Below are 57,671 nucleotides of genomic sequence, written 5' to 3'. Positions count from 1 at the left end.
CCTTCTGTGATAAAGCTTCCTTTCAGGAAATCATAGTCCAGATTCCAGCGTACCGTGTTGCGGTTACGGAGGTAATTCTGGAATACCGGTGCCTGCGGAAGGTCTGCAGCTCTGTCGATTCCCCGGCGGAGAAGGGCAGTGTCCTTTGTGGCAACGGTATGCCAGAGATCGGACATCAGCTGGGTGCTGTTTACAATGTGAAGTTCCGGCATATCGGAAGTTCCGCCAAATGCAGCAGCTTCTGCAGGTGGGCGGTCTGTTTCGCCAAGGAGAAGAATTCCGGGGCATACGATCTCACACACCATTCGGGTCATACGCAGCAGAGAGTGAAGCTTCCAGAGATTTTCTTCCGGCATCATCGGAAGGACACCAAGGCTGAATACAGAAGCACCTTCATTTGCAAGCTCCAGGATCTGAAGAAGCATTGCATTGAAATAAGCCGGAGTCTGGAGCACACATGGCGCACCGGACTGTGGGTCATCCACAGAAAGACTTAACGGGATCTCAAGAGCCAGGCGGATACCTGCTTTCCTACAGTTAGCTGCAAGTGTGTACAGATCTTCGGAGGTTCCGATCTCCGGGATAATGCGAAGGGAGCAATTGGAGGTTGCCTGGAAAAGATCTGTCAGGTACAGAGTGTCTGCGTTACATTCGCTGATATAGTCCAGCTTATCGGACAGCCCGGAAAGAGTATCTGCGAAGTCAGCAGGATTTACAGCCATTCCAGTGAAAGTAGTCTTACGGAACCAGTCAGGATCTGCAGCGCAGTTCTGGTCGGCTTCCTTCATGGAAAGAGAACGCTCACGGTAGATTTCTTTCATCTTTTTTGTGAGGCTTGAGAATGTGCCGGCAACTTCCGGATGATTGCGGAACAGCTCACAGTAGAGCCATTTCAGATCATTGTAGTAGTATTTCAGACGTTTCTCGTAGAGGGCATCGTAAGCTGTGTCCTCCTTGGAAGTTTCGACTTTCAGAGGCTCGGTCTTGGAAGTAGTAACTTTCGCCGGCTCAGTCTTGGAAGTCTCAACCTTGATCGGTTCGGTCTTTGAAGTCTCAACCTTGATCGGCTCGGTCTTTGAAGTCTCGACTTTGATCGGATCGGTCTTGGAAGTCTCAACTTTGATCGGCTCGGTCTTGGAGGTCTCGACCTTAATCGGCTCAGTCTTGGAAGTTTCAACCTTGATCGGCTCGGTTTTAGAGGTCTCGACCTTGAACGGCTCAGTCTTGGAAGTTTCAACCTTGATCGGTTCAGTTTTAGAGGTCTCGACCTTAATCGGCTCAGTCTTGGAAGTCTCGACTTTGATCGGTTCAGTTTTGGAGGTTTCGACTTTAAGCGTTTCCTTCTTTACGGTTTCAAGTTTTTTTACTTCGGCTTTAGCATTTTCAACAGATTTGGCAGCACTGGAACTGGTGCCGGCAGCAGAGGTATTTTTTTTCAGCTGCTTTTCTTTTTTTGCCTGCATGGCAGCTTTCTTTTTCTGGAGTCTTTTTGTTGACATATAGAGTTCCTCCTTAGATAAAATGATATTTTTCGGTATAAAAATGTAAACTCTCTCACCGGAGAGAGAAACAGAGCTACAGCTTATGAAAAACAGGACGGCGGTTTTTAAATACAGCATAATAGGAAAAACCACATTCACGGAGAACATCAGCCGCCTTGTCAAAAGCATAGCTGATCTTATCCGGAGTATGGGCATCTGCACCGATGGTGATGATCTCACCGCCAAGCTCACGGTAACGTCGGATAATATTGACACATGGATTCGGTTCACCAAGCCCGTAGTGATAACCGCCTGTGTTCAGCTCGATTCCCACATTTTTGCGGATCAATGTCCGCAGGATCTCGTCCAGGATCTCCTTATATCTTCCATAAGAATACTGACGGTTCTGATTTGGACCATAACGTACTACATAGTCGATATGTCCGTACACATCCATCTCGTCAAAAGCAGCGATATTTTCCAGGATGGATTCAAAATATTCCATGTAGCATGCGGATTCCTTACGGCCCTCAAAATAAGAAGGATAATAAGGATCGTATCCGTGCACCACATGGGAGGAACCAATAACGAAATCAAAGGGAACTTCTTTCAGAAGATCGGAAAAAGATTCTGCAAGCTGAGGCTGAAGTCCAAGCTCGATCCCGAAGTTAACCTGGATCTGGTCTTTAAAAGCATCCGCAAGACTCTCAAGCTTCTGGCGGTATGCAGGGATGTTCAGGGAAAAATCAAGATTTTCCGGAGTATCGGGATAATCCGGATCAAAATGTTCAGTAAAACAGATTCCCGTGAGACCCTGGTCTGCGGCAGTCTGGATCATTTCTTCCATCGGTGTATCGGAATCTGCGGAAAAAGAGGAGTGCATATGGCAGTCCCATAAAATTTTCTGGTCCATTTTGTACCTCCATATTCAAGCCTTTATATTCTGTGACAATGATCGTATCTGCCTGTTATGAATCCGGGAAAGTCAAACTCCCAGCGGGAATATAGATATCCGTTTTAGGAATCAGCAGGACAGAACTTTCTATCAGAGAATTATAGCACATTTTTCAGAAGTTTTCTTAATATTTATTTTAATGTTCTTTTTTATAAATAGCTCTTGAATTTTTGTTTGGAATTAGGTACAATATGAGACAGGTTGATGTTTCTTTAACAAAGGAACGATTTAAATCACCATTCAATTCATAGGAGGAATTTATCATGGCAGTAAAAGTTGCAATTAATGGTTTTGGACGTATCGGTCGTCTTGCATTCCGTCAGATGTTTGGAGCAGAAGGATTTGAGATCGTAGCAATCAACGATCTTACATCTCCTAAGATGCTTGCTCACTTATTAAAATATGATTCTACACAGGGAAGATATGCTCTTGCTGATAAAGTAACAGCAGGCGAGGATTCCATCACAGTAGACGGAAAAGAGATCAAAATCTATGCTAAGGCTAACGCTGCAGAGCTTCCATGGGGAGAGATCGGTGTAGACGTAGTTCTTGAGTGCACAGGTTTCTACACATCCAAAGACAAAGCTCAGGCTCATATCGATGCAGGTGCTAAGCACGTAGTTATTTCCGCTCCGGCTGGAAACGACCTTAAGACAATCGTTTACAACGTAAACCATCAGGGTCTTACAAACGAGGACAAGATCATCTCCGCAGCTTCCTGTACAACAAACTGCCTTGCACCAATGGCTAAGGCTCTTAACGATCTTGCACCGATCAAATCCGGTATCATGTGCACAATCCACGCTTACACAGGCGATCAGATGACACTTGACGGACCGCAGAGAAAAGGCGATCTGAGAAGATCCCGTGCAGCTGCAGTTAACATCGTTCCGAACAGCACAGGTGCTGCTAAAGCTATCGGACTTGTTATCCCAGAGCTTAACGGCAAACTTATCGGTTCTGCACAGCGTGTACCTACCCCAACAGGTTCTACAACAATCCTTACAGCAGTAGTTGAAGGAAACGTTACTAAAGAGCAGATCAACGCAGCTATGAAAGCAGCTTCCAATGAGTCCTTCGGATACAACGAGGATGAGATCGTATCCAGCGATATCGTTGGTATGAGATTTGGTTCCCTCTTCGATGCTACTCAGACAATGGTACTTCCACTTGAGAATGGCACAACAGAGGTTCAGGTAGTTTCCTGGTATGACAACGAGAACTCCTACACAAGCCAGATGGTTCGTACAATCAAGCACTTCGGAAAACTTCTGAACGCTTAATTTTCTGCGAACGGGTGTAGAAGAATAGACTCAGAAAGGGTCCGGTCTGAAGAGGACCGGGCCCTTTTTTTCCAAAAGACCAAACAAAAAAATGTCTGAGGAATGACTGTTAACAGAGCGGACAACAATATCGCTCGCCCTTATTGATCTGCTTTTGCAGAAATAAAAGTTAAGGAGATATAGAGATGCTGAACAAAAAAAGTGTTGACGATATCAATGTAAAAGGACAGAGAGTACTTGTAAGATGTGATTTCAACGTTCCGCTTCAGGACGGAAAGATCACAGATGAGAACCGTCTTGTAGCTGCTCTTCCGACAATTAAGAAACTGATCGCAGACGGTGGAAAGGTTATCCTCTGCTCCCACCTTGGAAAACCGAAGGGAGAGCCGAAACCGGAGCTTTCTCTTGCACCGGTATCTGTTCGCCTTTCCGAGCTTCTTGGACAGGAAGTAAAATTTGCAGCAGATCCTGAGGTAGTAGGACCGAACGCAAAGGCTGCTGTAGCAGCAATGAAAGACGGCGACGTAGTTCTTCTTGAGAACACACGTTATCGTGCAGAAGAGACAAAGAACGAGGATAAGTTCAGCGAAGAGCTTGCTTCCCTTTGCGACGTATTTGTAAACGATGCATTTGGAACAGCTCACAGAGCTCACTGCTCCAATGTAGGTGTTACCAAATATGTGAAGACAGCAGTTGTAGGATATCTGATGGAGAAAGAGATCGCATTCCTTGGAAACGCTGTAAACAATCCGGAGAGACCATTCGTTGCAATCCTTGGCGGAGCTAAGGTTTCCAGCAAGATTTCCGTTATCAACAACCTTCTTGACAAGGTAGATACACTGATCATCGGTGGTGGAATGTCTTACACATTCTCCAAAGCTATGGGTGGACATATCGGAAGATCCCTCTGCGAGGATGATTACCTTCAGTATGCACTTGACATGATGAAGAAAGCAGAGGAGAAAGGTGTGAAACTTCTTCTTCCTGTAGATAACAGAATCGGTGATGACTTCTCCAACGACTGCAATATCCAGGTTGTAAAACGCGGTGAGATTCCGGACGGATGGGAAGGAATGGATATCGGACCTGAGACAGAGAAGATCTTTGCAGACGCTGTTAAAGATGCCAAGACAGTTGTATGGAACGGACCGATGGGATGCTTCGAGATGCCGAACTTCGCACATGGTACAGAGGCAGTTGCAAAAGCTCTTGCTGATACAGACGCAACAACCATCATCGGTGGTGGTGATTCCGCAGCAGCTGTAAATATCCTTGGATATGGCGACAAGATGACACACATCTCCACAGGTGGCGGTGCTTCTCTTGAGTTCCTTGAGGGCAAAGAGCTTCCGGGCGTAGCAGCAGCTAACGATAAAGACTGATAAAAAATAAAGTGTTCCGCGAACACGAAAAGGAGATAAAAACAATGGCAAGAAAGAAAATTATTGCTGGAAACTGGAAAATGAACATGACACCAAGCGAGGCTGTAAAGCTTGTTGAGACTTTAAAACCGCTTGTTGTTAACGATGAAGTTGACGTAGTATTCTGCGTACCGGCTATCGACATCATCCCTGTTGTTGAGGCAGCTAAAGGTTCTAACATCCAGGTTGGTGCTGAGAACATGTACTTCGAGGAGAAAGGTGCTTACACAGGTGAGATCGCTCCGGCTATGCTCGTAGATGCAGGCGTTAAGTACGTTGTACTTGGACACTCCGAGAGAAGAGAGTACTTCGGTGAGACAAACGAGGACGTTAACAAAAAAATGCTCAAAGCTTTCGAGCATGGCATCACACCGATCATGTGCTGTGGTGAGACACTTACTCAGAGAGAGCAGGGCGTAACAATGGACTTCATCCGTCAGCAGGTTAAGGTTGGATTCCAGGGTGTTACAGCTGATCAGGCTAAGACAGCAGTTATCGCTTACGAGCCGATCTGGGCTATCGGAACAGGTAAGACAGCTACAACAGAGCAGGCTCAGGAAGTTTGCGCTGATATCCGTAAATGCATCGCTGAGATCTATGATGATGCTACAGCAGCAGAGATCCGTATCCAGTACGGCGGATCTGTAAACGCTGCAACAGCTCCTGACTTATTCGCTCAGGCTGACATCGATGGCGGTCTTGTAGGTGGCGCTTCCCTGAAACCAGATTTCGGAAAGATCGTAAACTACAAATAAGATTCACTTAAAAAGGGGCTTCGGCCCCTTTTTTTATATCTTTTTATAAAAAAATCAGAAAAACTCTCCCTGACACGGATAGCACAGCCAACAAAAAAGCTGCATCTGATCGCAGTCAGAGAGAGTTTTTCTTATCTTCAGAGTAAGGATTGTTTTTCTCTGAAGCTTTTTCTGTATGTTCGTTCCTTTCGTCAGGCTCGGGAACGTGTTCCACAATGTCCTCGATCTCGCAGTGGAGAATGGAACACAGCCTGTCTATGGTATAAATTTCAACATTTTTATTTTTTCGAAGTCTGTCCAGAAGTGAACGGGTGATCTGGTAATGTTCATAAAGATCATACTGAGTGATCCCACGCTCCTTCATCGTGACCCAAAATCTGTCATATTTTATCATATATATATCCTGTCCGATTCATCCTTGAATTAATCTTATTATGAAGGTAAAATTGGAATCACAACAGTGTCCTTATATCGACACTACAGAAAGGAGAAGCAATGAGGAAGTTTTTTAAAATCTTAATTTCAGTGGTGATCACACTGTATTTTTCAGCTACCATGTTCTACTGCTTTGTGGCAGGAACACCGGATGACGGAAAAGGGGCAGTGATCTATATGATGTCAGCAGCAGGCCTGTCGATACTGTTTCCGGCTTTTACCTGCGGCTGCATTCATTACATCCTTTATCTCAGAAAAAAAATGGATGAAAGGAGCAAATGATCAGGATTTATGGTATGATAACAATAAATATCTGGCAGGGTATGTCGTTTCAGAAAACGGTTATCTGATAACGGCAGAAACGCATCAGATGGCTGTGCTGTGGTGCAGCCGTTACGTATTATAATAGAAAGAAAGCCTGCGGCTGTGCGTAAGACGCTTATATGATCATTTGCGGAGGATTTTATGGGGAATATTCTGGATTATCTTGACTGGAGAGGAGATCTTACCTTTGAGCAGTCACCCTTTAATGAAGTTGACAATCTGATACTGGCGTGTTTTTCCTATCTTGATCTGGATGAGATGGCAGAAGTAAAAAACGGAAATACTCTTTCTGTAGAAGAACTCTTTGCGGCTTTTTCCAGAAGGGAAATGAAGAAGGATCTGAAAGCAGAAAGTGCATTTCTGCAGAATACACCGGTGCTCCTTGAAAAAATGGCCTGTGCGGAGAGATTCCGGAAATGTACAGTAGGGGGCTTTGTCAATGAAATCCTTTCCCATCAGGCTCAGCAGTTTGCGGCAGTGACTATAGGACTGGATGATGGAACCACATATATTTCATTTCGTGGAACCGATGATACCATTGTGGGATGGAAGGAGGATTTTAACTTAAGCAACGGAGTTGTTCCTTCGCACAGAAAAGCGTTGGAATATCTGGAAACGCATGGAACTTATATACAGTCCATGCTGCGGATCGGCGGTCATTCCAAAGGAGGAAATCTGGCTATGTATGCAGCGATGCAGTGCAGTGACATCCTGCAGGAAAAGCTTCTTTCTGTCTATGATAATGATGGCCCGGGTTTTCCGGAAGGATTTTTCAGTCCCGGAAGAGTGGAAAGTGTTTTGCCAAAAGTCACTCGTATCATTCCCGAGGCATCTGTGATCGGTATGCTACTCAGCCACCAGAAAAATCCGCGGATCGTAGCCAGTACACAGAAGGGGATCCTGCAGCATGATGCTTTTACCTGGGAGGTAATGGGGCCATCCTTTATAGAGAAAGAAAGTTTGACAAGAAGAGCTGCGGCGTCAGATCGAAGTATTCATAAATGGATCGACCATATGGATGAAAAGCAGAGAGAGCATCTCATCGGGGAACTCTTTTCTGTGTTGGAAGCAACCGGAGCAGATACCATTTCCCAAATCCAGGAAGGTGGTCTGAAAAGTCTGGCTGCCATGGTGCGCCATCTGGATAAACTGGAACCACAGTCAAAAGCTATGGTGCAGGAACTGATCACCGGACTTTTTGGCAGCTGGTTGGAATTGCTTCCTCTGCCGGAACTTGACAAAAAGCGTTTTCTGCCATAACATAGGAGTTACTCTGATAAAAATTGGAAAAAACGGAAAGGGGACATCAGAAAATGAACGAAAAAGTCGTAAATGCGGCCCTTCTTGGTCTCGGAACAGTAGGAACCGGTGTATATAAAGTGATCAAAAGCCAGGAGCAGGAAATGACAGCCAAGCTTGGATGCCAGGTAAAGATCACAAAGATCCTGGTGCGTAACCTTGAGAAAGCGTCCGGGAAGGTAGACGATCCTTCTGTTCTTACAACAGACTGGGCAGATATTGAGGGAGATCCTTCCATTGATATTGTGATCGAGCTGATCGGCGGGATCGAGCCGGCACGTACTTATATCCTTGCAGCACTGAAAGCCGGCAAGAACGTTGTAACTGCAAACAAGGATCTGATCGCAGTCCACGGAAAAGAGATTCTGGAAACTGCCAGGGCAGCGCAGAAGGATTTTCTGTTTGAGGCAGCAGTTGCCGGAGGAATCCCGATCATCAGCCCGTTGAAGAACAGTCTTGAGGCCAACCATGTAACGGAAGTTATGGGAATCGTAAACGGAACTACGAACTTTATCCTTACCAAGATGTCCCAGGAGGGAATGGAATTTTCAGATGCTCTTGCTCTTGCTACAGAACTTGGATATGCAGAGGCAGATCCTACTGCAGATATCGAGGGAATTGATGCTGGAAGAAAGGTTGCCATCCTTGCATCAGTTGCCTTTAATTCCAGAGTTACCCTTGATAATGTTCATATAGAAGGAATCACAAAGATCACGGCAAAGGATATCCGTTACGCAAAAGAAATGGGCTGCGAGATCAAGCTTCTGGGTGTTGCACGCTGTCAGGAGGACGGCGTTGAGGCCTATGTCTGCCCGATGCTGATCCCGGCAGAGCATCCCCTTGCATCCGTCAATGATTCTTATAATGCAGTTTTTGTACACGGAGATGCAGTAGGAGATACCATGTTCTACGGACGTGGAGCAGGTGAGCTTCCTACAGCAAGTGCGGTTGCCGGTGATGTATTTGAGGTAGTCCGTAATATGAAGGCAGATTGCTGCGGAAGAGTAGGCTGCACCTGCTATAAGACACTTCCGTTAAAAAATATGGCAGATACCCATAACCGTTATTTCCTCCGCCTGCAGGTAGAGGACCGCTGCGGTGTGCTGGCTGAAATCCTGGAGCATTTTGCAAAATATCAGGCAAGCGTGGCACAGATCATGCAGAAAGAAAGCAAGAGACCGGATACCGCAGAGGTTGTTGTGATCACCAAACTTGTAAGCGAGGGCGCTTTCTTTAAGGTTAAGGAAGAACTGGAAAACAGCGCATCTGTAAGAAAGATTTCTTCTATGATCCGTGTATACCAGAAATAATATCTTTCGCGTAAATTTACAGATCAGCCGTATCAGTTGTCAGGAAATTGAAAACAGACAAATTTTTGTCAAAGAAAACGTTGCAAAATTTCTGGATTTTGGTACTATATAAAATGGAAAACAAAAGAATCCTGAATGGTACAGAGGTTTTCAGAATTAGTGAAGAGCTGTGCCGGACAGATTTTCGATCAAAGATAAGAAGGGGAAAATTATGAGCAAAAAACCAACAGTTTTAATGATCCTTGATGGATACGGACTCAATGACAGACATGACGGAAATGCTGTATATGAGGCAAAAACACCGGTTATGGACGGACTCATGAAAGATTATCCGTTTGTAAAAGGCAATGCCAGCGGTCTTGCGGTAGGTCTTCCGGACGGACAGATGGGTAACTCCGAGGTTGGTCATATGAACATGGGCGCAGGCCGTATCGTATACCAGGAGCTTACAAGGATCACAAAAGAGATCCAGGACGGCGATTTCTTCAAGAATGAGGCACTTCTTACTGCTATGAAGAATGCAAAAGACAACGATTCCGCGATCCATTTTATGGGACTTCTTTCTGACGGTGGCGTACACAGCCACAATACACATCTCTACGGACTTCTTGAGATGGCAAAGAGAGAGGGACTCAAGAAAGTTTACGTACACTGCTTCTTGGATGGTCGTGACACACCGCCTGCATCCGGTAAAGAGTTTGTAGAGCAGCTGGAAGCTAAAATGAAAGAGATCGGTGTTGGTGAGATCGGTGTGATCTCCGGACGTTATTATGCAATGGATCGTGATAACCGCTGGGATCGTGTTGAGCTTGCATATAAAGCTCTTACACAGGGCGAAGGCGTAAAGGGAACAGATGCTGCAGCAGCAGTTCAGGCTTCCTATGATGATGACAAGACAGATGAATTTGTGCTTCCGACTGTTATCGAGAAGGACGGCAAACCGGTTGCAACTATTTCCGATAAGGATTCCGTTGTATTCTTCAACTTCCGTCCGGACCGTGCAAGAGAGATCACAAGAGCTTTCTGTGATGACGATTTTAAGGGCTTTGAGAGAGCAAAGAGACTGGATACCACATTCGTATGCTTCACAGAGTATGATGATACCATCCAGAACAAGCTGGTAGCATTCCACAAGGTTCTTCTTCACAATACCTTCGGTGAGTACCTTGCAGCTCACGATATGACACAGGCACGTATCGCCGAGACAGAGAAATATGCACATGTTACATTCTTCTTCAACGGTGGTGTTGAGGAACCAAACAAAGGAGAGGACAGAATCCTTGTAAAATCCCCGAAGGTTCCGACTTACGATATGCAGCCGGAGATGAGTGCACCGGAGGTTTGCGAGAAGCTTGTAGAGGCGATCAAATCTGACAAATATGATGTGATCATCATCAACTTTGCGAACCCGGATATGGTTGGCCATACAGGTGTTGAGGCAGCTGCGATCAAGGCTGTTGAGACTGTTGATGCGTGTGTTGGTAAGGCTGTAGAGGCAATCAAAGAGGTTGACGGACAGCTCTTTATCTGCGCTGACCATGGTAACGCAGAGCAGCTTGTAAATTATGAAACAGGTGAGCCATGGACAGCTCATACAACGAACCCGGTACCGTTTATCCTTGTAAACGCAGATCCGAAATACACACTTCGTGAGAACGGATGTCTTGCAGATATCGTTCCGACTCTGATCCAGCTTATGGGTATGGAGCAGCCGAAGGAAATGACAGGAGAGTCTCTTCTTGTTGAGAAATAAATAAGCTTCACGGAATCCCGGCAGATTTTTACGGATCTGCCGGGATTTTTTCATCCGATTGTTTCTGTTTCCACACATGAAAAAAATTTTCAAAATCATCTTGTAAAATCATTCCATTTCAACTATAATCCCTCTGATACATAAAAACAGGTAATTTTTGAGCAACTGTAAAGTTACAGAAAGAATAATAAAAAGAATAACAAAAAGCAGCACAAAGTTTATGAACGATCAAATTAAATGGGGGGAAAAAAGATTTCATGAAAACAGACATGACACAGGGAAAACCGGTAAAAGTGCTCCTGGGATTTACGATCCCGGTATTTATTGGTAATGTATTTCAGCAGTTCTACAATATGGTAGATGCGGTGGTTGTAGGAAAATTTGTAGGAACAAAGGCACTGGCGGCAGTTGGCTCAACAGGAACTATCATCTTTTTGATCATAGGCTTTCTTCTGGGACTTACTGCCGGTTTTACCGTACTGACTGCACAGAAGTACGGTGCGGGAAAAATGGATGAGATGCGTCAGACCGTGGGAAATGCACTGATCCTGACAGCGCTGATCTCGGCAGTGATGACAGCAGTCAGCATGACAGGTATGCATGCACTTCTGAAATTTATGCATACGCCGGATGATATTTTCAAGGATGCATATGCTTACGTTATGATCATCTGCGGAGGGATTTTTGCCCAGGCATTATATAATATCCTGGCCAGTATCCTCCGTGCACTGGGAAACAGTAAGGTACCACTGTATTTTCTGATCTTATCTGCAATGCTGAATATTGTGCTTGACCTTGTATTTATCATCGTGTTTAAGCTGGGAGCGCCTGGAGCAGCCTGGGCTACCATTATTTCCCAGGGAGTTTCCGGAGTCTTATGTCTGGTATATATCTGGAAGTTTGTGCCGGAGCTCCGTATGAAAAAAGAAGACTGGTATTTCAGATGTAACCTCGCAGCCAAGCAGATCGGTGTGGGAATCCCAATGGGACTGCAGTATTCCATTACGGCGATCGGAACCATGATGGTACAGTCAGCCTTAAATATGCTTGGCTCTTATGCGGTGGCGGCGTTTACAGCAGGAAGTAAGATCGAGCAGATATTCACCCAGGCATATGTGGCACAGGGAACTGCCAGCGCTACCTACAATGCACAGAATATCGGAGCCGGAAAGCTTGAGAGAGTGCGGGAAGGCTTCCGGGCTTCGCATTTTATAGGAATTGTATATTCTGTTGTTGTTGGTAGTTTTCTGTTCTTTGCGGGAAAATATTTTGCATATCTGTTTATCTCAGATAACATTGAAGAAGTGCTTCCTATGGTAGCAATCTATGTAAAATGTGTGGCACTGTTTTTTATTCCTCTGTATTTTGTCAATGTACTGCGAAACGGGATCCAGGGAATGGGATATGGTCTTCTTCCTATGATGGCCGGTGTGGCTGAGCTTGCAGGAAGAGGGATCACCGCTACCGTTGCAGCCGGAAAAAGCAGCTATATCGGTACCTGTCTTGCAAGTCCGGTGGCCTGGATCTTTGCGTCAGTGCTCCTTTGGGTAATGTATTTCTATGTTATGAAAGATATGGCGCGGAAGCTGTACGGTACAAATAAGTTATAAAAAAACCGTGAAATGAGATGCAATTTCCGGAAAGTATGATATAATGAAAAAGCTGGTGAGTAAGACCAGAAAGTATCAATGGAAAGATGCCTTTTTAAAGGCACATGAACATAGAGGTGAATAAATATGAGCAACGATGAAAAGAGGGATATCGAGGACAGGATCAATGATGCCATGGCAAAGATCGTCAGTGATACTGCAGGAGAGCCTCAGCCTGAAAATAAAAATAACAGATCAGCTGCTCACAAGTCGGCACGACCTTCGAAATCAGCAAGGCCAAGGAAGATCACCTACGTACCTATCGATGAATCTGAATTTGAACCTATTGTTATACCCGAAAAGAAAAAGCATAAGGCACTGAAGGTAACTGGAATGATCGCCGCCATGGTTTTGGTAGTGGCAGGCTGTGCATATGCAGGAGTATCTTATTATTACACCAGTCATTTCTTTGAGGGCACAACGATTAACGGGATCGACAGCTCCAACAGGACTGCATATGAGGTTGAGCAGGAGATCGCAAAAAAAATGGAAGGCTATTCCATCCAGGTAAAGGCCAGAGATCAGGAACCGCAGACGATAGAAGGAACGGATATCAGTTATCGTTATATATCCAGTGGTGAAGTTCTGAAGCTTTTGAAAGCGCAGAAGCCCTATGAATGGGTGAGAGGATTTTTTGAAAAGACGACTTACACAGCCAGTGAGCAGACAGCTTTTGACAAGTCAAAGCTGGAGTCAGAAGTGAAAGCACTGAACTGTGCCCAGAAAGAGAATCAGGTAGCACCGGAGAATGCGTACGTAAGCTTTAATGATTCCGAGTTTACGATCGTGCCGGAGACAGTGGGAAGTGAACTGAAGGTAAAAGAAGCCTATCAGATGATCAGTGATGCTATCAGCAGCGATGACGGGGAAGTAGATCTTGGCAGTAACCCGGATGCTTATGTGAAAGCAGATGTGACCAGCGACAGTGCAGATCTGCAGGCAACGGTGGATGCATATAATAACTTTGCGAGGGCAAGCATCACCTACACATTTGGAGATGAGACAGTAACACTTGATGGAAGCACCATCAAGAACTGGCTGCAGTTTGACGAAAAGGGCCAGCTGATCCAGGATGATGCATCCTTCAAACAGCATATCGTGGATTATGTGGCACAGCTTGCAGCGGATCATGATACAGTAGGTACAGAGCGTCAGTTCCAGACAACAAGCGGAAGAACTGTTTCGGTTTCCGGTTCTGCATATGGCTGGAAGATCGATCAGGACGGAGAGGTGGCACAGCTTACCCAGGAGATCCAGTCCGGAGCTCAGACGACCAGAGAGCCGGTTTATTCCATGAGAGCCAATTCTTATGGTGTGAATGATCTGGGAAATACCTACATTGAAGTGGACCTTACAGAACAGTATATGTGGTATTATCAGGATGGAAATGTGATCTTTGAATCAGATATCGTATCCGGACTTGCAAGTGATCCGAAGAGAAAAACACCTCCTGGAATCTTCACCTTGTATTATAAGAAGAGCCCGGATGTGCTACGTGGCACCAAGAAACCAGACGGAACCTATTCCTATGAACAGCCGGTAACCTACTGGATGCCGTTTAACGGAGGCATTGGATTCCATGATGCAGACTGGCAGCCGTATTTTGGAGGCGATCGGTATCTAACCGGAGGTTCCCACGGCTGTATCAATATGCCGCCGGATAAAGCGGGAGAGCTTTACAACATTATCCAGTATAATGTTCCGATCGTCTGTTTCTATTGATCGGATCAGTAGTCAAAAAACAAACAGGAGCCAGCCGGTGATCCGGTGTGTGGCTCCTGTTCTTTAGCAGGAGGAAAATATTATGTTTGATCAGTCATTCAGCTTTATACTTACAATCGCAGCACTGGTAGTAGGATTTATGCTTTTTACCGGACACGGTTCCTTTTTTATGAAAGGCGGAAACACACAGGCCAGAGCCCAGAAGTATGATGAGAAAAAAATGGAAAAGGTTTCAGGAATCTGTCTGATACTTATCGGAGTGGCTACAGGAGTTGACGCATTTACCACAAGTGTAGCAGCAAAGATCGCCTATGTAGTAATTCTGTTTGTGATACTTGCGGTATTTCTGTTTGTACTCAGAACAAAATGTATCAAAAAATGATCAGAAGTATCAGAACTATCCTTTAGGTAAAAAAGCAGAACTCCCCGTGAAACGGTAACCTGTCTGATCAGGCTCCGGTATCCGCGGGGAGTTTTTCTGTCTGTATTTAGTTTAATTTCGTTCGGCTGGTCTGCCGGAATGTCAGAGTAAAGATGATTCCCTTTACGATGGAAGTAAGGGAAAGTGCCCACCAGATACCATTAAGTCCCATTCCCGCATGAGTCAGCAGCATGGCAAGCGGGATTCTGGCCCCTGTCAGGATAATACTGATGATACTGCAGAGCTTGGTCATACCAAGGCCGGACAGTGCACCGATGGTCATCAGCTCAATGGCCATGAAAGCCTCACAGAAGCCGATGATGATCAGGTAATTTACAGAAATCCCAAGGGATTCCGGATCATGGAAAAACAGTCCGGAGATCGGGCGTGGGAGCAGCACAAAGGCTGCAGTTATGATAAGACCCCAGATTGTCAGGATACCAAAGGAAATACGGTAGCCCTGGCGGATGCGGTCGTATTTTTTTGCACCGAAATTCTGTGCGGTAAAAGCATTTAAGGCAGAGGCAAAGCCGTCCGCGGTGTTCCAGGAAACGGATTCGATCTGTCCGCCCACACGCTGGACAGCAATGGCAGCAGCACCGAAGGCGGAAACCATTCTGGTCAGTACCATGGAGATCATACAGTAGAGCATGCTCTGGATAGCGGTTGGAAAACCAATGCGGAAGATATTTTTATAAAATTTTCCCGGAAAACGTGAAAAAAGATGAAGTTCACGAAGTACATTTGTTTCCAGCCCGGAAGTAAAGATCCGGAAAACCAGCACTGCAAAAACCAGGAACTGTGCAGTTACTGTGGCAATGGCAGCACCTGCCGTTTCAAGCCGTGGAAAAGGTCCAATGCCAAGGATCAGGAGCGGATCCAGGAGCATATTTCCCACAAGTCCAAGAAAATTGGCCATCAGCGGAGACCTGGAATCTCCCTGGGCTGTAAAAAGTCCGGTGAGAGTCAGGTTCAGGAAGGAAAAAATGATCAGTCCGCAGGTGATCAGCATATAAGATCTGGCAGAAGAATATGCTTCCGGGTCTGTCAGATTAAAAAATCCGATCAGAGGATCAAGAAATATAATACTTGCTGCAGAAAATAAGAGACCGAACAGAATGGTCATCTGCAGGGCACTGGCCGCGTAGGAACGTGCCTCTTTATAATCCTTCCGGCCGCAGGACTGTGCTGTGTTTACCTGTCCGCCCATTCTCGGAAGGGCTACCAGTCCCTGGGAAAGCCACACATACATGCCGCCTACACCGACACCGGCAACTGCCTTGGAGCCCAGAAGCCCGATCCAGGCCATATCTGTGATATTATAGGCAGTTCCAAGAAGGGAAGATGCCATGATAGGAAGAGCAAGCTCTGAAAGCGTTTTCAGGATCGGACCGGAAGTAAGGTCTATGGATTTTGATTTTTTCATACTCATCTGCATATCTCCGTAAGGTCAAAAGGCCTGGTGATCCGGTAATCCGGTTTATCCACCTGACCGAAACCGTATTCAGCAAAGATAAAAGGAACTCCTGCTTTCCGGCAGGCATTAAAGTCTCCTATAGTATCACCGATATAAACCGGATCGGAAAGATTATTATCCTCGCGGATCTTCATGATATTTTCCGCTTTGGCCATGCCGGTGTCACCGGGACAGAGATGGCCCTTGAAATAGTGTCCGAAGCCTGTGGATTTCAGGAACACTTCAATATATCCGGCCTGGCAGTTACTGACGATAAAAAGAGGAAAACGGCTGGAAAGAATCTTCAGTGTTTTCTCAAGATCCGGATACAGCGGAGCACATTTGCGAAGCAGTGCCTCGTGCTCTGCCTGGCAGCAGCCGTCGATGATACGAAGCTGTTCTGCTTCCGGAAGCTCAGGGAAAAGAGCCTTTGCGATATCCGGCAGCAGCTGGCCGAAAAGCCCCATCAGTCGTTTGGCGCTTACGTCGGTATCCATGTGCTCCGTATGGATAAGGTAATCACTCCAGGCCTCAGCTACGATCCCGGTGGAATCCCAGAGCGTACCGTCAACATCAAAAATAACACTGTCCATCAGAAAACCTCCCCAAAAAACTATGATATGTAAAAAAAACAACCCTTTGTACTGGACATAGTACAAAACAAGTTACTGTTCACTCCGTTCTCAGCAATACGCTTCGCGATGCACAGAATTTATGCTAATCGCATAAATTCGTGCGGTATGTCTCGGGTTTTCTGTGACCTTCGCTCACAAAAAACACCTCGCGGAATATTACCAGTGAACAGTGATCAAAACAATTCTATATGAGAAAAGAAAAAAAAGCAACTGCGCTTTTGAAGATTTTATGTTATAGTAAGGGTTACGAGGGAAAAACTATGAATTATAAGAATACGATCAGAGGTATATTCAAAGACAGGCCTAACCGTTTTATCGCTCATGTGCAGATCGGGGATCAGCTGGAAACGGTTCATGTGAAGAATACAGGCAGATGCCGGGAACTTCTTGTTCCGGAAGCAGAAGTGATCCTGGAAAAGAGTGATAATCCTGCCAGGAAAACGAAATACGATCTGATCAGTGTGAACAAGGAGGGCCGCTGGATCAATATGGATTCCCAGGCCCCAAATAAAGCAGCAGAAGAGTGGGTGGCGGCCGGAAATCTTTTTCCAGAGAAAGTGACTGTCAGGAGAGAAAAGACATACGGAAATTCCCGTTTTGACCTGTATGTGGAATCCGGGAAGCGAAAGGCTTTTATCGAGGTAAAAGGCGTCACTCTGGAAGAAAATAATATCGTGCGCTTTCCGGACGCACCTACAGAACGGGGGATCAAGCATCTTTGTGAGCTGATGCATGCAGCAGCTGACGGCTATGAGGCGTATCTTCTTTTGGTGATCCAGATGAAGGGTGTAAGGTATTTTGAACCAAATCGGGAGACACATCCGGAATTTGGAGAAACACTTAAGGCGGCAGCAGATGCCGGTGTTCACATCCTGGCCTATGACTGTGTTGTCACGGAAGATTCCATGAAGATCTGTGATCCGATACCGGTAAGATTATAGAAAGGAAACGATATGCCTGAAAACATTGCAGAACCCCTTCTGAAATGGTACGATAAAAACAAAAGGATCCTGCCCTGGAGAGATAAAGACAATGCCTATTATACCTGGGTATCTGAGATCATGCTCCAGCAGACCCGAGTGGAAGCGGTGAAACCTTATTTTCAGCGCTTTATCCAGGAACTTCCGGATGTAGCAGCCCTTGCGGCGGCACCGGAAGAGAGGATCATCAAGCTGTGGGAAGGCCTTGGCTACTACAGCCGTGTCCGCAACATGCAGAAAGCGGCTGTTCAGGTCATGGAAGAATATGGAGGCAGGATCCCTGAGGATTTTGAGACACTTCTCTCGTTAAAAGGAATAGGAAGATATACGGCAGGTGCCATTGCGTCCATTGCCTACGGAAAGAAAGTCCCTGCAGTAGATGGAAATGTGCTGCGGGTATACGCAAGACTCACCGAAAACCGTGGAGATATCATGAAACAGTCTGTACGGAAATCGGTGGAAAATGATCTTACAGAGCAGATGTCTGAGGACAGACCAGGGGATTTCAACCAGGCTATGATGGAGCTGGGAGCTGTAGTCTGTGTTCCAAACGGAGCAGCAAAGTGCGAAGAATGCCCGCTGGGGCATTTTTGCCTTGCCAGAAAGCATGGAACTGTAGAAGAACTTCCCGTAAAAGCACCGAAGAAAGCCCGCACCATAGAACAGCGAACGGTCCTTGTGATCCAGGACGGAGCAGGTACAGCGATCCGTAAACGTCCGGATACAGGACTTCTGGCAGGCCTTTATGAACTTCCAAATGTGGAAGGACATCTGACGGAGAAGGCGGCACTTGCCCGGGTAAAAGCCATGGGGCTGGAACCACTGCGGATCGAAGCACTGCCGGATGCGAAGCACATTTTTTCCCATATTGAATGGAGGATGTGTGCTTATCGTATCGCTGTATCCTCTCTGGAAGAAGCACCGCAGGGGGAGTTCCTGTTTGTGGATAAGAGAGAATCCGATAAAAAATATGCAATACCATCTGCGTTTCGCGCATACACCAGATATATGAAGGAGGAAAACTCATGAAACTTTTGAGCGTAGCAATACCATGCTATAATTCAGAGGCTTATATGTCAAAATGCATCAATTCCCTGCTGATCGGAGGAGAGGAAGTGGAGATCATCATTGTAGATGATGGCTCCAGTGACCGTACTGCCGAGATCGCAGATGATTATGCCGAGAAATATCCAACTATCGTAAAAGCCATACATCAGGAAAATGGCGGCCATGGACAGGCAGTCAACACAGGAATCAAAAACGCAACAGGACTTTATTTCAAGGTTGTGGACAGTGATGACTGGGTAAATCAGGACGCCTACTATGAGGTCCTGAAAACACTTTATGAACTGACACGTGGGGCTGAGACCGTGGATCTTCTCATCAGTAATTTCGTTTATGAGAAGCAGGGAGCTACCCGCAAAAAGGTCATGCAGTACAGACACTGTTTTCCGACAAACCAGATTTTCGGATGGGATGAGGTACGCCACATGAAAAAAGGCCAGTATCTCCTTATGCATTCCATGATATACCGTACAAAACTTCTCCATGACTGTGGAATGGAGCTTCCGAAGCATACGTTCTACGTAGATAACCTGTTTGCGTTTGAGCCGCTTCCCTATGTAAAAAATCTCTATTATCTGGATGTAAATTTCTATCGATATTTTATTGGAAGAGATGATCAGTCTGTCAATGAGAAAGTGATGATCAAGCGTATCGATCAGCAGATCCGTGTAAACAAACTGATGGTGGATGCCTATCTGAAGGCTAATGTGAGCAACCGCAGACTTCGTGCTTATATGTTCAGCTATCTGGATATCATCACAACCGTTTCTTCGATCATGCTGGTAAGAGCTGCAACGCAGGAATGCCTGGATAAAAAACAGGAGCTGCAGGATTACATCAAAGACCAGAATATGGGACTATACCGGAAGCTTCGGAGAAGTCTCTTCGGAAGAGTGTCCAATCTTCCCGGAAAAGGTGGAAGAAAGATGTTTGTGGCAGCATATAAGATCTGTCAGAAGTTTTATGGATTTAATTAAAAAAAGCCCCCAACGGGGCTTTTTTTTATAAATTCTGTTCCGGCTTCTTCTTACGCATATGGGATAGGGAACGCTGTTCCTCGTAATCATCCACTCTCTGTGGATAGAACAGGAGATGTCCGAACAGTGCCAGTGTGGTACCAAGACATACATCGATCACAGAATGCTGCTTGATAAACATGGTGGACAGGATGATCAGAATAGAAAGGATCAGAGATCCTCGCTGAAGCCATTTCCTGTCTTTTAGTGCCTGGCAGTGATGAATGGCAAAATAAACAGCCAGGGAATTAAATACATGGATACTTGGCAGGATATTGGTGGGAGTATCTGTCCGATAGATCTCAGCCACCAGTCGTGTAAAGATGTTGCTTCTGGGGAATACCGCAGGGCGGAGATACTGAACGTTCGGATAGATGTAGGAAACAACAAGGAAAACCGTCATTCCCATCATCAGGTTGAAGATCAGCTGGAAATATTCCTTTTTATTCTTATTGCGAAACAGGAAATACACAACCGTCATTACCACATATGGAAACCATAAAAGGTACGGAATAATAAAAATCTCGCAGAACGGGATCATATCATCAAAAACAGTATGTACAACATGGTAGGCTCGTACAGGCCGCTGCTCCAGATATCCAAACAGGATAAGATAGGCAACGAAATAGATCGCTATGATAAAACCGTGCCTGTATTTTTTTATTTTACTCAACATTTTGCCGCTCCTTTTCTTGAGGTATGGCTGATGTCAGCCTTAAGCTTCTTTTTTGTTAAGTATCTACCTGCTACTATAACACAGGCATTATGATTTTTAAAGGTTTCTTTTCAATGGTCACAGAAAATTCACGCTGGATTCCGCCGGATTCTCCGTCTTTATGCACAGGAAGGGAATGGGCACTTGTAATATGTACGTTCCTGCACTGTAAAATATGTACACCGCGAATGCGGGTATGTTTTCCCCAGAGAGCGCTCGGCAGGCAGAACAGCATTTTCAGCTTGGAGATTCCTTCAATAACGATCACATCCAGTAAACCATCCTCCGGACTGGCGTCTGGACAGAATTTAAAGCCTCCGCCTTCATATTTCTGGTTCATTACAGCCGCAAACCAAGTCCTGCTGAAGGTTTGTGGTTTGTTTCCGTCAAGTGTTATCGTGACCGGGGACGGAGTAAGGAAGAGAAATTGCTTCAGTGCCACCATAAGGTAGATGAGTTTACCCATATGGAGACGGTTGAGAAATTTTTTGCCAGGTGTGATCAGGACTTCCTGACAGATTGCCGCATCGTAGCCCATTCCTGCACTGATGCCGAAACGGTAGGAATGGCTGCCAAGGTGGAGAACAGGAACATCCATGAAAATGGTCCGTCTGTTCTCAAGAATAGAGCGAAGCGCTTCAAAAGGATCAAAGGGCAGGCCCATACTGCGGCAGAAATCGTTGCCGGACCCGACCGGGATAAATCCGAAAACAACCGAAGACAGATCAATGATCCCGGTAAGTACTTCGTAAATAGTGCCGTCACCGCCTACTGTTACCAGAGTTACCGGATCCTCCGGTGTTCCGGCGGCACTGATCCTTCGTGCCAGTACTGTGGCGTGTCCCACATATTCTGTGAGAAAATACTGATATGAGATCCCCTGACTTTCCATGATGCTGCGAAGCCGGTTCCAGACATTACGTCCCTCACCGGATCTTGAATTGGGATTCACAATAAAAGAATACATAATAAAAAACCTCCAAACAACTCTCTGCTTTATCATAACATTGACGTTAGGCTTTTACAAATTAAAATTTCTTAAGGATTTCTATATTTTACATAAACTTAACCTTTTTTCTATGTTGGATTTTACGAATGCACTTTATACTTGCACGTATCAGATGAAAAATGAAGCTGGAGGAAAATTATGATATATCTTGTGGAAGATGATGAAAGTATCCGTGAACTTGTTGTATATACATTAAACAGTCAGGGTCTGGAGGCACAGGGTTTTGAACGGCCATCACTTTTCTGGAAAGCGCTGGAAAAAGAACTGCCTTCACTGGTGCTTCTGGACATTATGCTTCCGGAGGAAGACGGACTGTCTATTTTAAAAAAAATCCGTATCCGTCCGGATGTGCGGAAACTTCCGGTGATCATGCTTACTGCAAAAGGAAGTGAGTTTGATACCGTGGTAGGTCTGGACAGCGGTGCAGATGATTACATTCCGAAGCCGTTCCGCATGATGGAACTGATCTCCAGGGTACGTGCCCTTCTTCGGAGAGCAGAGGACAATGGCGCAGAGGAGTATCGTATGGAAAATCTTTATGTATGTCCGGGAAGACATGAGGTAACTGTTGATCAGGAGCCTGTGAATCTGACACTGAAAGAATACGAGATGCTTTGTCTCCTTCTGAAAAACAGTGGTACGGTTCTTTCCAGGACACAGCTTTTAAATCAGATCTGGGGATATGAATTCGACGGAGAAAGCAGAACCGTAGATGTACATATCCGTACCCTTCGCCAGAAGCTTGGCCCGGCAGGAGATCTGGTGGAAACAGTTCGTGGAGTGGGCTATAAGATCAGCGGAAAATGTGCATGAACAGCTGCTGATAGTAATATGAAATTAAAGAGCATTTCGACGGAAAAAGGCTTCGGCCCTTTTCTGGACGAAGTGCTTTTTTCATGCTATAATAGTTGAACCCCGGAGCTCTGAAAAACAGGCTCCAAATAGTAAGAGGTGAAAGAAAAAAATATGAAATCATTAGTAATTGCGGAGAAGCCATCAGTTGCCAGAGACATTGCCAGAGTCCTCCACTGCAGTCAGAAGGGGAACGGAACCCTGGAAGGAAAAGACTATGTAGTGACCTGGGCCCTGGGACATCTGGTAACACTGGCAGATCCGGAAGAATACGATAAAAAATATACCAAATGGGAGCTTTCCACGCTCCCCATGATGCCGGAGAAAATGAAACTGGTGGTGATACGCCAGACCTCCAAGCAGTACAATGCGGTGAAAACCCAGCTTTACAGGAAGGATATCGGAGAGATCATCATTGCCACAGATGCCGGACGTGAGGGAGAACTGGTAGCAAGGTGGATCCTTGCAAAGGCAGACTGCCATAAACCTATTAAGCGTCTGTGGATCTCATCAGTAACGGACAAAGCGATCCGCGACGGCTTTGCCCACCTTAAAAACGGCCATGATTATGATGATCTTTACCGTGCGGCACAGGCCAGGGCGGAGGCGGACTGGCTGGTGGGAATGAACGGGACCAGAGCACTGACCTGTAAATATAATGCCCAGCTTTCCTGCGGACGTGTGCAGACCCCCACCCTTGCCATGATCGCAAGAAGAGAGCAGGAGATCAGGGAATTTAAGCCGGAGGATTATTACGGGATCACTCTGCAGGCAGGAAATGTACGCTGGACCTGGCGTGACGGAAAAAGCGGAAGCCTCCGTACCTTTAAGAAGGAGCGTGCCCAGGAGATCCAGACAAAGGCAGGAAAAAGCAGCCTTACCATAACAAAGGTTTCCAGAAAGCCGAAGAAGACCTATGCACCGGGGCTTTATGACCTGACTACTCTTCAGAGAGAAGCCAATCAGAAATACGGCTTTTCTGCAAAGGAAACTCTGAATATCATGCAGAGGCTCTATGAGAATCACAAAGTCCTTACCTACCCAAGAACGGATTCCAGATATATAGGAAAAGATGTAGTTCCTACCATTAAGGAACGTCTTCAGGCATGCGGGACAGGTCCTTATCGTAAACTTGCCGGTGCGCTGGCCAATAAACCGATCCAGACCAGTGCAGGCTTTGTGGATGACAAAAAAGTCAGTGACCATCATGCCATCATTCCTACAGAACAGTTTGTACAGCTGGATCATATGACCAATGAGGAACGGAAGATTTACGATATGGTAGTACGCCGTTTTCTGAGTGTGTTGTATCCGCCGGCTGTATATGAGCAGGTAAACATGGAGGGAACTGCAGCAGGAGAAATTTTCGCTGCAAGCGGACGTATTGTAAAAAGTGCAGGGTGGAGAGAGGTTTATGAAGGCGGCTGGCAGGATGATGAAGAAGAGGAATCCGGTGATAAGCTGAAAGACCAGAAGCTTCCGGAGCTTACGGAAGGTCAGATACTTACTGTGGAAGGAGCTGCTCTTACAACAGGCAAAACAAAACCTCCTGCAAGATTTACAGAGGCCACGCTGCTGGGAGCCATGGAGAATCCGATCCACTTTATGGAAAGCCACGACAAAAAAGCAGTGAAAACACTGGGCGAAACCGGAGGTCTTGGAACGGTGGCCACAAGAGCCGATATTATTGAAAAGCTTTTCAACAGCTTTATGATGGAAAAAAGAGGCAATGAGATATACATTACCTCCAAGGCGAAACAGCTTCTGGAGCTGGTTCCGGAAGAACTGAAAAAGCCGGAGCTTACCGCAGACTGGGAGATGAAGCTCAGTGATATTGCAAACGGAAAGCTCCGTCAGGATAAGTTCCTCACAGGAATCCGTGAATATGCCTGCGAGATCGTAAATGAGATCAAAAGCGGACAGGGAACCTTCCGCCATGACAATATGACAAACAAGAAATGCCCTAACTGCGGCAAACATCTCCTGGCAGTCAATGGAAAGAATGCAAAAATGCTGGTGTGTGAGGACCGGGAATGCGGATACAGAGAGACAGTATCCAGAGCCACCAATGCGCGCTGTCCGAAATGCCATAAGCGTATGGAGATGCTTCTGAAGGGAAAAGAAGAGACCTTTGTATGTCAGTGTGGCTATAAGGAAAAGCTTTCATCCTTCCAGGCAAGACGAGCCAAAGAAGGTGCAGGAGTAAATAAGCGTGATGTGCAGCGTTACCTTAAAAAACAGCAGAAAGAGGCCAATGAGCCGGTGAACAATGCATTTGCACAGGCTTTGTCAGGAATTAAACTGGATTAAATAAATTGTCTGTCCAAATATCCGGGGTTCGGATGAGAGGAAGACCGGATGCAGATACGTCGGTCGGAGAAATGTGTCTGGCAGAACAGGACAGCAGAAAGAGAGGAAAACGATATGGGATTACAGGATGATAGAATGTCAGGAAATATTCAGGATATCGCAAGACTGATTACAAGACTTCTTCTTAAGGGAGATATGCCGCAGTATACACTTCCCGCAGCAGAGGCAGATTATACAGAGGCAGACCGGCTTTTTAAGAAGGTTATCGGACTTGCTGATGAGGGTGACATCAACGGAGCGGAAAATGAGCTGCTTATGAATATGGAGGACGATGATCCGGATTATCTAGAGCTTGCCCTTACCTTTTATCTGTATCTCAATGATATGGATGTAGATTACCTGGATGATCACGATTATTCCAGGGGGGAGATCCTGGACGGGTTGAAAAGCCTGGCTGAGGACTGGGGAGTCACAGGACTGGAGGCACTTGTCTGATGCGGCGGGAGGTTACCCTGGAGGAAATTTCCGACGGCCGTTTATATGAGGCAAATGACATGGTAAAGGCAGACTGTCAGGACTGTAAGGGCTGTTTTGACTGCTGTACGGGAATGGGAGATTCTGTTGTACTGGATCCGCTGGATGTATGGCGGTTAAGCCAGGGACTTCATTTAAGTGTGGACCAGCTTCTTGCCGGAAAAATAGAGCTTGGCGTCACAGACGGAAATATCCTGCCGCATCTTAGGATGACAGGGGCAGAGGAACGATGCGTATTTCTGAATGGCAACGGAAGATGCTCCATCCACAGCTTCCGCCCGGGCTTCTGCCGTTTGTTCCCACTGGGAAGATACTATGAGGACGGTGGTTTTAAATACATCCTTCAGATCCACGAGTGCAAAAAGACCAGCCGCAGTAAGATCAAGGTCCGGAAATGGGTAGATACTCCGGATTTTCGAAATTACGAAAAATTTGTCTGTGACTGGCATTATTTTCTTCTGGATGTCCAGGCGGTTCTCTATGAGAGCGAGGACAGTGATCTGATTCGAAATCTGAACATGTATGTGGTGAACCAGTTTTACAGGAAGCCTTATGATGAGAAGCGGGATTTTTATGAGCAGTTTTATGAGAGACTTGCGGATGGAAAAGAGCTCCTGAGTCTTGGGGTGTGAAACAGACCAGGCAGCGAGTTAGCTGAGCTTACCTGCCTGAAAGTCTCTCATGCGGAGGGAAGAAAGGATTTTTTACATATGAACTTAAATCAGCTTACATATTTTGTGACTCTTGCCCAGATCGAAAATTATACCAGAGCAGCCAAGAGGCTGGATATTACGCAGCCAAGTCTGAGTCATGCGATCTCCAACCTTGAGAAGGAACTGCAGGTTCCCCTTTTTGAGCGCCATGGAAGAAATGTGACCATGACCAAATACGGGGAAATGTTTCTGAAGTATGTGCAGGACTCCTTACATATACTGAATCTTGGTGTGGAGAGGATACAGGAAGCGGCAAGGATTCCGGGAGGAAGTATTTCCATCGGGTATATCCATACCCAGGGACGAAGATTTATCCCGGAGCTTGTTCGAGGATTCCTTAATGAACAGGAAGGGAAGAAGATTGATTTCCGTTTTCAGAATGCAGCTACCGGAAGTCTGATCCGTGGTCTGAAGGAAGAGAAATTCGACGTGATCTTCTGTTCCAGGGCAGAGGGAGAGAAGGAGATCAGCTTTGTGCCGGTGTCAGAAGAAAAGCTGGTGGCTGTAGTGCCTGAGAACCATGCTCTTGCAGACAGAAATTCAGTGACCATAAAAGAACTGGGGCAGTATCCGCAGGTGACCTTTACCCCTGCAAGCGGATTGTATTTTGTGATCCGGGAGCTTTTCGAAAAAGAAGGACTTTCACCGGAGACGGCCTTTGAGGTAGAAGAGGATGGTGCACTGGCAGGTATGGTGGCGGAGGAATTTGGTGTAGGCATTGTGCCGGATGTACCGGTGATCCATACACTTCCTGTGAAAATCTTAAATATCGAGAATCTTCACTGCCGTCGATATATATATATGGGAATGATGAAAAACCGGTATCCAAGTGCGCTTGTGGAACAGTTCCGGGATTATATATACAAGCATTACCGGATCTATGAAGTGATACAGTAGAATCTTGGTGATAAAATTTCTGTAAAAAATCTCTGCTTCTGTAATAGGGCGGAGATTTTTTTGACACAGATCCTGGCGTGAATACTATAGCAATTCCATAAATTACTGCAAACAATCCAGTCCATCATAGCGTGAAGTCCTGCGTCAGATATCTTTGCCGTGCCTAAAAATTATAAAAATAATCTATAGATCACATGTGTAAATTCAATGAAAATTTGGGTTGAGATAAAAATGACCAGTTGGTATAATAAGGACAGATACTTGATTTAAAGTGATAAAGTGATGACGGAAATCCGTAATAAAATGAACGAAGTAAAGGAGATATTATGAACCAGTTAGAAGTATTAAGAGAAAGCCTTGGACAGTGCGATGAGATCATCCTGGACGCACTCCTTATGAGAAACAGGATCGTAGAGGACATCATGGTATACAAGGAAGCTAACGATCTTCCGGTACTTCAGCCGGAACAGGAGGCGAAGCAGAAAGGATGGCTGGAAGCCAGAATGGAAGGCAGACGTCATAAGAAAGAGGTCAATGATGTTTTTGCAAGCATCACACAGAACAGTAAAAGGATCCAGTCCAGAAATCTTTTCAATTATAATATCTTCCTGATCGGATTTATGGGAGCTGGTAAATCTACGATCTCCGATTATCTGAAGAATGTTCTTGCCATGGATGTTGTGGAGATGGATCAGTGTATCGTGGAGAGACAGGGAATGAGCATTTCCGATATCTTTGAGACTTACGGTGAAGAGTATTTCCGTGAGCTCGAGACAAATCTTCTGATCGAGATGCAGTCCAGATCTAATGTTGTAGTATCCTGTGGCGGTGGTGTTCCGATGCGGGAGCGCAATGTTACCGAGATGAAAAAAAATGGCCGTGTTGTACTTCTGACTGCAAAGCCGGAAACTATTCTGGAACGTGTAAAGGATAATCATGACCGTCCTTTACTTGAGAACAACAAAAATGTTTCATTTATCGCGGATCTGTTGGAAAAACGTCGCGCGAAATATGAGGCAGCAGCAGATATAGTTGTTGAGACAGACGGAAAGAGTGAGCTTGAGATCTGCGAGGAGCTGATCCACAGACTTCGTGAGGCAGAGGCAAATAAATAATTGCTGATCATAAAACAGAATAGTTTTACATATAAAAAGGACAGCTGTCCGATAAACCGTACAGAAACAGAACGGAGATCGGGCAACTGTCCTTTATGATATAAAAGATCCGGACCATATATTTGCAGATGAACAGATCGTTTAATTGGTCTTATAAAAAATCTCCCTCGAGGTTTCCTCGATCACAAATTTTTTAAAGGCTTCCACGACCGGCGGATGGTATACATCCTTCAGCATGGCCATGTAGAAATTTCGCTGCCAGCTTGGAGAGACAAGGGGCAGGATCTTAAGGTTCAGAGAGTGAAGGATCGGGATATCCGGTGCAATGCAGATGCCGAAATCATTGGCAACAAATCCTGCGGCAACCTGATCCTCATCGATCTCAAAAGCCACATCCGGGTACTGACCGATGCTCTTAAATAACTGGTCAATGATCTGGCGGAGACCGCTTCTCTTCTTGAAGATGATCTGCTTGTATGGAAGCGTTTCCTCCAGATGGATCTCGGATTTCTCAGCAAGAGGATGTTCCGGCGGAACGATGACGACCAGATCCTGCTTGGCAACCGGAATAAATTCGATCAGTGGTTCGTCGTCAAATTTGGAACAGAAGCCGATATCGTATTTCTTCTCTTTCAGTCCGGTGAGGATATCGCCGGTAAGAACCTTATCGCAGAACAGATTGAAATGGATCTGTTTTCCCATATTGGCATTAAGAAAGCTGCGGATGATCTTTGGCATAAAGTCAACACCCAGAGTTCTGAGAAAAGCCACATCGATCTGTCCTTCTCCCTTTCCTGCAAGCTGGAGACCGTTTACAGAGGAATCCAGCCGGTTCAGGGTTTGTTCCACATCCTCCAGAAAAGACTTGCCATATTTGGTGAGAGAAACATTCCGTCCGTTTTTTTCAAATAATTTCACTCCAAGCTCTTCCTCCAGAGAAGAGATCGCGTGACTTAGGCTGGGCTGTGTGATGGCCAGAACATCCGCAGCTTTTGTATAATGTTCCAGATGAGCCAGTGTCACGAAATAGCGAAGATGATACAGATTCATTTTTCAATACTCCTTTCGTAAGTTTATCTGAATGTTTTACTTCGGACAGATCCCCGGTAAGTCTGACAGACATAAGAGATTTGCCAGGCCGTATGCAGTGACGGCGGCAATACGGCTGAATATGTTTTATATAGTATAACATGATATATTGATAAAATCTATGGATTCTCCTGGTACAATTAATTTGTTTTGTATTTAACAAAGTTATATAATGCTTATAGAAAAAAGATACAAAATAATTTAAAAAAAACAAATAAAATTATTTAAATTTTCAGGAGGAATTATCATGTCAAAAGAATTTCCAATCACAATCAGTTCCTGGACACTGGGAGATCAGTGCAAATTTGAGGACCGTGTAAAAGCTGCCAAAGAGGCTGGCTATGAGGGAATCGGCCTGAGAGCAGAAACCTACGTAGATGCCCTGAATGAGGGACTTTTCGACGAGGATATCCTGGCAATCCTGGATAAATATGACATGAAGGTAACAGAGGTTGAGTACATCGTGCAGTGGGCAGAGGAGCATCGTTCCTATGAGCAGAAATACAAAGAACAGCTCTGCTTCCATATGTGTGAATTATTTAACGTAAAACAGATCAACTGCGGACTGATGGAGAACTATTCCGTAGAGTACACAGCACAGAAGCTTCGTGAGCTTTGCCACAGAGCAGGCAAATACATCATCGGTGTTGAGCCAATGCCATACAGCGGAATCCCGGATGTGAAAAAGGGCTGGGCTGTTGTAAAAGCTGCTGACTGCGAGAATGCGAAACTGATCCTTGATACATGGCACTGGGTAAGAGCAAACCAGCCGATTGAGCTTTCCGTACTTGAGGGAATCCCGGCAGACAAGATCGTATCCATCCAGATCAACGATGTATGGGAAAGACCATATGCAACAACGATCTTAAGAGATGAGTCCATGCATGACCGTCTTGCTCCTGGAACAGGAATCGGAACAACAGTACCGTTCGTAAAAATGATCAAAGAAAAAGGCATCAGACCAAATGCCATCGGCGTAGAGGTTATCAGCGATGCAAACCTTGAAAAAGGTATCGAGTATGCTGCAAAACATACATATGAGAACACAAAGAAGGTACTGGAAGAGGCTTGGCCGGAAGTACTGTAATTAATATAAGAAATTAATATTTCAGACGGGCCCCTGTTTCCGACGTCATACCGGTGACAGGGCGTTACCGTGAAAGAAACAAAAAGATTGTTTCAAAGGAAAGGAGAACGCATATGAAATTCAATGCGATGTTTCAGCCGATCGAGATCGGTCCTATGACAGTAAAGAATCGTTTTGTTGTTCCGCCAATGGGAAATAACTTTGCAAACACAGACGGAACAATGAGTGAGCAGTCCGCTGCATATTACAGAGAAAGAGCAAAAGGCGGATTTGGTCTGATCACCATCGAGGCTACTGTAGTTCACAAGGGCGCAAAGGGCGGCCCGCGTAAACCATGTCTTTATGACGACTCTACAATCGAGAGCTTCCGCAAGGTTATCGACGGATGTCATGCAGAAGGAGCAAAGGTGTCCATCCAGCTTCAGAACGCAGGTCCGGAAGGAAATGCAAAGAACGCAGGAGCACCGATCACAGCAGCAACCAGTATCCCGTCAGTGTGCGGCCGTGATATTCCGAAGCAGCTTACAACTGAGGAAGTTTATGAGCTGATCAAAGGCTACGGTGAGGCAGCAAGAAGAGCAATGGAAGCAGGAGCAGATGCTGTCGAGATCCATATGGCACACGGTTATCTGGTAAGTACCTTCCTTTCTCCGAGAACAAACAAGAGAGTGGATGAGTTTGGCGGATGCTTTGAGAACCGTATGCGTTTCTCCCGTCTGATCATCGAGAAAGTTAAAAAAGCAACACAGGGAAAGATTGCAGTTCTTGCAAGAATCAACTGTGCAGATGAGGTTCCGGGAGGACTTGATGTCCACGACAGTGCAGCGATCGCAGCATATCTGGAAAGCTGCGGACTGGACGGACTCCATGTATCCCGTGCCGTTCATATCAAGGATGAGTTTATGTGGGCACCGACTGTTATCCACGGTGGATTCTCTGCAGCAGAGGTTGAGGAGATCAAACGTGCGGTAAATATCCCGGTGATCACAGTTGGACGTTATACAGAGCCACAGTTTGCAGAACTGATGGTAAAAGAAGGAAGAGCAGACCTTGTAGCATTCGGACGTCAGAGCCTTGCAGATCCGGCTATGCCGAAGAAAGCACAGGAAGAGCGTCTGGAGGATATGACTCCTTGTATCGCCTGTCTTCAGGGCTGTGTTGCAAACATGTATGCAGGAAATCCGGTATGCTGTCTGACAAACCCATTCCTGGGTCATGAGGCAGAGCCGCTTGAGAAAGCGGAAGAGCCGAAGAAGGTTATGGTTATCGGTGGCGGTGTTGCAGGACTTTCCGCTGCATTTATCGCAAAAGAGAGAGGACATGAGGTAACGCTTTATGAGGCAGGAGATGTTCTCGGCGGAAACATGAGACTTGCTGCATATCCGCCGGGAAAAGGTGACATCACAAACATGATCCGCAGCTACATCCATCGCTGCCAGAAGGATGGCGTTAAGATCGTGATGAACTGTGAGGTAACTCCGGAGCTTATCAAAGAAGAGAAGCCGGACAGCGTGATCATTGCCACCGGTTCCAAGACTCTGATCCTTCCGATCGAGGGAATCGACAATCCGGCTATCATCCACGGCTCTGACCTTCTGGATGGCAAGAGAGCAGCAGGCAAAAAGGTTCTCGTTGTCGGCGGTGGAATGGTTGGATGCGAGACAGCTGCATTTTTAGGCGAGCAGGAGCATGATGTAACTGTTATCGAGTTCCGTGATACCGTAGGTGCAGATGTGATCCACGAGCACAGAGTATATCTGATGAAGGATTTCGAGGACTACGGAATCAAGGAGATCACCGGAGCAAAGGTATGCAAATTCTATGAAGACGGTGTAGAATATGAGACCGCTGACGGAGTACGTCACGAGTCAAGGGGATATGATTCTGTGATCCTTTCCATGGGATTCCGCAACTACAATCCTCTGGAAGAGAAGATCAAAGATCTTGTGCCTGAGACACATGTGATCGGAGATGCTATCCGTGCAAGACGTGCACTGGACGCAACAAAAGAGGCCTATGAGGTAGCTTCCAGGATCTGATCTGCCAATCTATCCAATAAACCGGACGGTATAAAAATTAAAAAGATGCCCCGGCAGACACCAGAGAAGATATATCCGCTGTCTGCCAGGGGAAATGCAGGAGGTAAAAAGAAATGGAACAGAGAATTAAAGGAACAACAGGTTTACTTGCACTGATCGGAAGCCCTGTAGGACATTCCGGATCCCCGGCTATGTACAATTTCAGCTTCCAGTACCATAACCTGGACTATGCTTACATGGCATTTGATATCAAAGAGGATCAGGTTCCGGCAGCTCTTGACGCAATGCGTCTGTTCAAAATGAGAGGCTGCAATGTAACCATGCCTTGTAAGAACAAAGTAGCTCAGTGTGTAGACGAGCTTTCACCGGCAGCAAAGATCATCGGCGCTGTAAATACTATCGTAAATGAGGATGGAAAACTTGTTGGACATATCACAGACGGTATCGGATTTGTCCGCAATCTGAAAGAGCACGGTGTTGATGTAAAGGGCAAAAAGATGGTAGTCCTCGGAGCAGGCGGTGCAGCTACAGCCCTTACTGTACAGTGTGCCCTTGACGGAGCTGCATCCATCGCGATCTTCAACCCTGACGATCCTTTCCTTGACAGAGCAAGAGGAACTGCTGAGAAGCTTGCAAAAGAAGTACCGGACTGCAAAGTAAGCGTATATTGCCTTGACGACCAGGACAAACTGAGAGAAGAGATCGCAAACGCAGATATCCTCGCGAACGGAACACTTGCAGGAATGAAACCACATGATGACATCACACTGGTTGATAAATCCATGTTCCATAAGGATCTTGTTGTTGCTGACTGCGTATACAATCCGGCAGAGACAAAGATGGTAAAAGAAGCAAAAGAAGCAGGCGTGAAGCTTGCTGTAGGAGGAAAAGGAATGCTTCTGTGGCAGGGGGCTGAGTCCTATAAACTGTACACAGGACTTGAGATGCCGACAGATGAGTATCAGAAGTTCCAGGCTGAGAACGAAGGGAAATAAGAAAAATGAGCCAGACAGGTAAGAAAAATTTAGTGATTACTTCTATCGCACTGTATTTTACATATTTCATCCATGGAATCGGAGCTTCCATCATGGGTCAGTACAAGCCGGAGCTTGCGGCTCACTGGGGAGCAAAGGCTTTAAGTGATGGAACTATGGATGTCAGCATGGTAGTATCTGTAATTGCCGCACTTGGACTTGGAAGACTGATCTCTCTTCCGTTTTCCGGTCCCCTGTCCGACAAATTCGGACGCAGATTAAGCGGAATCATCGGCGTGATCTGTTATGCAGCATACTTTATGGGAATCGCATTTGCTCCGTCTATGGGAGTTGCCTACGCCTTTGCCATTGTAGGCGGTATCGCAAACTCCTTCCTGGACACCTGCGTAAGCCCGACATGTATGGAAATTTATGTAAACAATCCTTCTGTAGCGAACCTGTTTACAAAATTCTCCATGTGTATCAGCCAGTTTCTGCTTCCTTTCCTCATCGGATTTGTAGCAGCGGCGAATATGTCCTACAGAACCATCTTTATTGTTGCAGGTGCTGCGATCTTTATCGATGGAATCCTGATCCTGTTCCTGCCATTCCCGGAGAGAAATACAGCAGGTACAGTAAAGAAAGAAAAAGCAAAATTAAAGATCACTCCTGCAGCTCTTGCAGCAATCCTCATCGGATTTACAAGCTCTTCTACATTCATGCTGTGGCTGAACTGTAACCAGGAGCTCGGAAAGCTTTATAACTTAAGTGATCCTTCCAAGATCCAGTCCTTCTATGCAGTAGGAACCTTTGCAGCGATCCTGTGTTCCTCTGTATTTATCAAAAAAGGACTGAAGGAGATCAATATCCTGATCATTTATCCGCTGATCTCTTTCATCATGCTGGGACTTTGCTACTTTATCCAGAATCCGACAATTTGTCTTATCGGTGGATTTGTGATCGGTTTTGCAGGCGCAGGCGGTGTGCTTCAGCTGGCTGTTTCCACAACTGCGGAGTTCTTCCCGGAAAACAAGGGAACTGCAACATCCATGGTCATGATCGCATCCAGCGTTGCGAACTACACCATTCTGACACTGGCCGGCTACATTACAAAGACTGCCGGAACCAGTGCTCCGAGAATGATCCTGCTTCTCAATATGGCAGTGACATTCATAGGAATCCTTCTTGCACTGTTCGTTAAGATGAACCGTGGAAAAGAGGCTTGACTGAATCAAGGAAATCCCTTGGGGTGAATATCCGTTTGACTACAGTAAAAAAAGTGAATCATTGTATGGATACAGATAAAGATGACTGAATCTGTGCAAAACAAAGTTCCAATTCGGGAACAATTCCCGGATTGGACTTTACCGTTTCTGAAAATGTTTGTTAATTAACAAACTTACAAAATAAAAGATACTATATATGTATTATCAAAAAAACGACAAAGGAGAATCGTTATGGCACGTGCAGCAAGACAGCGAAGAGAAAACGAACTGCCCTACATTCCGTTTGGGCCATTTCAGATTCGTTTTCCGTTTATTCACTATAAAATTGAGTCCGTAGAGTTTATCCAGGGCCTGATCCTCGGGGTTACGGCACTGGCGGCGGTTCCTTATCTGGAACAATATCTGGGATTGCCTTATGAGCTGGCATGGAGCTGTGTGATCATAGAGACCATGCTGTATATGCTACACAGCTTACTTGGTGATCCGGTTGTACCGGGATGGATCACACCGACCCTTCCGCTGACGATCGTATTCCTGGAAGGCTTCCCTATGGGAAAAGAACGTATCCAGGCAATGATCGCCCTGCAGATGCTGGTTGGTCTCGTGTTCATATTTATGGGCATCACCAAACTTGCGGATAAATTTGTCCATGCAGTACCAAATTCTGTTAAGGGTGGTATCCTTCTTGCTGCGCCGGTGACGGTTATGGCAGGACAGCTGGGAGAAGGCGGCAACATGCATAAGTATCCGCTGGCGATCGTTGCCGGTGTAGGCCTTCTGATCCTGATCAGCTTTTCAGATAAATATCAGGAGAAGAGAAAGAACAACAAATTCCTGGATCTTGTTGCCAGGTATGGAAACCTTTTCCCGTATCTGATCGCCATGGTGGTAGGTCTTCTTGTAGGAGAGCTGGAGGCGCCTGGTTTGGAGCTGGGAACCTTTATCAAGATCCCGCAGTTCAAAGAGATCATCTCACAGGTAAGTATCTTTGGTGTGGGAATCCCGCCGGTCTCCATGTTTGTCAAAGCGCTTCCTCTGGCACTTGTATGCTATGTTATCGCATTTGGTGATTTTGTTACCACAGAGACACTGGTTACAGAGGCACGCCAGTCCAGAGATGATGAGTACATTGATTTCAATTCCAGCCGCTCCAACCTGGTCAGCGGCATCAGGAACCTGATCCTTTCCGTCATTGCGCCGTTCCCGCCGCTTTCCGGTCCGTTATGGGTTGGAATGACAGTATCCGTTTCCATCCGTTACAAGGAGGGAAAGAAAGCTATGAAGTCTCTGATCGGCGGTATGGCATCCTTCCGTATTGCAACGTTTTTAAGTGTGCTGATCATTCCGGTTGTAAGCTTCTTCCGTCCGATCTTCGGAGTCGGTTCCTCCATTACTCTGATGTTCCAGGCCTTTGTCTGTGCAAGGATCGGTATGGATTACTGCAGAACAGACCGTGACAAGATGATCGCAGGTGTTATGGCAGCTGTGCTTGCAACCCAGGGAACTGCATGGGCATCCGCATGGGCCCTGGCTGTAGGCTTCGGTCTGAATATCTTCCTTTCAAACTGGGACCCCAGAAAGAAAGAGGAGAATGCCATCGAGGATAAAAATTGATCAGAGGAATAACAAAGATATAAAAAACAGAAAAAGAAGAAGTGTGCCGGATGGGTCAGCACACTTCTTCTTTTTGTCATGAGATTTGTTGTTTTTAATTATTATTTTAATAGATTTGCTATTATGGGATTAAAATTGCAAAAATTTGTTACATCAATTGGGTTTGAAAATTGGTTTATAATTCGCGTTCTGTTACAGAAATCTACCGTAGATCCTTTTTATGGGAGGTTACAGGATCACAGGCTTTTGTGGATAATGTCAAGAACCTGTGCAAGCTCGTTGACATTGATCTGTCCCGGTGCGGAAGCTTTGGTAGCTGCACCGAAGGTAAGGGCGGAACCGAAGGTTTCGCCAGCGAGACGGCTGACAACACCTGTACCTGCCATGGACATGGTAATGATCGGGCGGTCGGCGAACTGCTCGGACATTTCCAGCGTGGCACTTAAGAGTGTAAGCACGTCCTGTTTGTTTCTTGGCATAACAGCCATTTTCGGGATATCTGCGCCATAGTCCTGCATCATGCGAAGACGGCGCACGATCTCATCCTTCTCAGGAGTTGCGTCAAAATCATGGTTGGAAGCGATGACCTTTACGCCATAGCTGTGTGCTTCCTGGATCATGCTTTTTACGATCTCCTCACCTGTGAAGGCTTCTACATCAATGAGATCTACATAGCCGCTTTTTGCGACAGCCATGTTGAGTGCTTTGTAAGCTTCGTTGGAAATCGCTTTTTCTCCGCCTTCCTTTGCAGTACGGAAGGTGAAGAGGATCGGAGTGTCCTTTAAAACGGTCTGGAGATCTTTTGCCACATCCAGAACCTTGTCTGTGTCAAAAACGTCCTCAAACCAGTCAACACGCCATTCCACAACGTCTACGGGGATCCTTGCGAAGGTCCCTGCCTCAAGGAGGATATCATCCTTTGTCTGCCCCACGATCGGGACACAGATCTTCGGTCTTCCCTCTCCGAGTGTGATATTTCTTACCTGAACTGTTTTCATAATGGTCCTTTCTGATACGACAGGAACAGATAGCAGTTTAGTCGTCGTATCTGATGTTAAGAATCTCTTTCATATGCTCGATCGGCATCGGTTCGCCGGTCCACAGTTCAAATGCAGCGGAGCCCTGGAAAAGCATCATGCCAAGGCCGTTCATTGTCTTGCAGCCAACTTCCTTTGCCATAGAACGCATAGCAGTTTCAAGAGGGGAGTAAGGCACGTCAACAACGATAAGCTCCGGGCGGAAGTAAGACTTGTCCGGAACAACGGACTGACCTTCCAGTGGTTTCATTCCAACACCTGTCGCATTTACGAAAATATAACTGTCAGCCATTTCTTTTTTCAGCTGGTCAAGATCTGCCAGATCATAGAGAACAGCATGGCTTGAAGTTCTGGTGTTGATCTTTTCTACCGTAGATACTGCACGGTCCCAGAATTCATCTTTGCGGTTGAAGATCACGATCTCGCCTACACCGTCAAGTGCTGCCTGGATCTCGATAGCAGTTGCGGCACCACCTGCACCTACGATGGTCATTTTCTTTCCGATGGCGTTGATGTTATTGTCTTTCAGTGCTGCCATAAATCCGATACCGTCTGTGATATGGCCTGTAAGATGACCATGATCATTAACGATGGTGTTTACAGCGCCGCACATTTCTGCTGCCGGTGAAAGCTCGTCAAGGTACTGGCCTACCAGAGTTTTGTTCGGCATGGAAACGTTGGAACCTCTCATTTTCAGAGTACGGATGGCCTTTACAGCATCCTCGATCTCGTCTGCACCAACCTCAAATGCAAGATATGCATAATCATAGCCAAGCTTTGCAAAAGCTTCATTCTGCATGGCAGGAGAGCTGGAGTGGCGGATCGGATATGCCATAAGACCAATCAGTTCGGTATGTCCTGTGATTCTTTCTGACATGGTAATAACTCCTCTCATTGGTAAAATCTGGATGAAGATTTGTCTTTTTTAAACCTCCCACCACATAGATCTGAAGAAGTTGCGGACATTCTCCGGACGGCTACGGGGGAGGAAGACGTGGAAAAACTATGTTACGGATCACCGAGTGAACTGTAACAAATCTATATACACTTTCCGGTAGAAGGATTGAAATATTCCCGGAAAGGGTATAGCGGAAAAATATTAAAGGTATCCCTTCTGCTCAAGAATGGTAAGGATATTGCGTCCTTCCTGGGTACCGTCAATGATTCGTCTTGCTCTCTGGCTGTCGCCGATGTTCATGATCTCAACATCCTCAGAAGAAAATTCCTCTGTGAGGTTCTGGTAAAGCTGTCCCTGAGCTCTCATTCCGAGACATACGAAGCCGTACTCAAATGGAAGCTCATAAGGCTCACCGTCGCCCCTGACAAGGAAGGAAGAATCCTTAACCTCAAGGAGAGCAGTTTTTGTAAGCTGATGTACATTGTGTTTTTTCATCATGGTCTTTGTGTCATTTTTGCTTACCGGGTCAAGATCACGTCCGATCTGATCCATCATCTCAACGATAGAGATGTCTGCGTTTCTGTCAGCAAAGAATTCCACAACATCAAGACCTACAGCACCGCCGCCTACAACAACAACCTTTTTGCCTTCCAGATCCTTCGGAAAATCATTAATGTGGCTGATCATACCAAGAATAGAATAAATATTATGGTTCTCGTTGTCAATACGATCCTTCAGTCCTGCGATCGGAGGCAGAAGCGGAGCGGAGCCGGTGGAGCTTACGATGATATTCGGATGGAACTTGCGGATGTTTTCCGGTGTTCCTTCTGTGTTTTTGAAGATGTAAAGATTATCAAGCTGTTCTGCACGATGCATGAGATAGTGAGGGAAATCAGCAAGACGGTTCTTTGCAGGGATCTTTGAGATCAGAGATGCAAGTCCGCCAAGCTCATTGCCTTTTTCCAGAAGGAAGGTATTGCATCCAACCTCTGCGGCTGTACAGGCAGCTTCCAGTCCGGCAGTGCCGCCGCCGATAACGACCACGTTGCAGTTTTTATTTACATGTTTTTTCTTATATACATCGCCCTCAAGAACAGATGGGTTTACAGTACAGCGGATCGGACGGTTTACACCGATACGGTTTCCGGCACAGCCAACGTTACAGGAGATACATTTGCGGAGGTCACACTCATGACCTGTGGCAACCTTGTTTACCCATGCAGGGTCTGCGATCAGACCACGGCCCATACCGATCAGGTCTGCATCACCGTCAGCCAGGATACGCTCAGCAACCTTCGGGTCACGGACATTACCCATGGAGATACATGGCTTGTTGAATTTTTCTCTTACGGCCTTTGCCATGTAGGAACGCCATCCGTCCGGGAGATAATTTGCATCGATCTGGTACTGGATGGAACCGTTAAGTCCGCAGGAAACATCGAAGATATCAACCTCTTCCTGAAGATGCTCCAGGTATTCCAGAGTATCCTCCAGTGTATTTCCGCCTTCCATCAGCTCATCCGCACTGAGACGGAGCATGATCGGGAAGAAAGGTCCTACCTGTTTCCTTACCTCATCGATGACCATACGGCAGAAACGGGTACGGTTCTCAACAGATCCGCCGAACTCATCGGTACGCTTGTTTGTGATCGGGGAGAGGAACTGACTAATCAGATAGGAGTGTCCTGCATGGATCTCTACTGCGTCAAAGCCAGCTGTCTGTGCACGTTTTGCAGCCTCACCGTATTTTTTTACGATGTGAAGGATCTCATTTTTGGAAAGAGGACGCGGGATTTCGCCGCCTTCTTTGGATGGAACGTCAGATGCGGAAACCGGCTGCATGTTGATCCTGGAAGAAACAGCGGAAGCTCCGGCATGGTTGATCTGGATCGCAATCTTTGTTCCGTATCTATGAATATTTTCACAGAATTTGAAAAGACGTGGCAGATAGTTGTCATGGTCGATGCGCAGCTGTGTGGTTCCGTTGGAGCCCTGCGGGGAATCGATGCTTGCGTTCTCTACGATGATGAGACCTGTGCCACCCTTTGCACGCTGCTCATAATAATTGATATGAAGAAAACTCATTTCGCCGTTCTGTTCACCGTAGTTGGTGCCCATCGGCATCATAACAATACGGTTCTTGATAGTCATATTTTTAACGGTTAATGGGGAAAAAATATGCGGATAATCATTCTTCATCTGAAAAAAACCTCCCTGGTTATTTTAAATAGAATCGTTTGTTTGTGTTAATTATATAACAGAATAATCCATAAAACTAATTCATGATACGAGCGATATAATAAAAATAATCTATAGATTTTCGCATATCATCTTTCAGGCTGCAGGTACTTGTATGCTTATAATGTGAAAAAAACAGATGTAGAAGGGTAACTGGTTACTGAGAACGGAGTGAACGGTAACGCTAACTGGAAAATGGTGTCGGATCCAGGGGTTTACATATATGATTTTAACGTGTTATCATAACAAATAAAAAAGATACAGAAAACGGAGAAACGGGCAGGCTGAAACGGATCAGATGTAAGACTGTATTTCCGCGTTCTGTAAAAAGACAGGAGATAGATAAAATGGAATTCTGGGATATTTACGATGCAGATAAGAAACCGACAGGACGAACTATGAAGCGCAATGACTGGTGTTTAAAGGATGGAGAGTATCATCTGACAGTTTTGGGCGTGGTAGCAAGACCGGACAAGACCTTTCTTATTACCAAACGTGTGATGACAAAGGCCTGGGCTCCGGGCTGGTGGGAGGTTTCCGGCGGTGCAGCCCAGGCAGGAGAGGCTTCCCGTGATGCAGTACTCCGTGAGGTGAAAGAGGAGACCGGACTGGACGCCAGTGAGGCAGAGGGCGGATACCTTTTTACATATAAAAGAGAGAACCCGGGGGAAGGAGATAATTACTTTGTGGATGTGTACCGTTTTGTCATGGATGTGGAGGATAAGGATCTGAAGCTTCAGATGGAAGAGACAGACGGATATATGTTTGCAACCCTGGAGCAGATCCGGGCGTTTGCCGCAGAGGGAAAATTCCTACATTATGACAGTATTAAGAAGGTGTTTGAGTTCTGAGCAGATTTCTGACTGGTTTTCCGCGAGGATTTGAAAATAAATGTTGTTTTTTGTGGATTTCTATTTTTAAAAACGTTGTTTTTTGACTTGTTTTCGAAGAATTGTCTTGACATTAAAATTGGTAAATAGTAAAATTAAATCAGATGAACTGCCAGAAGGTTTTTTGACCATGAGCAGGTAGCAGAGCGGATTTCAAAGATCTGCCTGACTTTAGGAAGTTGTAAGCCGGATGAATGAAATCCGGCTTATAAAATTATCCAATATTATCAGATCGAGAATAATATAAAATTTTGAAAGCGAGGAATCATCAATGGCGGATGAACATAGAGATCAGATCAGAATCGTACAGGAAACCGTAGCCGGTAAGGAGATCACATTTGCCCATATCATGGGTGGTCCGGCACCTATCATATATCAGAAGCTTGGACTGAATCCGCAGGTGGACTATGGATCATCTGCAATTGGTATCATGAATATGACACCTTCCGAGTCTGCTGTGATCGCATCCGATATTGCTGTGAAGAGCGGTAATGTATATCTTGGATTTGCAGACCGTTTTACAGGAACACTGATCATAACAGGAGAGATTTCCGATGTACAGACTGCAATGGAAGAGATCGTGGATTATTTCCGTGATACTCTGGGATATGTAGTATGCAATATCACCAAGAGATAAGGAAGTGTACCATGGAAGAACGGATAACGAAGGAAGAACTGCTGGAGCGGCTGTTTCATGATGATTATGAGAACCTTAAGGGAAGAAGACTTCGGCTGACCCGGGTGAGAGTACCTGGAAAGGAGCTTTCCTTTGCACATGTTTTTACACCAAATGACAGATCGATATATGAGAATCTTGCGTTACATATCGGTGTTCATGAAGGTGAAGATCACAGAGGAGATGCCATCGGCATGGTCCGTGTCACACCCTGGGAGGCAATCGTGGTTGCGGCAGATGTTGCAGTGAAGGCAGCTCATGTGGAAGTAGGATTTATGGATCGTTTCTGCGGGACGCTGATCCTGACAGGCGGTTTTACGGAAGTGATGACAGCTGTGGAGGAAGTAGTGCGATTTTTCCATGAGACATTGAAATTCGATGTCTGTAAGATCCACAGAAGCTGAGGCAGGACGGGATAAAAAATGAAAAAAATTTTTCTGATGGGTCGAAGTGAAGCAGGCAAAACATCCCTGACACAGGCGCTTAAAGGGGAAGAACTTCATTATCATAAGACTCAGTATACCAATACAAATGAAGATACTATTGATTCACCGGGAGAATATGCGGAATCCAAGCATTTCAGCGTAGGACTGGCCTGTTTTTCCTTTGAGGCGGATGTGATCGCCATTGTACAGGCAGCCAATGAGCCCTTTAACCTGTTTAGTGACGGCAGCAGGAATTTTCTACTACGGCCGCTGATCGGGATCATCACCAAGGTGGATTCTCCCCATGCCAACATTCCCATGGTCAGACAGTGGATGAAGAACATGGGCTGTGAGAGGATATTTATGGTAAATAACAAGACCCGGGAAGGTATCAGTGAGCTGATGGATTATCTGCAGGATGATCTTCCGAAGCTTACGCTTGAACAGGCGAAATTCAAGCAGAGCATTGGCCTTAACGAATGGGATCCCATGCCGGAAGGGGTGGAGTATCCGGAGTCCATACGGTAAAATAGTAATATTCACGAAAAATGAATAAAAATACAAAATTCAAACAGAAAAAGTAGAAATTCCTCCGGAAGTGTGATATACTGTGATCGTTTGGAAGATTCGTGAACTGAAATGTAAGATCCCCAGAGCATGAAGGATAAAGAGGATAGAAACGGGGCTCGCAGATATATGGCAGAAGAGCTGTATGTCGAGAACTCCAGGTATCCGTATCTGCCTTCATGTTCCGGGGATTTTTTATATTCTATACACAGATTTTCCGAATGGATGCAAAAGACAAACAATAAGAAGGACAGGAGAGGAAAAGATGTTTGAATTATTTGAAAATCTGACCAACTGGCTCTGGGGACTGCCGCTGCTGATCACGATCCTCGCTACAGGCGTATATCTGACAGTACGTTCCGGTTTCTTCCAGTTCCGCCATTTTGGTTACATTGTGAAAAACATGTTCAGTAAAGAACGTCGCCAGGAAGGCGGAGATGACGGAAAGAGCCTGACACCGTTCCAGGCTATTTCCATTGCGATCGGAGGTACTGTTGGTGTATCCAATATGTCCGGTGTTGCAACGGCCATTGCAACAGGAGGACCTGGTGCATTATTCTGGCTCTGGATCGCAGCGCTTCTTGCCATGGTCATCAAGATGGCAGAGGTAACACTTGCTGTATACTACAGAGAGAAACAGCCAAACGGTGAGTACCAGGGAGGCCCGACCTACTACATGCAGAAGGGTCTTGGCGGAGAGAAAAAGCTTCCTTTCTGGAAACTTTTTGCAGTACTGTTCGGCGGCTGTATTTTTATGACATGGTTCATTACCTTACAGAATTATACAGTATCAGAGGCTGTCGGAAGTACCTTCCACCTGCCGTACATCGTACCGTCACTTCTGTATGTGGCAGCAATCTATCTGATCATCATCGGCGGTGTAAAGAAAGTCGGCGTGATCTCTTCCTATATGACACCGATCATGTGCATGCTTTACATTGTAGGATCTCTTGCAATACTGGTAGTGAATTTTGACAAGCTGCCGGAAACCTTTGGACTGATCTTCAAGGGTGCATTTACAACACAGGCGGCAGTCGGCGGATTTATGGGAGCCGGTGTTGCAACAGCAATGCGTCTTGGCTTTGCCCGTTCCGTATACAGCAACGAGGCAGGCTGGGGAACATCTCCTATGATCCATGCTTCCGCAAAGACAGACCATCCTGTAAAACAGGGACTGATGGGAGCATTTGAGGTATTTGCAGACACCATCGTAGTCTGCTCCATGACAGGTCTTGTTGTTATCATCACCGGCTACTGGAATTCAGGACTTCAGGGATCAGAGCTGACACTGACAGCATTTGAGTCTGGAATGGGCTCCATTGCGAGAGCACTGATCGCGATCAGTATTTTTCTTTTTGGATTAACAACATCAACTGGATGGTTCACCTACTACAGCGTGATCCTGAAGCACTGGCTGAAAAATAATCAGAAGGTTCTGAAGATCGCAGAGAAGGTTTTTATCCTTGGAACACCATTATGGGGTCTTCTGGTCACAGTGCTTACTCTTTACGGAAACGGAACACCGGCGCAGCTGTGGGTAATTGCAGACTTTACAACCGTATTCCCTACATTTGTAAATGTTGCCACATTATTTATCTTAAGTGGTACTTTCTTTAAACTGCTGAAGGATTACAAGGCGCGTTACATGGGAATCGGAAAGGTAGACAAGGATATGGCACTTTTCTACGAGGATAAAAAAGAAAAAGAGGAAAAATAAACAGTGGATACAATTTTTTTTAACGGATGTATAAGAACACTGGATGACAGTGAAAAAGTGGCAGAGGCTGTGGGAATCGAAAATGGTCGGATCGTTTTTGTGGGAACTGATAAAGAAGCGGAAGCTTTTTCCTGCAAAAAGCGGATCGACCTTAAGGGAAGGCTGATGCTACCCGGTTTTGTGGATACACATATGCATATGCTGCATTATGCATTTGTGGAAAGATCTGTAAAACTGTTTGACTGTACAAGTGTTGAGGAAATGCTTGCCGCAGCAAAAAAAAGACTGGAGGAGAGCAAAGGTCAGAAGCTGACCTGGCTCTACTGCAGAGGCTGGAATGAGGAGCATTTTGATAAGCCACGCTATCCGCACAAGGATGAGCTGGATGCGCTCTCAACGGAAATCCCCATCATTATGGTGCGTGTCTGCGGGCATGTGGCTGTGTGCAACAGCTGCGGTCTGGAGCTTCTGAAAAAAATCCCGGAGTTCCCGGAGATTGCGAAGGAGGTTGACCTGGATACCGGACTTCTGAAGGAAAATGCAGTACAGTTTTATTCTTCCGTATTGGAAGCACCATCCCAGGAAGAAGTGGAAGGCTACATCAAATACAGTGCAAAGAAGCTGAATGAATGTGGATTTACAGGTGTACAGTCCGATGATCTTGCCTCACTTCCGGGGAAAAACTGGCGTCGGATCATGGCCTCCTATAAGGCACTGGATGCCAGAGGAGAGCTGAGTATCCGCCATTATGAGCAGTGCCTTTTTGAGCGGGCGGAGGATGCGAAGGCTTTTATTGAGGAAGGATATCGTACCGGACAGAGGGGGGATCACTTTACTGTCGGACCAATGAAGCTGATCCAGGATGGTTCCCTTGGTGCAAGAACAGCGGCCATGAATGAGCCTTACGAGGATTCGCCGGGAAATACCGGGATCATCACATTCAGTCAGGAGGAGCTTGACGATCTGTTTGCTTTTTTTGACCAGCATCAGATGCAGGCAGCGGTACACTGTATTGGCGATCGTGCCATGGATATGGTCATTGAGGCAGCTGCGAAATCTCCTTACCGGAAGGATAATAAAAAGGGCAGACATGGTATCGTACATTGCCAGATCACCAATCCGCGTATTTTGCAGGGGATGAAAGACCAGGATCTTCTGGCATATATCCAGCCGGTATTTATCGATCTGGATATGAACACAGTGGAACCTGCCATCGGCGCACACCGTATGGATAAGGTGTATGCATGGAAGAGCATGCTGGATATGGGAATCCATACGTCCGGCGGTTCGGATGCTCCTGTGGTAAGCTTTGATGCCATGGAGAATATTTATTTTGCAGTCACCCGCAAAAATATCAGTGGTCAGCCACAGGAAGGCTGGATCCCATCCGAAAAAATGTCTGTAGATGAGGCGGTGAAGCTTTTTACAAAAAACGCAGCTTACGCTTCCTATACAGAAGACGAGAACGGAACCATCGAAGTGGAAAAAAATGCAGACTTCGTAGTTCTGGAGAAAGATATTTATAAGATTGATCCGGATGAGATCAAGACCACGAAAGTGGATATGACAGTTCTTGGCGGTGAGATCGTTTATGAGAGAAAAGTAGAAGAATGACGGCAGTATAAAAAGAAAAAAGTGAGAGGCAGAGTCTGAGTGGAGCAGGCTCTGCCTTTTTGTGTGGTGCAGTAAAAAGTATAGAACAAATATTCGGTTGCCCTATACTTTTTTTACTCTGAATGATATACTGTAAAAGCAACAATAATAAAGATAAAAGCACTCTCTTTACATATAGTAACAGGCAGTATTTACATATCCACAAATTTCAGAACAACAAGGAGAACCGTATGGATCATTTCAAATTACACTCCGAATACCAACCCACAGGAGACCAGCCTCAGGCTATCGAAAAACTGGTCAAGGGTTTTAAGGAAGGCAACCAGTTCGAGACTTTGCTGGGTGTCACAGGCTCCGGTAAGACCTTCACCATGGCGAACGTCATCGCCCAGTTAAACAAGCCAACTTTGGTACTTGCGCACAATAAAACACTGGCAGCACAGCTGTACGGTGAGTTTAAGGAATTCTTCCCGGAGAACGCAGTGGAATACTTTGTCTCCTACTACGATTACTATCAGCCGGAGGCTTATGTCCCGTCCACAGATACCTACATCGCTAAGGACGCATCCACTAACGATGAGATCGATAAGCTCCGTCTCTCCGCCACAGCAGCCTTATGTGAGCGCAAGGATGTGGTCGTGGTTTCGTCGGTATCCTGTATCTATGGCTTAGGTGCACCTCAGGAGTTTTTTGATATGATGATCTCTCTTCGCCCTGGAATGGAGAAGGACCGTGATGAGGTTATCAAACAGCTGATCGATATCCAGTACACAAGAAATGAGATGGATTTTCACCGTGGAACCTTTCGTGTCCGGGGTGATGTGCTGGAGATCTTTCCGGCGAATTCTACAGACCGGGCAGTGCGGGTGGAGTTTTTCGGAGATGAGATCGAGCGGATCACAGATATCGATGTGCTTACCGGTGAGATCAAAAGCGTGGAAAGTCATGCGGCTATTTTTCCGGCGTCTCATTATGTAGTACCACAGGAGCAGATCCGTCGTGCAGCAGATGCTATTTTGGAAGAGATGAAGCAGCAGGTGGAATACTTTAAAAGTGAGGATAAGCTGATCGAGGCTCAGAGAATTGCGGAGCGTACCAACTTTGATGTGGAAATGATGAAGGAAACGGGATTCTGCTCCGGGATCGAGAACTACTCCAGGCACCTGACAGGGCTTGCACCGGGGCAGCCACCGTATACCCTGATGGATTACTTCGGAGATGATTTTTTACTTATTATAGATGAGTCCCATAAGACAGTTCCCCAGGTTGGCGGTATGTATGCCGGTGATCAGAGCCGTAAACAGACACTGGTGGATTACGGCTTCCGACTTCCGTCTGCTAAGGATAACCGTCCATTGAGCTTTGATGAATTCGAGAACAAGCTTGACCAGGTAATGTTTGTATCTGCGACACCGGGAGAATATGAATATGACCATGAGCTTCTCCGCGCAGAGCAGATCATCCGTCCTACAGGGCTTCTTGATCCGAAGGTGGAGGTGCGTCCGATCGAAGGACAGATCGATGATCTTGTAGCAGAAGTAAATAAGGAAATTGAAAAGAAAAATAAAGTCTTGATCACGACCCTGACCAAACGTATGGCAGAGGACCTTACCGATTATATGAAAGATCTGGGAATCCGTGTCCGATACCTTCATTCGGACATTGACACTCTGGAACGTGCGGAAATCATCCGCGATATGCGCCTGGATGTGTTTGATGTGCTAGTCGGGATCAACCTTCTGCGAGAAGGACTGGATATTCCGGAGATCACGCTGGTAGCGATCCTGGATGCTGATAAGGAAGGCTTCCTTCGTTCGGAAACATCTCTGGTACAGACTATCGGCCGTGCTGCCCGGAACAGCGAAGGCCATGTGATCATGTATGCGGATAATATGACAGAATCCATGGAAAAAGCAATCTCGGAGACAGAAAGAAGGAGAGCGATACAGGAGGCTTACAACAGAGAGCATGGCATCACTCCGACGACTATCAAGAAGGCAGTCCGTGATCTGATCGCTGTTTCGAAGAAGGTGGCAGAGACAGAAGTGAAGCTTAAGAAGGATCCGGAATCCATGAACCGCAAAGAACTGACGAAGGTGATCGCCCAGGTAGAGAAGCAGATGCGTGCTGCCGCAGCAGACCTGAATTTTGAGCAGGCTGCTGAGCTGAGAGACAAGATGCTCGAATTAAAAAAGAATCTGGAAGAATTAACGGAATAGGCTGCAAAGCAGCTGACGATACAATGCCCCTGGCTGTCAGCGTCAGGGGCATTTCTATGGAATAATTAAATAGAGAAGTGAGTTAAGGGTATTTGCCTGAGCTTTTGGGAAGAATTTTTATCAGGATTTTTTTCCATTTTTTCATAGCAATCCCTCCTTCGAAAAAATATGAAGATTCTCTTTATTAATTGATTATAAGTAAAATTCCGGAGAAGGGCACTGGCATTTGTGCCAGTAACTTTGTTATAAAGAAGAGAAGAAGTTATGTATGCTGTTCCCGATAGGCGGAAGGTGTGATCCCCATTTTCTTTTTGAAGCTGGTGCTGAAATAATATTGATTGGCATAACCACATTTCAGGCTGATCTCTTTCAGACTCATACTGGTTGCAGAAAGGTAACGGGCAGCTGCGGAAATCCGCTGAGATGTGATAAAGTCGCTGATACTGATCCCCTGATTTTTTTTGAAAAGAGCACTTAAATAAGCAGGGCTTACATTGGCAGAGGCAGCAATGTCATTGAGGCAGAGCGTATTGTCAGTGAAGTGTTCGTTGATATAGGAGATCACCAGTTCACAGAGCTTCTGGTGATAATCATTCATGGAGGAATCAAGCTTCCGGCATAAAAGATGGCATAGATCATTCAGCCATTGACATAGTTCTTCCGTATTATGAAACTCATTTATGTGGTTGTAAACATACAAAATTTTAGCTTCAAGGTCATGAGTATCCAGATTTAATTCATAGAAAAATTTCAGGATTCGGCCGAGAAGAGAATAGATCTGTATGAAAGCGAAATTCTTTGTGCGAAATTTCTGGGTAAGCCAGTCGGAAAAATTCTGAAACCAGATATCTATGGCAGAGGTATCCTTTTTACAGAGAAGCCGGATCAGCTCATCTTCCTTTGTATCTGAAAAATCTGCAACAGACAGATCGGAACCCAGAGCGTCTCTTCCGTCAAAGATATTCTGATGAGGGAAAAAGAATCTGTATTCCAGCGCATGTACGGCACTTTTGTAGGACTGGTTAAGGTTCCAGAAATCCCGGACAATTGTTCCGATACCCGCATTGAGGGACAGCCCCAGCGGCTGGCAGGCATCTGCTATTGAGGAAATAAGCTGGCTGGTAAGCTGACGGAAGCTGTTGGACTGGCAGCCACTGTGTCCCAGAATGCACAGATAGCCATCCATATCCGGAAGAAGGTGTACAAAATCAAGAGAAGCGGTTTCCTCAGTTATCAGATCCTGAAGGTTGAGAAGCTCCATCTGAAATTTTTCAATCCCGTAAACGGCTTTTAGATCCGGAGCATTTTCAAGTTCCAGAACAACAACTGTATAAAAATCATAATTCAGCTCCAGGTTCAGATACTGAAGATAAGGCTTCAGCCGGTAGGCAGCTTCAGAAGACGGAAGGTGGGTGATCTCGCGGAAAAACTTTTCCGTAAGAAGAGGTCTACTTTGCTTCAGAAGCTGGAGATTTTTCTGTTCCCTTTCCATCAGTGCAAAAGCGTTTTTTACCTTCTGAATAAGATAGGCATAATCCAGTGGCTTTTCGATATAATCCAGAGCACCAAGGAGCAGAGCACGTCTTGCATACTCAAATTTATCATAGGCACTGATCAGAATGATCTTTACCATGGGATTGATCTCAAGAGCTTGACGGCTCATGGAAATGCCGTCAAGATCAGGCATTTCAATGTCAGAAATGATCAGATCTGCCGGTTCTTTTTTCATGGCTTCGATAGCAGAGGTTCCATTGTAGCAGACATGGATGATCTCTGCATTCAGTGTTTCCCAGTCTATGTTTTTTTCGATACCTTCTGCAGATAAGTAATTATCATCTACGATCATTATTTTTTTCATCGATATCTTCCTCCATCTGTTCGAATTCAATGGTGACGTATGTGCCGTTTCCGGGGTTGCTGCGGATCCTTACGGAACCGTTTCCGTATAATGGGTTGGAAATACGGGAACTTACGTTGGAAATTCCAAAATGCTTCTCATAATCAATAACATTATGCTCAATAGCATGGCGCAGCTGTGCAAGGGTTTCAGAGTCCATGCCGGCACCGTTGTCCTCAATGGAGATCACAACCGTATCATCGCCATAAAGAACATGGATCGAAATGAAAACAGCTGGTGTGCCCGAAGAAATCCCGTGCAGAATGGAATTTTCGAGAAATGGCTGAAGTGTAAACTTGCAGATCAGGAAATTTTCGATTCCATCTTCTGCTTCGATCTCCCAGTCCAGATTATCTTTATGACAGAGCTTTTCCATTTCCAGATAAAGCCGGGCAATTTCCAATTCATCTTTAATAGGAATAAGTTCCTTTGATTTACGCAGGGTAAGACGGTAAAAGGCAGTCAGATTTGCAATCATCTGATCAGCAATGTCAAGCTTTCCAAGGGACTGGCAGGTACGGATCGATCCCAGGATATTGTAAAGAAAATGCGGATTGATCTGTGACTGGAGCAGCTGGTATTTCAGACGTTCTTCGTTTACGGAAAGATTTACAATGGACTTCAGGTTTTCGGCTATTGTGTGCTGCATATCTTCAAAGGTGATGCCCAGTCTGTCAATCTCATCATACCTGGAAGGATCATCCGGGTGGGGAACAGTAACGATAGATAGATGTTCCGGGTCATATCCCAGCTGAAAGGCTTCCATTGCATAGGAAAGTGCAGTGATCTTCCGGGTAAGATTTTCGGAAAACAGGATAACGATGATAACAGTAAGGAGCAAGAAAATAAGGACAGTGATCAGTAAGGCACGGATCAGGATGTGCGTGTTGCCCTGAATATAGCTTTCCGGGATTTCGGTAACATGAAGCCAGCCATTGCTTAAGGTGCAGCAGTTATAATATTTGTCGCCGCTGTGAAAAGAAGAATCTGCATTTCCTTTGAGTTTCTGAAACTGTGCTTTGGAAATTCCGGATAAATTCAGTGAGGATGTATTTTTTGCTGCAATCTCTCCGTGATCTGTGAGAATGTAGCTGTATATGCGGGAATCCAAAGCAGCAGGCTGCAGATAAGTGGTAAGCTCTGAGGTGTCCAGAGCAATGCCGTAGGCGTATTCCAGAATACCGGTGGCCTGATTTTTCAGTGCCCGGACGCAGAGGATCACATCGGCAGATGATTTTTTTGTGGACAGTATTTTAGGCAGAGGCATATTGGAAACCGGTATCCAGACAGAGGAAAAGCCTGAACCGGAAACAATATTTTTATCCAGACCATATGCAGAAAGCTCATCTGTGGAAAAGAAGTACAGGCTTTCTTTTGAACCGAGCTGATCGGGCTGCAGAAAAACATATATATGGAAGAAATCGAATGTGGATTTATACAGCGAAATATTGTTTTTTACAGTGGTGAATTTTTTCAGTGCATCTACCTTATTAGAGGAAGGCTGATTTAGGGAGTACATTTGAAACTGTATGGTATCTGCTACATTTTCAACCTGACCGAGGCGGTCGTTCAGCTGAGAGACCAGCTGCTTGTCAGTCATTACGGCAGAATCGATGATACGATCTCTGGCAATGTTATAGGAAATGTGATAGCTGATGAAGGTCAGGGAAATCAGAGGTACCATAGTTGCGATCAGAAATGCGAGCAGGAGCTTATAGCGAAATGAGGAAAAAATGGGTGGGATACATTTGTGGAATTTCATAGTACATACTCTCCTTTATGTCGAAAACAAATTAATGAAACCGAATCCAGCTGTGAAAAAAAGCCGTTACAAATATAGATTATATAAAAGAATTATAAAAAATTAACAACAAAAATACAAGAGAACGAAAAATAATATAAAGAAATCATAAAATATTGTATTTAGAATGAGGGGGCTCTCTGGTATCCTTAAACCATCAAAAACAGGTGTGGACAAACACGAAAATGTCCAGAAAGGAAGAAAGATATGAAGAAAAAAGTAATGAGTGCAGTTTTGGCAGCAGCGATGGTTGTGGGTATGGCAGGTAACGTGGTTACTGTTTCCGCAGAGGAGAAATATGATCTTACCTTATACAGCATCGACACCACAGACCCGGATTTTGAGGACTGGCTTGCAAATGTGGAAGATGCCACGGGCCTAAACATTAATGTAATTGCGGCACCTACAGATTCAGATACACGTCAGCAGAAGGTCACCACAATGCTTTCCACAGGAGATGCTTCCGTGGATGTCATTCAGATCAACGATGAGATGAGTGCGGCATTTAAAAATTCCGGATGGCTGGAAGGACTGAATGATACAGTAATGACAGATGATATCGCTGATCAGTTTGCCCAGGGATATGTAAAGAATATGATCACAGATAAGGACGGAAACATCATCGGTGTTCCAGGCTATACAGGATATCTTGCATTCTGGGTAAATCAGGAGATCATGGATGAGGTCGGAATCAAATCCATTGATACAAAAGAGGATTTCATGAAGTATATGAAGGCTGTTTCCAAGGACGGAAGATTCGGCTACGGCGGTTCCTGGGAGAAAACTTATGTATTTAACGAGCTTGCACAGTTTGTAAACATGTTCGGCGGCGATTATTTTGACTGGACCAAAGAGGAAAACAAGGAAGCAGTTCAGTTCCTCCACGATCTGGTTGCTAATAAAGAAACATCCATTGAGCAGATCGCTGATAAATATGAGCAGATGAATCCGAAGGTCAATGACGGAAAATATGGATGCTGGTTCATGTGGGGCCTTGGAACAGATTATGAAAAGGCAGGTATGCTTGGCGCAGATAAGATCCACATGGAAATGGTACCGGATTTCAGCGGTAAGGGAGAGCGTGCGATCTTTACAGATTCCTGGAGCTATGTTCTCAACAAAGCATCCAAGAATAAAGATGCAGCTGTGAAATTCCTCCAGTATATGGCTGATGAAGGCGGAATGGAAGCTTCCTATAAAGCATTTGACAGATATCCTGCAAGAAAGGATGTTGCAGAGAAGGTAGTTCCGGATTCTGACCCGGCAAAAGAAATGTACAGCAGATATGCAAATGAATGCAATGTACAGGGACGTCCGATGGTGGCACAGACAATGGAATTTATCAGCGATATGGGAACAATCTTCCAGTCCTGTATGAAAGACGAGATCACAGTTGATGAGTTCTGCAAGAAGGCTCAGGATGTGGTAGATATGTATAAGTAAAAGATATAAAAAAACAGCAATGTAAAGCAGAGGTAAAAGTCTGCTTTACATTGCTTGATGAACAGGGAGGAAAGTTCCATGACAATAAGTAAAAAAACTATGAAGTGGATACCGTGGCTTTTGATCCTGCCAGTTGTACTGATTCGAGGCTTTACAACATTATATCCCATTCTGATGACTGTGAAAAACAGCTTCTTTAATATCAGTATCCTTGCAGGTATCAATGAATTTATAGGCTTCAAGAATTACCTGAAGGTATTTTCTGATCCTAAAGTGCTCACATCGATCAGCTTTACGGCAATATTTGTGGTTGTTTCCATGATCCTGCATGTGATCCTCGGAGTTATCCTGGCACTGATCCTGAATATGAAATTCAAAGGCCGCCGTTTTCTGAGGACCATCGTTCTGATCCCGTGGGCTATGCCTGCAGTAGTAGCCGGTATGGCTGCAAAATGGGCATTTAACAATGATTATGGTCTGATCAATGATTTTATCCGCTGGTTTGTACCGGGTTACCAGAACAGCTGGCTGATCAATACAGGTACTGCAAGAGCAGCGGTAATTGCAATGGACCTGTGGAAGGACCTTCCGTTCTTTGCAATCCTTGTACTTTCCGGACTTCAGTTTATTTCCGGCGATATCTATGAGGCAGCAAAGGTAGACGGTGCAAACGGGATCCAGAGCTTTTTCCGGATCACACTTCCGCTGATTGCAAAAAATGTCCTGACTTTATGTATTCCGTTCACACTCTGGAGACTGACAACCTTCGATCTGGTTTATTCCATGACATCTGGAGGCCCTGGAGAGGATACTGCGCTGATCGCATACAGAATCACAACAGAAGCATTTACAAATCTAAACGTAGGATATGCTTCGGCGCTGGCTATGCTGCTGTTTGTTGTAATGGCGATCTTCAGCTGGCTGAATATACGTGTTATGAATAAGTTTGACAGTTAGGGGGAATTATCGTGAAGAATACAGGAAAATATAATGTTTATCATGGAGTGGTAGCCGTTGGAAGATGGGTTCTGTTTGCAGTTGTGGCTTTTCTGATCCTGTTCCCGGTTTACTGGATCTTTATTTCTTCGATCACACCGTCAGGAGAACTGTTTAAAACACCGATCGATTATCTTCCGGATCATCCCACACTGGAAAGCTATAAATTTCTGATACAGAATGTAGGACTGCTTTCAAAGATTGGAAATACAGTTCTGATCGTAGGCCTTACACTTGTGATCAGTACCGTGCTGTGTGCAATGGCTGCCTATGGATTCTCAAGATTTAACTCAAAGGGAGTTTCTGTTGCATTTGCATTTGTGCTGGCTACCATGCTGATCCCTGAGGTTGTTACAGCCCGTCCGCTGTATGAGTTTATGCAGAAGGTAAAGCTGTATGATACATATCCGGGACTTATCCTTCTTTATATCAGTACCGTTATACCGTTTACGGTCCTGATCCTCAGAAACTTTGTCGGTGAGATCCCGATCTCACTGGAGGAGGCAGCTGCTATTGACGGCGCATCTTTTTCACAGAGACTGTTTACGATCGTTCTGCCGCTGATGAAGCCGGCGATCGCTACGGTTTGCATTATCAACTTTATTACCTGTCTGAATAACTTTTTCACACCGTTGTTTTATTCAAATGGTATTCAGGTACTTTCCGTTTCCATTGTACAGCTTCCGTTACGTGATAACATGTATGGAGTTCCGTGGGATCTGGTCAGCTCCATGGGATGGATCATCCTTCTTCCGATCATTATCTTTGTAGCTGTTTTTGAGAAACAGATCATGGATGGTATCATGGCAGGTGGAGTAAAAGCGTAAATATTTTTTAATTTCCAAAGGAAAGGAGAATGCAGATATGTATCAGGCATTTACAGGCGGACTTGGAGGAATCGCACTTGCAAAGCACGGAAAAAGCCGTGCGATCAATGCGGAGAATCCTCATGGAGAAAAAGGCAGAGGCGGTATGGCTGCAAGTCATCTGGGACCATCCAGAAAAGGAAGTCCGTGTCTTAAGGATATAGAGCCGGGAGCTGTGGTAACTCTGGCAGAAATGGAAGGACCGGGACAGATCAATCATATCTGGATCACCGTTGATAACAAGACTACAGAGGCAGATTGCTTTGTGCTGAGGGATCTTGTCATCCGTATGTACTGGGATGACGAGGAAACTCCTTCCGTGGAAAGTCCTCTGGGCGATTTCTTCTGCTGCGGATTCGGAAGGGAATGTTTGGTAAATTCTGTTCCTGTGGCTGTTGTTCCAAGCAGGGGATTTAACTGCTATTTCCCGATGCCGTTTAAGAAGAAAGCAAAGATCACACTGGAAAACCAGCATGCAAATAAAATCCCGGCGTTTTTCTATCAGGTAGATTACTGTCTCTATGATGAGCTTCCGGACGATATTGCTTATTTCCATGCGCAGTGGAGAAGGGAACGGTTGACAGAAAAAACAAAAGATTATACAATTTTGGATGGAGTAAAAGGAAAAGGCCATTATATAGGAACCTACATGGCACTTACCACACTGGAACGTTACTGGTGGGGCGAGGGAGAAATGAAGTTTTATATTGACGGGGATGAGGAGTATCCGACCATCTGCGGAACAGGAACGGAAGATTACTTTGGAGGTTCCTGGAGCTTTGCTAAACAGGTGGATGGAAAAACCGTGGAACAGAATTATAACACACCATATCTGGGATATCCGTATTATTCTGCCCATGACGAACTGATCCACAATTTTTATCATAATGATGACTGCCCGCCAATGCGAGGCTTTTACAGATGGCATTTACAGGATCCGATCTGCTTTGAAGAGGATCTTCGCGTTACGATTCAGCAGATAGGCGTCGGATACCGTGGCCTGTTTGAACGACAGGATGATGTGGCAAGTGTAGCGTACTGGTATCAGACACTTCCTCATGCACCGTTCCAGCCGTTGATGTCAAAAGAGGATAGATGGCCCAGATAAAAAGGGTGGTAGAGATTGAAAAAACAGGTATTTTGCGGGGTATTTGCCCTGGCTCTGGCAGTGACAGGATGTGGAGTCCAGAAGAAGGAGGCTGCATCTGATATTGTGCCGGAGAACAGACAGGAACTGACGATCCTTCATATGGATGCAGACATAGAGGGCTTTGATTCTTTTATCAGTCAGGCGGAAAAGGATCTTGGAATAGAGATCCATATCGAAAAATGTCCGGCTAATGCGGACAACCGCCAGGCCAAAATAGCAACTCTTCTGACATCAGGAGATGATTCTGTTGATCTGATCACAGTAAATGATGAGATGATATCCGAATTTAAACATAAGGGATGTCTTCTTCCGCTGGAAGATACGGTTATGACAGAGGAGACAGCGGCAAATTTTCCACAGGAATACCTGAAAGAAATATGCATGTCAGACGGACATATTTTTTCGGTACCGTTCAAAATGGATATTATGGCATTCTGGGTGAACCAGGAATTGCTGGATCAGGCTGGTCTGGACAGACTCTCCTGTCTCAGTGATCTTGAGATCCTTCAGAAAAAGCTTCAGAATACGGGAAAATATGCATACGGGGATGCATGGGAGATTTCTTACATATATAATAGTATCAGCGAGTATGTCGATTTTTTCGGAGGAGATTATACAGACTGGACGGATCCGAAAACAAGAGAAGCGGCAGAATATATGAAGCGAATGCTGGATACAGGGATGATATCAGAGGAGAATCTGATCGACCAGCATGACCAGCTGAATGAAAAATTTATAAACGGCCAGTATGGATGTATGTTCATGTATACCGGTGCGTTGAGTACCTTTCAGAATGCAGGCGTGTATAGAAAAGATAAGATCCATATGGCACCATTTCCGGAATTTGACGAGAAGGTGACCAATATCGCAACCTGGCAGTATGTACTGAATAAAAATTCTGATCATAAAGAAGCAGCTCTGAAGTTCCTTCAGTATGTGTCCGGATATGAGGCCAGTAAAAATTACGGACAGCTGACAAGAATGTGTCCGGCAAGACTGGATGTGATCGAGGATAAGAATTTTGATCTGGATGGCATTGAAATGATCCGGCAATATCTGAAAGATTATAAGCTGAAGGCAAGACCACTGTGTGCCGATTCCAT

50 protein-coding genes (2 of these 50 cut by a window edge) are annotated in these 57,671 nt (G+C 45.5%); 37 read left to right on the top strand and 13 right to left on the bottom strand.

The annotated features are described in order from the left end of the window. Positions 1 to 1,499 carry the 5' portion of an alpha-amylase family glycosyl hydrolase gene (locus CCC70_RS04540; protein ID WP_287084358.1) on the bottom strand. 676 nt of this gene lie to the left of the window's left edge, so only the first 1,499 of its 2,175 coding nucleotides appear in the window; it begins with the start codon at positions 1,497 to 1,499; its stop codon lies beyond the left edge, outside the window. A gap of 76 nt (positions 1,500 to 1,575) precedes the next feature. Next, positions 1,576 to 2,394, bottom strand: a complete 819-nt coding sequence (locus CCC70_RS04535) for a histidinol-phosphatase HisJ family protein (protein ID WP_287084356.1) — start codon at positions 2,392 to 2,394, stop codon at positions 1,576 to 1,578. A gap of 305 nt (positions 2,395 to 2,699) precedes the next feature. On the opposite strand from CCC70_RS04535, the gene gap reads away from it, so the two are divergent. From gap to tpiA, 3 genes are all read left to right on the top strand, one after another. Continuing rightward, on the top strand, positions 2,700 to 3,719 hold the full coding sequence (gap, locus tag CCC70_RS04530; RefSeq protein ID WP_021652276.1) for a type I glyceraldehyde-3-phosphate dehydrogenase: 1,020 nt from the start codon (positions 2,700 to 2,702) through the stop codon (positions 3,717 to 3,719). Positions 3,720 to 3,904: 185 nt separating this feature from the next. After that, positions 3,905 to 5,101, top strand: coding sequence for a phosphoglycerate kinase (locus CCC70_RS04525; RefSeq protein ID WP_287084354.1), 1,197 nt, complete (start codon positions 3,905 to 3,907; stop codon positions 5,099 to 5,101). A gap of 44 nt (positions 5,102 to 5,145) precedes the next feature. Then, a complete protein-coding gene (gene tpiA / locus CCC70_RS04520) occupies positions 5,146 to 5,895 on the top strand; it encodes a triose-phosphate isomerase (protein ID WP_021977259.1) in 750 nt (249 codons plus the stop codon). Between the two features lie 115 nt (positions 5,896 to 6,010). Here the strand turns inward: tpiA and CCC70_RS04515 are convergent, their stop codons facing one another. Beyond that, the gene (locus CCC70_RS04515; protein WP_015527002.1) at positions 6,011 to 6,289 is read right to left on the bottom strand and encodes a helix-turn-helix domain-containing protein; all 279 of its coding nucleotides are present in this window, start codon (positions 6,287 to 6,289) and stop codon (positions 6,011 to 6,013) included. A 101-nt stretch (positions 6,290 to 6,390) separates the two neighbouring features. Here CCC70_RS04515 and CCC70_RS04510 point away from each other — a divergent pair, with 101 nt between their 5' ends. The 7 genes from CCC70_RS04510 to CCC70_RS04480 all read left to right on the top strand — a co-directional run bounded on the left by CCC70_RS04510 (position 6,391) and on the right by CCC70_RS04480 (position 14,769). Next, a complete protein-coding gene (locus tag CCC70_RS04510) occupies positions 6,391 to 6,612 on the top strand; it encodes a hypothetical protein (protein WP_021652279.1) in 222 nt (73 codons plus the stop codon). A gap of 183 nt (positions 6,613 to 6,795) precedes the next feature. Continuing rightward, positions 6,796 to 7,914 (top strand): Mbeg1-like protein, encoded by a 1,119-nt coding sequence (locus CCC70_RS04505; RefSeq protein WP_287084353.1) that lies wholly within the window; start codon positions 6,796 to 6,798, stop codon positions 7,912 to 7,914. Positions 7,915 to 7,967: 53 nt separating this feature from the next. Continuing rightward, a complete protein-coding gene (locus tag CCC70_RS04500) occupies positions 7,968 to 9,263 on the top strand; it encodes a homoserine dehydrogenase (protein WP_287084352.1) in 1,296 nt (431 codons plus the stop codon). A 211-nt stretch (positions 9,264 to 9,474) separates the two neighbouring features. Then, entirely contained in the window at positions 9,475 to 11,016 is a 1,542-nt protein-coding gene (gene gpmI / locus CCC70_RS04495; RefSeq protein WP_059085365.1) for a 2,3-bisphosphoglycerate-independent phosphoglycerate mutase, read from the top strand. 257 nt (positions 11,017 to 11,273) lie between these two features. After that, positions 11,274 to 12,626 (top strand): MATE family efflux transporter, encoded by a 1,353-nt coding sequence (locus CCC70_RS04490; RefSeq protein WP_129974539.1) that lies wholly within the window; start codon positions 11,274 to 11,276, stop codon positions 12,624 to 12,626. A gap of 126 nt (positions 12,627 to 12,752) precedes the next feature. Next, positions 12,753 to 14,387, top strand: coding sequence for a L,D-transpeptidase family protein (locus CCC70_RS04485; protein WP_021652284.1), 1,635 nt, complete (start codon positions 12,753 to 12,755; stop codon positions 14,385 to 14,387). A gap of 82 nt (positions 14,388 to 14,469) precedes the next feature. Beyond that, the gene (locus CCC70_RS04480; RefSeq protein ID WP_015527011.1) at positions 14,470 to 14,769 is read left to right on the top strand and encodes a DUF3784 domain-containing protein; all 300 of its coding nucleotides are present in this window, start codon (positions 14,470 to 14,472) and stop codon (positions 14,767 to 14,769) included. A 106-nt stretch (positions 14,770 to 14,875) separates the two neighbouring features. Here CCC70_RS04480 and CCC70_RS04475 read toward each other — a convergent pair whose 3' ends face one another. Both CCC70_RS04475 and CCC70_RS04470 read right to left on the bottom strand, forming a co-directional pair. Next, positions 14,876 to 16,234: an MATE family efflux transporter gene (locus CCC70_RS04475; RefSeq protein WP_173722607.1), complete on the bottom strand. Its 1,359-nt coding sequence runs from the start codon at positions 16,232 to 16,234 to the stop codon at positions 14,876 to 14,878. 2 nt (positions 16,235 to 16,236) lie between these two features. Continuing rightward, entirely contained in the window at positions 16,237 to 16,857 is a 621-nt protein-coding gene (locus CCC70_RS04470) for an HAD family hydrolase (RefSeq protein ID WP_129974537.1), read from the bottom strand. A 302-nt stretch (positions 16,858 to 17,159) separates the two neighbouring features. On the opposite strand from CCC70_RS04470, the gene sfsA reads away from it, so the two are divergent. From sfsA to CCC70_RS04455, 3 genes are read left to right on the top strand one after another with little or no spacing between them, the layout of a single operon-like run. Further along, positions 17,160 to 17,840: a DNA/RNA nuclease SfsA gene (sfsA, locus tag CCC70_RS04465; protein ID WP_022426438.1), complete on the top strand. Its 681-nt coding sequence runs from the start codon at positions 17,160 to 17,162 to the stop codon at positions 17,838 to 17,840. 12 nt (positions 17,841 to 17,852) lie between these two features. Further along, a complete protein-coding gene (gene mutY, locus CCC70_RS04460; protein WP_059085368.1) occupies positions 17,853 to 18,908 on the top strand; it encodes an A/G-specific adenine glycosylase in 1,056 nt (351 codons plus the stop codon). After that, on the top strand, positions 18,905 to 19,921 hold the full coding sequence (locus CCC70_RS04455) for a glycosyltransferase family 2 protein (RefSeq protein ID WP_287084351.1): 1,017 nt from the start codon (positions 18,905 to 18,907) through the stop codon (positions 19,919 to 19,921). The genes mutY and CCC70_RS04455 overlap by 4 nt, the downstream gene beginning before the upstream one ends. A 25-nt stretch (positions 19,922 to 19,946) precedes the next feature. Here CCC70_RS04455 and CCC70_RS04450 read toward each other — a convergent pair whose 3' ends face one another. Both CCC70_RS04450 and CCC70_RS04445 read right to left on the bottom strand, forming a co-directional pair. Continuing rightward, on the bottom strand, positions 19,947 to 20,636 hold the full coding sequence (locus tag CCC70_RS04450) for a phosphatase PAP2 family protein (RefSeq protein WP_186582063.1): 690 nt from the start codon (positions 20,634 to 20,636) through the stop codon (positions 19,947 to 19,949). 73 nt (positions 20,637 to 20,709) lie between these two features. Next, the gene (locus CCC70_RS04445; RefSeq protein WP_110102517.1) at positions 20,710 to 21,642 is read right to left on the bottom strand and encodes a diacylglycerol/lipid kinase family protein; all 933 of its coding nucleotides are present in this window, start codon (positions 21,640 to 21,642) and stop codon (positions 20,710 to 20,712) included. Positions 21,643 to 21,822: 180 nt separating this feature from the next. Between CCC70_RS04445 and CCC70_RS04440 the strand changes: the two genes are divergently transcribed. The 6 genes from CCC70_RS04440 (at position 21,823) to CCC70_RS04415 (ending at position 28,105) form a co-directional block, all read left to right on the top strand. Beyond that, positions 21,823 to 22,497 (top strand): response regulator transcription factor, encoded by a 675-nt coding sequence (locus tag CCC70_RS04440; protein WP_118752572.1) that lies wholly within the window; start codon positions 21,823 to 21,825, stop codon positions 22,495 to 22,497. Between the two features lie 153 nt (positions 22,498 to 22,650). Next, positions 22,651 to 24,846 (top strand): DNA topoisomerase III, encoded by a 2,196-nt coding sequence (locus CCC70_RS04435; protein ID WP_270436855.1) that lies wholly within the window; start codon positions 22,651 to 22,653, stop codon positions 24,844 to 24,846. Between the two features lie 114 nt (positions 24,847 to 24,960). Further along, entirely contained in the window at positions 24,961 to 25,341 is a 381-nt protein-coding gene (locus CCC70_RS04430; protein ID WP_270436854.1) for a DUF6483 family protein, read from the top strand. After that, entirely contained in the window at positions 25,341 to 26,012 is a 672-nt protein-coding gene (locus tag CCC70_RS04425) for a YkgJ family cysteine cluster protein (protein ID WP_270436853.1), read from the top strand. Before CCC70_RS04430 ends, CCC70_RS04425 begins: the two co-directional genes overlap by 1 nt. 78 nt (positions 26,013 to 26,090) lie before the next feature. After that, the gene (locus tag CCC70_RS04420) at positions 26,091 to 26,990 is read left to right on the top strand and encodes a LysR family transcriptional regulator (RefSeq protein WP_015527022.1); all 900 of its coding nucleotides are present in this window, start codon (positions 26,091 to 26,093) and stop codon (positions 26,988 to 26,990) included. Between the two features lie 326 nt (positions 26,991 to 27,316). Then, entirely contained in the window at positions 27,317 to 28,105 is a 789-nt protein-coding gene (locus tag CCC70_RS04415; protein WP_021652296.1) for a shikimate kinase, read from the top strand. A gap of 141 nt (positions 28,106 to 28,246) precedes the next feature. On the opposite strand, the gene CCC70_RS04410 is transcribed toward CCC70_RS04415, so the two are convergent. Further along, on the bottom strand, positions 28,247 to 29,155 hold the full coding sequence (locus tag CCC70_RS04410; RefSeq protein ID WP_173775628.1) for a LysR family transcriptional regulator: 909 nt from the start codon (positions 29,153 to 29,155) through the stop codon (positions 28,247 to 28,249). A gap of 286 nt (positions 29,156 to 29,441) precedes the next feature. Between CCC70_RS04410 and CCC70_RS04405 the strand changes: the two genes are divergently transcribed. From CCC70_RS04405 to CCC70_RS04385, 5 genes are all read left to right on the top strand, one after another. Beyond that, positions 29,442 to 30,281, top strand: a complete 840-nt coding sequence (locus CCC70_RS04405) for a sugar phosphate isomerase/epimerase family protein (protein ID WP_022426446.1) — start codon at positions 29,442 to 29,444, stop codon at positions 30,279 to 30,281. A 113-nt stretch (positions 30,282 to 30,394) separates the two neighbouring features. After that, entirely contained in the window at positions 30,395 to 32,320 is a 1,926-nt protein-coding gene (locus CCC70_RS04400; RefSeq protein ID WP_287084350.1) for an FAD-dependent oxidoreductase, read from the top strand. 113 nt (positions 32,321 to 32,433) lie between these two features. Further along, positions 32,434 to 33,315 carry a shikimate dehydrogenase gene (gene aroE / locus CCC70_RS04395; protein ID WP_287084349.1) on the top strand — a complete coding sequence of 294 codons (882 nt, stop codon included), beginning with the start codon at positions 32,434 to 32,436 and terminating at the stop codon, positions 33,313 to 33,315. A 5-nt stretch (positions 33,316 to 33,320) separates the two neighbouring features. After that, positions 33,321 to 34,520, top strand: coding sequence for an MFS transporter (locus CCC70_RS04390; protein WP_021652301.1), 1,200 nt, complete (start codon positions 33,321 to 33,323; stop codon positions 34,518 to 34,520). Positions 34,521 to 34,751: 231 nt separating this feature from the next. After that, positions 34,752 to 36,134, top strand: a complete 1,383-nt coding sequence (locus tag CCC70_RS04385; protein WP_287084348.1) for a hypothetical protein — start codon at positions 34,752 to 34,754, stop codon at positions 36,132 to 36,134. 236 nt (positions 36,135 to 36,370) lie between these two features. Here CCC70_RS04385 and aroD read toward each other — a convergent pair whose 3' ends face one another. The 3 genes from aroD to CCC70_RS04370 all read right to left on the bottom strand — a co-directional run bounded on the left by aroD (position 36,371) and on the right by CCC70_RS04370 (position 40,268). After that, positions 36,371 to 37,132, bottom strand: a complete 762-nt coding sequence (gene aroD / locus CCC70_RS04380) for a type I 3-dehydroquinate dehydratase (RefSeq protein WP_015527030.1) — start codon at positions 37,130 to 37,132, stop codon at positions 36,371 to 36,373. A gap of 37 nt (positions 37,133 to 37,169) precedes the next feature. After that, positions 37,170 to 38,048 carry a shikimate dehydrogenase gene (locus CCC70_RS04375; RefSeq protein ID WP_044961967.1) on the bottom strand — a complete coding sequence of 293 codons (879 nt, stop codon included), beginning with the start codon at positions 38,046 to 38,048 and terminating at the stop codon, positions 37,170 to 37,172. Positions 38,049 to 38,270: 222 nt separating this feature from the next. Next, on the bottom strand, positions 38,271 to 40,268 hold the full coding sequence (locus CCC70_RS04370; protein ID WP_287084347.1) for an oxidoreductase: 1,998 nt from the start codon (positions 40,266 to 40,268) through the stop codon (positions 38,271 to 38,273). A 386-nt stretch (positions 40,269 to 40,654) separates the two neighbouring features. On the opposite strand from CCC70_RS04370, the gene CCC70_RS04365 reads away from it, so the two are divergent. From CCC70_RS04365 to uvrB, 8 genes are all read left to right on the top strand, one after another. Further along, on the top strand, positions 40,655 to 41,158 hold the full coding sequence (locus CCC70_RS04365; RefSeq protein WP_059086843.1) for an NUDIX hydrolase: 504 nt from the start codon (positions 40,655 to 40,657) through the stop codon (positions 41,156 to 41,158). A gap of 310 nt (positions 41,159 to 41,468) precedes the next feature. After that, positions 41,469 to 41,834: a BMC domain-containing protein gene (locus CCC70_RS04360; RefSeq protein ID WP_015527035.1), complete on the top strand. Its 366-nt coding sequence runs from the start codon at positions 41,469 to 41,471 to the stop codon at positions 41,832 to 41,834. 11 nt (positions 41,835 to 41,845) lie between these two features. Continuing rightward, positions 41,846 to 42,277: a BMC domain-containing protein gene (locus CCC70_RS04355; RefSeq protein ID WP_044961969.1), complete on the top strand. Its 432-nt coding sequence runs from the start codon at positions 41,846 to 41,848 to the stop codon at positions 42,275 to 42,277. 18 nt (positions 42,278 to 42,295) lie between these two features. Further along, positions 42,296 to 42,826: a EutP/PduV family microcompartment system protein gene (locus tag CCC70_RS04350; protein WP_287084345.1), complete on the top strand. Its 531-nt coding sequence runs from the start codon at positions 42,296 to 42,298 to the stop codon at positions 42,824 to 42,826. Positions 42,827 to 42,955: 129 nt separating this feature from the next. Continuing rightward, entirely contained in the window at positions 42,956 to 43,138 is a 183-nt protein-coding gene (locus CCC70_RS04345; RefSeq protein WP_287084344.1) for a hypothetical protein, read from the top strand. After that, positions 43,131 to 44,582, top strand: a complete 1,452-nt coding sequence (locus CCC70_RS04340; protein WP_021652308.1) for an alanine/glycine:cation symporter family protein — start codon at positions 43,131 to 43,133, stop codon at positions 44,580 to 44,582. Before CCC70_RS04345 ends, CCC70_RS04340 begins: the two co-directional genes overlap by 8 nt. 3 nt (positions 44,583 to 44,585) lie before the next feature. Then, entirely contained in the window at positions 44,586 to 46,196 is a 1,611-nt protein-coding gene (locus tag CCC70_RS04335; RefSeq protein ID WP_287084342.1) for an amidohydrolase, read from the top strand. Between the two features lie 230 nt (positions 46,197 to 46,426). Beyond that, positions 46,427 to 48,415: an excinuclease ABC subunit UvrB gene (gene uvrB, locus CCC70_RS04330; RefSeq protein ID WP_287084341.1), complete on the top strand. Its 1,989-nt coding sequence runs from the start codon at positions 46,427 to 46,429 to the stop codon at positions 48,413 to 48,415. Positions 48,416 to 48,677: 262 nt separating this feature from the next. On the opposite strand, the gene CCC70_RS04325 is transcribed toward uvrB, so the two are convergent. Together CCC70_RS04325 and CCC70_RS04320 are read right to left on the bottom strand one after the other, a co-directional pair. After that, positions 48,678 to 50,273: a response regulator gene (locus CCC70_RS04325; protein WP_287084340.1), complete on the bottom strand. Its 1,596-nt coding sequence runs from the start codon at positions 50,271 to 50,273 to the stop codon at positions 48,678 to 48,680. After that, on the bottom strand, positions 50,248 to 52,074 hold the full coding sequence (locus tag CCC70_RS04320; RefSeq protein WP_287084339.1) for a sensor histidine kinase: 1,827 nt from the start codon (positions 52,072 to 52,074) through the stop codon (positions 50,248 to 50,250). Before CCC70_RS04320 ends, CCC70_RS04325 begins: the two co-directional genes overlap by 26 nt. Positions 52,075 to 52,320: 246 nt before the next feature. Here CCC70_RS04320 and CCC70_RS04315 point away from each other — a divergent pair, with 246 nt between their 5' ends. The 5 genes from CCC70_RS04315 to CCC70_RS04295 form a co-directional block, all read left to right on the top strand. Further along, the gene (locus CCC70_RS04315; protein ID WP_330577133.1) at positions 52,321 to 53,556 is read left to right on the top strand and encodes an extracellular solute-binding protein; all 1,236 of its coding nucleotides are present in this window, start codon (positions 52,321 to 52,323) and stop codon (positions 53,554 to 53,556) included. A 78-nt stretch (positions 53,557 to 53,634) separates the two neighbouring features. Further along, on the top strand, positions 53,635 to 54,513 hold the full coding sequence (locus tag CCC70_RS04310; RefSeq protein ID WP_278592856.1) for a carbohydrate ABC transporter permease: 879 nt from the start codon (positions 53,635 to 53,637) through the stop codon (positions 54,511 to 54,513). Between the two features lie 11 nt (positions 54,514 to 54,524). Continuing rightward, positions 54,525 to 55,379 carry a carbohydrate ABC transporter permease gene (locus tag CCC70_RS04305; RefSeq protein ID WP_287084338.1) on the top strand — a complete coding sequence of 285 codons (855 nt, stop codon included), beginning with the start codon at positions 54,525 to 54,527 and terminating at the stop codon, positions 55,377 to 55,379. Positions 55,380 to 55,416: 37 nt separating this feature from the next. Then, positions 55,417 to 56,526, top strand: a complete 1,110-nt coding sequence (locus CCC70_RS04300; protein ID WP_118071207.1) for a glycoside hydrolase family 172 protein — start codon at positions 55,417 to 55,419, stop codon at positions 56,524 to 56,526. 15 nt (positions 56,527 to 56,541) lie between these two features. Then, positions 56,542 to 57,671 carry the 5' portion of an ABC transporter substrate-binding protein gene (locus CCC70_RS04295; protein ID WP_287084337.1) on the top strand. Its footprint extends 124 nt past the window's final position, so 1,130 of the gene's 1,254 nt are visible here — the first part of the coding sequence; it begins with the start codon at positions 56,542 to 56,544; the stop codon falls past the right edge of the window.

Source organism: Blautia sp. LMAG:89 (genome assembly GCF_008679485.1).
In the GTDB taxonomy this organism is placed as follows: Bacteria; Bacillota; Clostridia; order Lachnospirales; family Lachnospiraceae; genus Blautia_A; species Blautia_A fusiformis.
Note: the sequence above shows the minus strand (reverse complement) of the source record. Positions and strands in the feature narration are given on the sequence as shown.

Coding starts and splice junctions, on each gene's coding strand:
- gap (WP_021652276.1), top strand. CDS start 2,700: ATGGCAGTAAAAGTTGCAATTAATGGTTTTGGACGTATCGGTCGTCTT.
- CCC70_RS04310 (WP_278592856.1), top strand. CDS start 53,635: ATGACAATAAGTAAAAAAACTATGAAGTGGATACCGTGGCTTTTGATC.
- CCC70_RS04515 (WP_015527002.1), bottom strand. CDS start 6,289: ATGATAAAATATGACAGATTTTGGGTCACGATGAAGGAGCGTGGGATC.
- tpiA (WP_021977259.1), top strand. CDS start 5,146: ATGGCAAGAAAGAAAATTATTGCTGGAAACTGGAAAATGAACATGACA.
- CCC70_RS04375 (WP_044961967.1), bottom strand. CDS start 38,048: ATGTCAGAAAGAATCACAGGACATACCGAACTGATTGGTCTTATGGCA.
- CCC70_RS04385 (WP_287084348.1), top strand. CDS start 34,752: ATGGCACGTGCAGCAAGACAGCGAAGAGAAAACGAACTGCCCTACATT.
- CCC70_RS04470 (WP_129974537.1), bottom strand. CDS start 16,857: ATGGACAGTGTTATTTTTGATGTTGACGGTACGCTCTGGGATTCCACC.
- CCC70_RS04430 (WP_270436854.1), top strand. CDS start 24,961: ATGGGATTACAGGATGATAGAATGTCAGGAAATATTCAGGATATCGCA.
- CCC70_RS04390 (WP_021652301.1), top strand. CDS start 33,321: ATGAGCCAGACAGGTAAGAAAAATTTAGTGATTACTTCTATCGCACTG.
- CCC70_RS04445 (WP_110102517.1), bottom strand. CDS start 21,642: ATGTATTCTTTTATTGTGAATCCCAATTCAAGATCCGGTGAGGGACGT.
- uvrB (WP_287084341.1), top strand. CDS start 46,427: ATGGATCATTTCAAATTACACTCCGAATACCAACCCACAGGAGACCAG.
- CCC70_RS04300 (WP_118071207.1), top strand. CDS start 55,417: ATGTATCAGGCATTTACAGGCGGACTTGGAGGAATCGCACTTGCAAAG.
- CCC70_RS04325 (WP_287084340.1), bottom strand. CDS start 50,273: ATGAAAAAAATAATGATCGTAGATGATAATTACTTATCTGCAGAAGGT.
- CCC70_RS04440 (WP_118752572.1), top strand. CDS start 21,823: ATGATATATCTTGTGGAAGATGATGAAAGTATCCGTGAACTTGTTGTA.
- CCC70_RS04355 (WP_044961969.1), top strand. CDS start 41,846: ATGGAAGAACGGATAACGAAGGAAGAACTGCTGGAGCGGCTGTTTCAT.
- aroD (WP_015527030.1), bottom strand. CDS start 37,132: ATGAAAACAGTTCAGGTAAGAAATATCACACTCGGAGAGGGAAGACCG.
- CCC70_RS04425 (WP_270436853.1), top strand. CDS start 25,341: ATGCGGCGGGAGGTTACCCTGGAGGAAATTTCCGACGGCCGTTTATAT.
- aroE (WP_287084349.1), top strand. CDS start 32,434: ATGGAACAGAGAATTAAAGGAACAACAGGTTTACTTGCACTGATCGGA.
- CCC70_RS04315 (WP_330577133.1), top strand. CDS start 52,321: ATGAAGAAAAAAGTAATGAGTGCAGTTTTGGCAGCAGCGATGGTTGTG.
- CCC70_RS04525 (WP_287084354.1), top strand. CDS start 3,905: ATGCTGAACAAAAAAAGTGTTGACGATATCAATGTAAAAGGACAGAGA.
- CCC70_RS04365 (WP_059086843.1), top strand. CDS start 40,655: ATGGAATTCTGGGATATTTACGATGCAGATAAGAAACCGACAGGACGA.
- CCC70_RS04490 (WP_129974539.1), top strand. CDS start 11,274: ATGAAAACAGACATGACACAGGGAAAACCGGTAAAAGTGCTCCTGGGA.
- CCC70_RS04360 (WP_015527035.1), top strand. CDS start 41,469: ATGGCGGATGAACATAGAGATCAGATCAGAATCGTACAGGAAACCGTA.
- CCC70_RS04505 (WP_287084353.1), top strand. CDS start 6,796: ATGGGGAATATTCTGGATTATCTTGACTGGAGAGGAGATCTTACCTTT.
- CCC70_RS04345 (WP_287084344.1), top strand. CDS start 42,956: ATGAAGGATAAAGAGGATAGAAACGGGGCTCGCAGATATATGGCAGAA.
- CCC70_RS04480 (WP_015527011.1), top strand. CDS start 14,470: ATGTTTGATCAGTCATTCAGCTTTATACTTACAATCGCAGCACTGGTA.
- CCC70_RS04350 (WP_287084345.1), top strand. CDS start 42,296: ATGAAAAAAATTTTTCTGATGGGTCGAAGTGAAGCAGGCAAAACATCC.
- CCC70_RS04500 (WP_287084352.1), top strand. CDS start 7,968: ATGAACGAAAAAGTCGTAAATGCGGCCCTTCTTGGTCTCGGAACAGTA.
- CCC70_RS04510 (WP_021652279.1), top strand. CDS start 6,391: ATGAGGAAGTTTTTTAAAATCTTAATTTCAGTGGTGATCACACTGTAT.
- CCC70_RS04400 (WP_287084350.1), top strand. CDS start 30,395: ATGAAATTCAATGCGATGTTTCAGCCGATCGAGATCGGTCCTATGACA.
- mutY (WP_059085368.1), top strand. CDS start 17,853: ATGCCTGAAAACATTGCAGAACCCCTTCTGAAATGGTACGATAAAAAC.
- CCC70_RS04450 (WP_186582063.1), bottom strand. CDS start 20,636: ATGTTGAGTAAAATAAAAAAATACAGGCACGGTTTTATCATAGCGATC.
- gpmI (WP_059085365.1), top strand. CDS start 9,475: ATGAGCAAAAAACCAACAGTTTTAATGATCCTTGATGGATACGGACTC.
- sfsA (WP_022426438.1), top strand. CDS start 17,160: ATGAATTATAAGAATACGATCAGAGGTATATTCAAAGACAGGCCTAAC.
- CCC70_RS04420 (WP_015527022.1), top strand. CDS start 26,091: ATGAACTTAAATCAGCTTACATATTTTGTGACTCTTGCCCAGATCGAA.
- CCC70_RS04410 (WP_173775628.1), bottom strand. CDS start 29,155: ATGAATCTGTATCATCTTCGCTATTTCGTGACACTGGCTCATCTGGAA.
- CCC70_RS04435 (WP_270436855.1), top strand. CDS start 22,651: ATGAAATCATTAGTAATTGCGGAGAAGCCATCAGTTGCCAGAGACATT.
- CCC70_RS04535 (WP_287084356.1), bottom strand. CDS start 2,394: ATGGACCAGAAAATTTTATGGGACTGCCATATGCACTCCTCTTTTTCC.
- CCC70_RS04320 (WP_287084339.1), bottom strand. CDS start 52,074: ATGAAATTCCACAAATGTATCCCACCCATTTTTTCCTCATTTCGCTAT.
- CCC70_RS04415 (WP_021652296.1), top strand. CDS start 27,317: ATGAACCAGTTAGAAGTATTAAGAGAAAGCCTTGGACAGTGCGATGAG.
- CCC70_RS04340 (WP_021652308.1), top strand. CDS start 43,131: ATGTTTGAATTATTTGAAAATCTGACCAACTGGCTCTGGGGACTGCCG.
- CCC70_RS04405 (WP_022426446.1), top strand. CDS start 29,442: ATGTCAAAAGAATTTCCAATCACAATCAGTTCCTGGACACTGGGAGAT.
- CCC70_RS04370 (WP_287084347.1), bottom strand. CDS start 40,268: ATGAAGAATGATTATCCGCATATTTTTTCCCCATTAACCGTTAAAAAT.
- CCC70_RS04455 (WP_287084351.1), top strand. CDS start 18,905: ATGAAACTTTTGAGCGTAGCAATACCATGCTATAATTCAGAGGCTTAT.
- CCC70_RS04485 (WP_021652284.1), top strand. CDS start 12,753: ATGAGCAACGATGAAAAGAGGGATATCGAGGACAGGATCAATGATGCC.
- CCC70_RS04475 (WP_173722607.1), bottom strand. CDS start 16,234: ATGAAAAAATCAAAATCCATAGACCTTACTTCCGGTCCGATCCTGAAA.